Origin of the sequence: Parapedobacter soli (genome assembly GCF_025460835.1) — a bacterium.
Classification (GTDB): Bacteria; Bacteroidota; Bacteroidia; order Sphingobacteriales; family Sphingobacteriaceae; genus Parapedobacter; species Parapedobacter soli.
Window position 1 is genome coordinate 115,344 of the sequence record NZ_JAMXAY010000004.1, and the last position, 41,001, is coordinate 156,344.

General features: G+C 42.6%; 36 protein-coding genes (1 of these 36 cut by a window edge). 23 read left to right on the forward strand and 13 right to left on the reverse strand.

Going from position 1 to position 41,001, the window contains the following annotated elements:
- The 6 genes from NGM62_RS03495 to NGM62_RS03520 form a co-directional block, all read right to left on the reverse strand.
- A protein-coding gene (locus NGM62_RS03495) for a DNA cytosine methyltransferase (RefSeq protein WP_262245828.1) crosses the window boundary here: on the reverse strand, positions 1–347 show its start. 526 nt of this gene lie to the left of the window's left edge; 347 of the gene's 873 nt are visible here — the first part of the coding sequence; its start codon is at positions 345–347; the stop codon falls past the left edge of the window.
- Between the two features lie 125 nt (positions 348–472).
- Complete coding sequence (locus NGM62_RS03500; RefSeq protein ID WP_262245829.1) at positions 473–883, reverse strand: MobC family plasmid mobilization relaxosome protein; 411 nt, start codon at positions 881–883, stop codon at positions 473–475.
- A gap of 554 nt (positions 884–1,437) precedes the next feature.
- Positions 1,438–2,418, reverse strand: coding sequence for a toprim domain-containing protein (locus NGM62_RS03505; protein ID WP_262245830.1), 981 nt, complete (start codon positions 2,416–2,418; stop codon positions 1,438–1,440).
- A 615-nt stretch (positions 2,419–3,033) separates the two neighbouring features.
- A complete protein-coding gene (locus NGM62_RS03510; RefSeq protein WP_262245831.1) occupies positions 3,034–3,912 on the reverse strand; it encodes an RteC domain-containing protein in 879 nt (292 codons plus the stop codon).
- A gap of 129 nt (positions 3,913–4,041) precedes the next feature.
- The gene (locus tag NGM62_RS03515) at positions 4,042–4,944 is read right to left on the reverse strand and encodes a helix-turn-helix transcriptional regulator (protein ID WP_262245833.1); all 903 of its coding nucleotides are present in this window, start codon (positions 4,942–4,944) and stop codon (positions 4,042–4,044) included.
- A gap of 21 nt (positions 4,945–4,965) precedes the next feature.
- Positions 4,966–5,559, reverse strand: a complete 594-nt coding sequence (locus tag NGM62_RS03520) for a GNAT family N-acetyltransferase (protein WP_262245835.1) — start codon at positions 5,557–5,559, stop codon at positions 4,966–4,968.
- A 331-nt stretch (positions 5,560–5,890) separates the two neighbouring features.
- Here NGM62_RS03520 and NGM62_RS03525 point away from each other — a divergent pair, with 331 nt between their 5' ends.
- The 6 genes from NGM62_RS03525 (at position 5,891) to NGM62_RS03550 (ending at position 15,242) form a co-directional block, all read left to right on the forward strand.
- Entirely contained in the window at positions 5,891–6,226 is a 336-nt protein-coding gene (locus NGM62_RS03525; RefSeq protein ID WP_262245836.1) for a DUF6660 family protein, read from the forward strand.
- 179 nt (positions 6,227–6,405) lie between these two features.
- Positions 6,406–10,710 carry a CusA/CzcA family heavy metal efflux RND transporter gene (locus tag NGM62_RS03530; RefSeq protein ID WP_390936340.1) on the forward strand — a complete coding sequence of 1,435 codons (4,305 nt, stop codon included), beginning with the start codon at positions 6,406–6,408 and terminating at the stop codon, positions 10,708–10,710.
- An 8-nt stretch (positions 10,711–10,718) separates the two neighbouring features.
- Positions 10,719–12,002 carry an efflux RND transporter periplasmic adaptor subunit gene (locus NGM62_RS03535; RefSeq protein WP_262245839.1) on the forward strand — a complete coding sequence of 428 codons (1,284 nt, stop codon included), beginning with the start codon at positions 10,719–10,721 and terminating at the stop codon, positions 12,000–12,002.
- 11 nt (positions 12,003–12,013) lie between these two features.
- Positions 12,014–12,436 carry a Fur family transcriptional regulator gene (locus NGM62_RS03540; RefSeq protein WP_094258248.1) on the forward strand — a complete coding sequence of 141 codons (423 nt, stop codon included), beginning with the start codon at positions 12,014–12,016 and terminating at the stop codon, positions 12,434–12,436.
- Positions 12,437–12,483: 47 nt separating this feature from the next.
- Positions 12,484–13,203, forward strand: coding sequence for a transglutaminase-like domain-containing protein (locus NGM62_RS03545; protein ID WP_262245840.1), 720 nt, complete (start codon positions 12,484–12,486; stop codon positions 13,201–13,203).
- Positions 13,204–13,208: 5 nt separating this feature from the next.
- Positions 13,209–15,242 (forward strand): heavy metal translocating P-type ATPase, encoded by a 2,034-nt coding sequence (locus tag NGM62_RS03550; protein ID WP_262245841.1) that lies wholly within the window; start codon positions 13,209–13,211, stop codon positions 15,240–15,242.
- A 128-nt stretch (positions 15,243–15,370) separates the two neighbouring features.
- Here NGM62_RS03550 and NGM62_RS03555 read toward each other — a convergent pair whose 3' ends face one another.
- The 3 genes from NGM62_RS03555 to NGM62_RS03565 form a co-directional block, all read right to left on the reverse strand.
- Positions 15,371–15,703, reverse strand: coding sequence for a transposase (locus NGM62_RS03555; protein WP_262245842.1), 333 nt, complete (start codon positions 15,701–15,703; stop codon positions 15,371–15,373).
- The gene (locus NGM62_RS03560) at positions 15,700–16,158 is read right to left on the reverse strand and encodes a transposase (protein WP_262245843.1); all 459 of its coding nucleotides are present in this window, start codon (positions 16,156–16,158) and stop codon (positions 15,700–15,702) included. The genes NGM62_RS03555 and NGM62_RS03560 overlap by 4 nt, the downstream gene beginning before the upstream one ends.
- A gap of 108 nt (positions 16,159–16,266) precedes the next feature.
- Positions 16,267–17,370 (reverse strand): IS4 family transposase, encoded by a 1,104-nt coding sequence (locus NGM62_RS03565; RefSeq protein ID WP_262245844.1) that lies wholly within the window; start codon positions 17,368–17,370, stop codon positions 16,267–16,269.
- An 850-nt stretch (positions 17,371–18,220) separates the two neighbouring features.
- Here NGM62_RS03565 and NGM62_RS03570 point away from each other — a divergent pair.
- The 9 genes from NGM62_RS03570 to NGM62_RS03610 all read left to right on the forward strand — a co-directional run bounded on the left by NGM62_RS03570 (position 18,221) and on the right by NGM62_RS03610 (position 28,469).
- Complete coding sequence (locus tag NGM62_RS03570; protein WP_232046363.1) at positions 18,221–18,787, forward strand: DUF3347 domain-containing protein; 567 nt, start codon at positions 18,221–18,223, stop codon at positions 18,785–18,787.
- Between the two features lie 87 nt (positions 18,788–18,874).
- A complete protein-coding gene (locus tag NGM62_RS03575) occupies positions 18,875–19,222 on the forward strand; it encodes a hypothetical protein (RefSeq protein ID WP_245153192.1) in 348 nt (115 codons plus the stop codon).
- 18 nt (positions 19,223–19,240) lie between these two features.
- Positions 19,241–19,819 (forward strand): DUF3347 domain-containing protein, encoded by a 579-nt coding sequence (locus NGM62_RS03580; protein WP_002993215.1) that lies wholly within the window; start codon positions 19,241–19,243, stop codon positions 19,817–19,819.
- Positions 19,820–19,912: 93 nt separating this feature from the next.
- Positions 19,913–23,764: an efflux RND transporter permease subunit gene (locus tag NGM62_RS03585; RefSeq protein ID WP_262245845.1), complete on the forward strand. Its 3,852-nt coding sequence runs from the start codon at positions 19,913–19,915 to the stop codon at positions 23,762–23,764.
- On the forward strand, positions 23,751–25,217 hold the full coding sequence (locus tag NGM62_RS03590) for a TolC family protein (protein ID WP_262245846.1): 1,467 nt from the start codon (positions 23,751–23,753) through the stop codon (positions 25,215–25,217). The genes NGM62_RS03585 and NGM62_RS03590 overlap by 14 nt, the downstream gene beginning before the upstream one ends.
- Before the next feature lie 25 nt (positions 25,218–25,242).
- Positions 25,243–26,826: an efflux RND transporter periplasmic adaptor subunit gene (locus tag NGM62_RS03595; protein ID WP_262245848.1), complete on the forward strand. Its 1,584-nt coding sequence runs from the start codon at positions 25,243–25,245 to the stop codon at positions 26,824–26,826.
- Between the two features lie 23 nt (positions 26,827–26,849).
- The gene (locus NGM62_RS03600) at positions 26,850–27,323 is read left to right on the forward strand and encodes a heme-binding domain-containing protein (RefSeq protein ID WP_262245849.1); all 474 of its coding nucleotides are present in this window, start codon (positions 26,850–26,852) and stop codon (positions 27,321–27,323) included.
- Between the two features lie 2 nt (positions 27,324–27,325).
- The gene (locus NGM62_RS03605) at positions 27,326–27,868 is read left to right on the forward strand and encodes a DUF305 domain-containing protein (RefSeq protein WP_262245850.1); all 543 of its coding nucleotides are present in this window, start codon (positions 27,326–27,328) and stop codon (positions 27,866–27,868) included.
- An 88-nt stretch (positions 27,869–27,956) separates the two neighbouring features.
- The gene (locus NGM62_RS03610) at positions 27,957–28,469 is read left to right on the forward strand and encodes a hypothetical protein (RefSeq protein ID WP_262245851.1); all 513 of its coding nucleotides are present in this window, start codon (positions 27,957–27,959) and stop codon (positions 28,467–28,469) included.
- A gap of 240 nt (positions 28,470–28,709) precedes the next feature.
- Here the strand turns inward: NGM62_RS03610 and merA are convergent, their stop codons facing one another.
- The 3 genes from merA to NGM62_RS03625 are packed head-to-tail and all read right to left on the reverse strand — an operon-like array spanning position 28,710 to position 31,389.
- Entirely contained in the window at positions 28,710–30,362 is a 1,653-nt protein-coding gene (gene merA / locus NGM62_RS03615) for a mercury(II) reductase (RefSeq protein WP_073178051.1), read from the reverse strand.
- Positions 30,363–30,409: 47 nt separating this feature from the next.
- Positions 30,410–31,015 carry a mercuric transport protein MerTP gene (gene merTP, locus NGM62_RS03620; protein ID WP_163518371.1) on the reverse strand — a complete coding sequence of 202 codons (606 nt, stop codon included), beginning with the start codon at positions 31,013–31,015 and terminating at the stop codon, positions 30,410–30,412.
- The gene (locus NGM62_RS03625) at positions 31,012–31,389 is read right to left on the reverse strand and encodes an ArsR/SmtB family transcription factor (protein ID WP_058699658.1); all 378 of its coding nucleotides are present in this window, start codon (positions 31,387–31,389) and stop codon (positions 31,012–31,014) included. Before NGM62_RS03625 ends, merTP begins: the two co-directional genes overlap by 4 nt.
- A 174-nt stretch (positions 31,390–31,563) precedes the next feature.
- On the opposite strand from NGM62_RS03625, the gene NGM62_RS03630 reads away from it, so the two are divergent.
- The 6 genes from NGM62_RS03630 to NGM62_RS03655 all read left to right on the forward strand — a co-directional run bounded on the left by NGM62_RS03630 (position 31,564) and on the right by NGM62_RS03655 (position 39,119).
- Entirely contained in the window at positions 31,564–31,842 is a 279-nt protein-coding gene (locus NGM62_RS03630; protein WP_188754073.1) for a transposase, read from the forward strand.
- Complete coding sequence (locus tag NGM62_RS03635; protein WP_262245852.1) at positions 31,839–32,684, forward strand: IS3 family transposase; 846 nt, start codon at positions 31,839–31,841, stop codon at positions 32,682–32,684. Before NGM62_RS03630 ends, NGM62_RS03635 begins: the two co-directional genes overlap by 4 nt.
- 207 nt (positions 32,685–32,891) lie before the next feature.
- Positions 32,892–33,518 (forward strand): class I fructose-bisphosphate aldolase, encoded by a 627-nt coding sequence (locus NGM62_RS03640; RefSeq protein ID WP_262245853.1) that lies wholly within the window; start codon positions 32,892–32,894, stop codon positions 33,516–33,518.
- A gap of 48 nt (positions 33,519–33,566) precedes the next feature.
- Positions 33,567–34,418, forward strand: a complete 852-nt coding sequence (locus tag NGM62_RS03645; RefSeq protein ID WP_262245854.1) for a restriction endonuclease — start codon at positions 33,567–33,569, stop codon at positions 34,416–34,418.
- 36 nt (positions 34,419–34,454) lie between these two features.
- The gene (locus tag NGM62_RS03650) at positions 34,455–36,587 is read left to right on the forward strand and encodes a heavy metal translocating P-type ATPase (RefSeq protein ID WP_262245855.1); all 2,133 of its coding nucleotides are present in this window, start codon (positions 34,455–34,457) and stop codon (positions 36,585–36,587) included.
- Positions 36,588–36,659: 72 nt separating this feature from the next.
- Positions 36,660–39,119, forward strand: a complete 2,460-nt coding sequence (locus NGM62_RS03655) for a multicopper oxidase domain-containing protein (protein WP_262245856.1) — start codon at positions 36,660–36,662, stop codon at positions 39,117–39,119.
- 85 nt (positions 39,120–39,204) lie between these two features.
- Here NGM62_RS03655 and NGM62_RS03660 read toward each other — a convergent pair whose 3' ends face one another.
- On the reverse strand, positions 39,205–39,654 hold the full coding sequence (locus tag NGM62_RS03660) for a helix-turn-helix domain-containing protein (protein ID WP_262245857.1): 450 nt from the start codon (positions 39,652–39,654) through the stop codon (positions 39,205–39,207).
- A 498-nt stretch (positions 39,655–40,152) separates the two neighbouring features.
- Between NGM62_RS03660 and NGM62_RS22170 the strand changes: the two genes are divergently transcribed.
- On the forward strand, positions 40,153–40,332 hold the full coding sequence (locus tag NGM62_RS22170; protein WP_390936359.1) for a helix-turn-helix domain-containing protein: 180 nt from the start codon (positions 40,153–40,155) through the stop codon (positions 40,330–40,332).
- A gap of 127 nt (positions 40,333–40,459) precedes the next feature.
- Positions 40,460–41,001: hypothetical protein (locus NGM62_RS03665; protein ID WP_262245859.1), on the forward strand; the 542-nt coding region annotated here is incomplete at its 3' end.

The following is a 41,001-nucleotide window of genomic DNA, read 5'->3' on the forward strand; positions in this document are numbered from 1 at the left end:
AACAGACCAGTAACGTTTTCAAGAACAATCCACTTCGGTCTTGCTTCCGTAATAATTCTATATGCCTGAGGCCAGAGGTAACGGTCATCATCCTTACCCTTTCTTTGCCCGACCTGACTGAAGGGCTGGCAGGGAAATCCTCCGCTGATGATGTCAATCCGTCCCCGATACTGAGTTGCATTGAATCTGTGAACATCTTCATAATGTTTGGTGTTTGGCCAATAATGTTTGAGTATGGCCCGGCAGAAAGGGTCTTTCTCACATGAAAAAACATTTTTCCATCCCACCCATTCTGCGGCGACATCAAATCCCCCTATTCCGCTGAACAGACTCCCATGCTTAAACATCTGTGGAGCCGGTTAGTGTCGGTAAAATATTAATGAGGCCGGTATCTTTCCGATGGGGTTTATAAGCAGTATTCATGGCTTTTGATTTAAAGGGTTTATGGATTATAAATAGCATCGTGGAGGTGTCACCTCTTGAGATGCCTGAGCAACTGGCGGATTTGTTTTTCCAGTTCCCGTTGGGTATGGATATAGCCATTGAACAGGCGGTTGAATTCAGCCACGACTTCCGGTCTAAGTCTGCCCTGCCTGTTAAGCAGGTTGGCATGCCTTGCCAGCTGGTTGATGTTATTGCCTGCCCGTCCCAGCTCGGCACCGATAGCGTCAAGTGCGGTCAGCAGTTCATTGGCGTTGACGGCCATGGCCACACGGTTCCCGAGTACCTGCCTGCGGATGAGTTCCATCCGGTTCAAGCCGGAGGCTTTCTGGATTTCCAACAGCCTGTTATATTCTTCTTCCGTGAGTTTGGCTTTTATCAGGCGGGTTCGCTTTCCGGTCAGCATAGGGGGCCTTCCGGGCTTTCTTTTAGGCTTGTCCATAGGTTTGAATATTATCTTTAGCCTTCGTTTTGAAAGAAAAACCAAGTTGCGCAGGTTTTTCGCCCTTTGTCCGAGGCTCCCCGGTAGGGGTGCCATTGGGCAAAGGCAAGGTGGTTTTCGGGGGACCCGAAAACACAACTTGCAGCTGACAAAACAACGGGGTGCTAGTCCATGCGTTTTGGCTGCCGACCGGTAGTTTAGCTTGCTGATGCGCTAGCGGCTGCGTACTAAAATACCGGAGGGTTTGTGATGGGATTTTATTAGCGCTATACTTCCCTTCGGCATGTTACGATATCATTTAGCTGCTTTGCAAGCTGAATGGCCTATCAGCAAACCAGCCTACTGTTTGTTTAGCCTATCTGCCAATCGCTTAGGCAGGTTATCGGCCAAACGGCCTATTGTTAAGCTGGCCCAATGGCCATGTTGCCAATTAATGGACTGGTTGGCTGCTTAGCTATCCATAAAGCCAATTGGCAAAGGAGTTACCCAGCCAATCGCTTAGTTGCTTACCCAGCCCATTGGCGATGTACTTATTGATAAAAAAAGTTGTCGCATCAGCGCCGGTAGGTTGCCATCATCTTCTCGAAGATGTGGTCTTCCTCCCACGGAAGATTGCGTTCCCGTCGTGCCATGAGCATCTCGTTATAATCGTTGTACCCCCTGTAGGTATCGGAACGGTCAATGGCATGTGGCAGGGCTTCTTGCGCAGTCCGCAGTGCCACTTCGCCCGCCCCATCGCGGTCAAAATAGAGGTCGATCCGCTTATAGGTACGTGCCCGGTCCACGGCGGCATTGATTAGGTTGACCGAATTGAGGACGATGACCGTATCGGCGGCGCCGGGGTTATCAGCGATCCAGCTCAGGTAGTCCATGAAGCCTTCGAATATGGAAAGACGCGATGGATCGGCTGGTATGAAAGTGATGGCCTTGCGGCCGAGGCAAGCCTTGAAATCCCGGTTGCCGATTCGGTTGCGTAGTTCCCACGCACCGGCTTCATTCTGCCAGCCCGCTGAGAAAAACTGCCTGCCCTGCTTGGGGCCGCTATCGATGGCATAATATACTTCTTTGACCCTGCCTTGGGCGGCATTCCAAATACCACGGGATTTCAGGTACCGGGTGATAGCGGGATGGCTGCCCAGCTCCTTTATTGTCTCGATGCGGTAGTTGGCCACACGTTTGGCCTGTTGGCGGGGCCGTTTCTGCTGTGGGTAGTCCAGTGATTTCCTTGGCTCGGGGATGGCCATGACGTCGCTGATGCGTTCGATAACCTCGGGAAAGGTTGCCGGATGCCAGTAAGCCATCCCGAAATCGATGATGTTGCCGCCCTTGATGCCCGATCGGCCGGGACCACCATGGTCGAACCATACATCCATGGAGTCGTTGACACAAAACGAAGGGCTACGTTCCTCGCGGAGCATACTCTTGTAAAACAGTTCCCCACCCGAATGGTAGGCCGGAATGTGGCCGAGACGGGCGAGCAAATCGACCAGTGATACCTGATCCTTGATTTGTTCTGCGTTTATCCATTTAGCCATAATGATTTCTTTTTCTGGTGTATGTTGGAATAAAATGGGGGCTGTAGCCCCCATTCATTAGTTATATCGTTGTACTGTGATTCTATCAATCGGTTATTTATTAATCTCATTGACGTATCGCTACGCGAGTGGACACTCTAAATAGAACTGTACGGGAATACTCACGTGGGTAACTACATACCCGCCGAAACCGGCTGCCTATGGTTCATCGGTACGGGTACCGCTGCATACACGTATGCGGCGGGGAACCGGCCGACTGCACAGTAATTCCCGGCTCGTCGCCGGAAATGCTTCTTCCCCCAATGTCAAAGAACGAGTCCTTTAATGGGGTCAAAGTTGAAAAGGTCGGAGACGGGGCTTTCCCAATATGGAAATGTTGGTATCGATTTTTTTGATGGATTTTTGGGTCGGTTCTGGTATGGCGGGGATGGTTTACGGGCTGTATGAAAGGTAAAAATGTGTGGATGGCAGGAAAAGCTGAGAAGAAAGGCAGGTGGAACTTCCAAACACACCGGATTTAACGGTTTTGGGTAACGTGTAAATGGTTTTTTTTACCAAGGTTGAAATATTGGGAAATCTTTTTTTAGAAAATTATTGGGGGTTTTCAAGTGATAACTAATTTTTGTACACCTTTTTTCTGGGCTTGTACTTCAGGGATTCCCTGATCTGGCCGTGGATTGCCCCCCGCATCTCATCTAGGTACTTCGTATAGCTAACAGTTTTGCGGCGGGTGATATCAACGAACATACGGTAAGCCTGGGCAAGATCGACGTCGAGGCTGTCCTCCAGCCAACCGACAATATCGGAAATCTCCGCTTTGCCTTCATTGATGCGTTGGGTGTAATAGATGCCATAGGCAATTTCGATTAGCTCAACCTTATCTCCTGACCATCGGCGTTTGCTTCCTGCGAGGAACTCGGCCATGATGGAACTCTCCGGGTTTTTGTAAAGTAGCCGGAGCCTGCGTATGATGAAATCACGCAGCATATCGTAGGCCCGGAACGTCGAGAACATATAATCCATTTCGGTGGAAAACCCATGATCCTCCGACTGGTACCCCTGTCCCGGAGGGAAAGCGGTTTTATTCCGGCAAAGAAAAAACTCTTCATCTTTTGCCGTTTCGTCCGCAAGGTAATACTCATGGGCGAAAGCATGTTGGCGGATAAAGCGGTTGATGACACCCAATTCGCTCATGTAATAGTCCCGGACCATTTGATCCGTACCGACAGGCAAGGCGCCGAGGATGTGGTGCAGTTCCACCACATAGATATGCCAGCAATAAAACCGTGGTTTGGTGTACTTGAAAAAATAGATTTCGTCGCCATCATCCGTAAAAGGATGTGCGCGAAGGTATTGTCGCAGATGCTGTATCGTTGCAGCGATGCACGAAAGGGAATCGGTCAAATTAGCAAGAGAGTCTTTTAATGTTCCGTTGATGGATTCCAACTGTTCCGTCATACCGGAATAAAGGATTTCGATGTCCTCGGTTATCATGGCACGATGTTTTAGTAAATCCCACCCAACAATAGGGAAAAGGAACTCCAAAATTACCGTGCCGCAAACAAGAACCTTTCGCTAGTTTAGCGTACTTGGGTAGGTATGTTTTACCTATTATGTGTCTGGTCAGGACGGCGTATTAAGTTTTGCGAGCAACTCCTCGCGAGAGGTGACTCCGACCTTGACGAAAATATTCTCGCTATGTTTGTCCACGGTGCGACCGGATATAAACAGTTTATCCGCAATCTCACGGCGCTTGAGACGGTGGCAAAGTAGAACAGCTATTTCCGTCTCCCGGGGGGTAAGCATTTCGCGGGCGCAGTTCATGCGGATGACCTCCGTGTCCATGGTTAGTTGGCGAAGGTTGTCCAGTTGCCGCTGCTCGGCGCGGCTCAGGGTGACCGATCGAGAGATGAACAGCGCCGTGATGACCAAAAAGCCCAAATTGGTAAACAGCGCCTCGGTCAGCTGCCCTAAATCAAAATATGCGATAAGCGTCATGGCCGACCAGGGTGCCACCGCCAGGTACATCAGTATTTCTTCCATATACCGCTTTTTATTCCGGTTCTCCCTATAGGCAACGCGGATGGCCCGCAGGATGGCCCAGAGTAACACCAGGGAGTAATAAAAAGGCACTACTACGCCATACCGGATGGCCAACCAGAGATCTTTATGCCAAGCATAGCTGATCACAAAGAACAGGAGGAACGGCAGCAGCAGGAACAGCGGTACTCCATACAGCGCATGGAAACGCAATAACCGTAAATTGAATACACGGTAGAAATAGTAGGGAAAATATGCTGCCGTCAGGAAACCTGTACCATAGGCAATGATGTTTTGGATATGTACCGGTATAGGAATGGCCAGATCGGGGAACAGGCCGCCGGTGATGTTATAGACGATGAGTAGACCAATTAACACCAGAAAATACCTACGGTGGCGATCAGCCGGACGTATCAGGTAAAGGGCCAATTGCACACAGAACATCGCGCATTCCAGCAAGGTGAATACAAAGGTGACTATATGCATCTCTGTACCCGGTAGCAGCATCTATCCTCCCATCTTTGCTGGCATCCGTCGCATGAAATACAACGTATGACTACCCATATCGAGCGAACTATAGATTGTGAACCCGAACCGTTGGTACCACGGCAGGTTCTCTGTGACGGAAGTCTCCAGATAAACCGGCAGTCCGTCTCGTGACGCCACGCCAATCACACTATGTAGAAGGGCACTGCCAATGCCTGCGTGTTGCCGGGCGGGATCCACGCCGATAAACCAGAGGTAAGCCATATCTTTTTTCGGCTGTATCTTTTTGATTTGCTCCTCTCGCCGTAATACACGGCGGATTCTGTGCAACCCAATAGCACGAAAGGCTAACTGTGCATCCAACGCTACCGATTGCAATGTTGTCCGCTTGCGATGCGGGTATAATACCAATGCACAGGCTGCACGATCCTCGTCAAGGTATACATTGCCGAAACGGAAGCAGACCTCGACAGAATATTCCATTAACGCGCGAATGCGCTTCAATTGCCCTTCGCCGCTACCTACGACATAGTTGACACTGCCATTGGCCACGAAGGCTTGAGATAACAAGTGTACCAACAAGGGTTTGTCTTGGTATGTTGCAAGCATCATCATGTCTTTTCATAGAGTTGCCGAGTTTCGGCATTTTCATAGACTATCGTAGTTTATATGCACATTGGCTTTCATATAAGACGACGATATTACAACTAAAAATGCCACAAAATCGTGATTATTTATAAGTTTACCAAACTAGTGATACTAGGCATCCATTCTAAATGACCAATGGTTACCCATCTAAATCAGAAAGACATTAGGAAAAAAAGGCTTGTGTATGAGCGAGAGAGGCCTCCCGAAAAGATGAACTAGCACTCTAAATTTCGGGGTAAGTCCAGTCAAAACAATGCAATGCCATTGCATTACTTTTTCACTAACTTTGCAAAAGAATATGAAAGTTTTTTCTTCCATACTGGCACTTTTTATGATGGCGTTATTTCTAATGCCTTGTGCTGATATATACGAAAAAAATGTATTTAATAACCAGGAACATTCTACAGAAATAACACATCAAGATACTCACGACCATACAGAGAGCGATTTATGTACACCTTTTTGTTTATGCGGTTGTTGTGGAATAGTTTCCGGAGTAGTTCTTCAATGGAACATTTTTAATATAGGCAAGATAAAGTCCTTTGATTTATCTAAGCCAAAAGTTTATTATAAATCTATCTTTATATCCCGCTATCTGGGAGAAATTTGGCAACCGCCGAAGATTAATGCATAATTTTTAATGATTATAGTTTTTTGCGTACAGCATTAAGCTAAATGTTTTGGGTCATACCTCGTATTTCCCGAATTTATAATCATTGCAATTTATCATTAATTATTCATCATTAATCATCACAAAAGGTGTTAAATAACATTATAAAATTCTCTATAAAGAATAAGTTCATTATAGGATTAATGACCTTATTACTCATCATTTGGGGGGTATGGAGTGCCACGAAAATCCCCATTGATGCCCAACCTGACATTACAAACAATCAGGTTCAGATTATTACCCTGTCACCAACATTAGCAGGACAGGAGGTGGAGCAACTGGTTACATTTCCTGTAGAGCAAAGTATCGTCAATCTTCCCAAAGTAGAAGAAATAAGAAGTGTTTCGAGGTTTGGACTATCTGTTGTAACCGTCGTATTTCAAGACAATGTCGATATTTATTTTGCAAGACAGTTGGTAAGCCAACAGCTGAAAGAAGCACAAGACCAGATACCTGACGGAGTTGGAACGCCTGAACTTGCTCCTGTCAGTACAGGTCTTGGCGAAGTGTACCAATACATTCTCCATCCCAAACAAGGAAGCGAAGATAAATATTCTGCAATGGATTTACGGACAATGCAGGATTGGATTGTCGCCAGACAACTTTACGGTACTCCGGGAATTGCAGAAGTTAATAGTTTCGGCGGTCTGCTCAAACAATACGAGGTATCCGTTGACCCTAACCGCATCAAAGCGATGGACGTCAGTATCTCCGATATTTTTACTGCACTCGAAAACAACAACCAAAATACGGGGGGCGCTTATATTGATAAGAAACCCAATGCATACTTCATTCGGGGAATTGGTTTAGTCACTTCACTGGAAGATGTAGGTAATATTGTTGTTAAAAATACGGAAAGTGTTCCGGTATTCATCAAAGATGTAGCAAAAGTACAGTTTGGTCACGCTACCCGATACGGAGCAATGACCTATAACGGCGAAGTAGATGCTGTGGGAGGTATTGTAATGATGCTCAAGGGAGAAAACACCGCCACGGTCGTAAAAAACATCAAAGAAAAAATACCGGTTATCCAACAATCTCTACCTGATGATGTGGTCATAGAACCCTATTTGGATAGAATGAACCTGATAGATAGAGCGATAAGTACTGTCGAAAAAAACCTAATTGAAGGTGCATTAATCGTAATATTTGTATTGATTATTTTCTTAGGGAATTTCAGGGCAGGTTTAATCGTCGCATCAGCTATACCGTTATCAATGCTTTTTGCATTGGGAATGATGAGGTTATTTGGCGTAAGTGCCAACCTGATGAGTTTGGGAGCTATTGATTTCGGATTGATAGTGGACGGTTCGCTGATTGTTGTTGAAGCCACAATGCATCATTTGGGCTTACGGAAATCCACTCAAAAACTTACGCAGGCAGAAATGGACGAGGAGGTGTATGAATCTGCAAGAAAAATCCGTACGAGTGCCGCATTTGGAGAAATCATTATCCTCATTGTTTATATTCCTATCCTTACTTTGGTCGGTATAGAAGGGAAAATGTTTACGCCAATGGCGCAGACCGTAAGTTTCGCCATTTTGGGAGCTTTGATTTTGTCCTTTACCTATATCCCGATGATGAGTGCCTTGTGTCTGTCTAAAAAACCGATTACCAAAAGGAATTTTTCAGACAAAATGATGGACTATCTTCAAGGGGTTTATAAGCCTTTGTTAGAAAAAGCCATTCGGATAAAATATGTGATTATTGCGGTTGCCGTCGGACTTTTTACCATAAGTATATTTCTATTTTCACGGATGGGCGGAGAGTTCCTGCCAACATTGGGCGAGGGCGATTTTGCTTTTCATTGTATCCTCCCACAAGGAACATCCTTAAGCCAAAGCGTGGAAACCTCTATGCAGGCATCTAAAATAATCAAGGAGTTTGACGAAGTAAAAATGGTTGTAGGAAAAACGGGGGCTGCCGAAGTACCGACCGACCCGATGCCGCCCGAAGCGACCGACCTGATGATTATTCTTAAACCAAAAGACGAATGGAAAACAAAGAAATCGTATGATGAACTTTCCAATGAAATGATGGAGAAACTCGAAGTTATTCCGGGTGTATTCTTTGAAGCCAACCAACCGATACAGATGCGGTTTAATGAACTGATGACAGGTATCAGGCAAGATGTAGCCGTGAAAATATTCGGAGAGAACCTCGACAGTTTGTTGATTTATGCCAATAAAGCTAATGCCATTATCCAAACGGTAGAGGGTGCGACCGCTCCGCAGGTAGAACGGATAGCAGGTCTTCCACAGATTAATATTGAATACGACCGTACCCGAATAGCCAACTATGGCTTGAATGTACAGGAGATAAACGATATTGTCAGTACTGCGTTTGCAGGTAAATCAGCAGGCGTGGTTTATGAAAACGAGCGTAGATTTGATTTGGTGGTACGGCTTGATGAAGAACACCGCAGTTCTATTGAGGATGTGAGCAATCTGTTTATTCCACTTCCAAACGGAGAGCAGGTTCCACTTTCGCAGGTTGCCAACATTGACTATAAATTAGGTCCTGCACAAATCAGTCGTGAAGGAGGAAAACGAAGGATATATATCGGATTTAATGTACAAGGGCGGGATGTAGCAAGTGTTGTAGAAGAAATTCAGGATAAGTTGGCTGAACAGGTTAAGCTACCGACAGGATATTATTTTACCTATGGCGGTCAGTTTGAGAACCTCCAAAAAGCTACTGACAGATTACTGATTGCAGTACCTATCGCCCTGCTTTTGATTTTTATCTTATTGTACTTCACGTTTCATTCGTTCAAGGAAGCCGTTTTGGTCTATACAGCTATCCCGATGAGTGCCATTGGAGGTGTGTTTGCCCTATTGTTGAGGGATATGCCATTCAGCATATCAGCAGGTGTAGGGTTTATCGCTTTGTTTGGTGTTGCTGTTCTGAACGGGATTGTACTGATTTCCACATTCAACAGATTGGAAAAAGAGGGTTGGAACGAGATTATCCCGAGAATTATCGAGGGGGCTAAAACAAGACTAAGACCCGTATTAATGACAGCGTCGGTAGCAAGTTTAGGTTTCTTACCGATGGCATTGAGTACAAGTGCGGGTGCAGAAGTACAAAAACCGTTGGCAACGGTCGTTATCGGCGGATTGATGTCAGCAACGGCATTGACGTTATTCGTACTGCCTTTACTATACCTCGTATTTATGAGAAATCATAAGCCTACAAAAAATAATAAAATGAAAGCCATAACACCTATATTGTTACTGTTTACGTTCTTAGGCTTTTCTCAAACCAGTAATGCACAAAATCCTGTAAACGTAGATAGAGCTATCGAAATAGCTATGGAAAATAACCCTCAGCTCCGTTCCAAAAAATTGGAGATTCAATCTACCCAAAGTTTGAGTAAGACAGCATATGAGCTACCGAAAACCGATTTAAATTTCCAATATGGGAATACAGATGGATTTGAGTACAATGACGGTTTCCAAATTTCGCAGACTATACCCTTTCCAACACTTTTTGGGGTAAAGAAAAACCTTGTCAAAGAGCAAGTCAAAGGGCAGGAATGGTCAAAGGCTCTGACAGAAAATGAGCTGAGAAAGCAGGTAAGAACATATTATTATCAGTTAGCGTATCTGGAACATAATGCTTCGGTATTGAAGTATTTGGATAGTATTTATGCAGACTTTATCCGTGTGGCGGAGCTGCGTTATAAAACAGGAGATATAGGGCGGATAGAAGTCAGTACGGCTGTTACCAAAAAGGGGGAAATCAATATATTGCTCCAGCAAAATGAGGTCTTCAGGCAAAATGCCTATCAGAATCTTAAAAACCTGATGCAGACAAAGGAAGATTTTGCCATTGAACCCAAATCAGACTATGAACCATTACTTTTGACTTCTTTCATAGACAGTTCAGCTATTGAAAACCACCCAAGCATCCAGCTATTGTATCAGGAGGCTAAAATCGCTGAACAGAACAAGAAGTTGGAACGGGCAAACAGCCTGCCTGATTTTACGTTCGGTTATAATAATATATCGCTGATAGGAATGCACAATAGAAACGGCGTGGAACAATTTTACGGCAGAGGACAGCGGTTCAGTTTTGTTGATGTAGGCATAACCATTCCACTCTTTACTACGACCAGAGCGAAAATCCGTTCCCTTGATTATCAAAAACAATCATTGGAACTGAATGCCCAATGGCAACAACAGCAGCTAAAAACGGAGTTGGCAAATGCCCTGAAACAATATGAACAGAATGTTTCACAGTTTACCTATTTCAAGGAGCAGGCACTTCCGAATGCTGATGAAATCATCAATGCGGCAAAGTTAGGGTACAGTACCGGAGATATTTCTTATGTGGAGTACCTCTTTGCATTGCAGACAACAACCGATATTCAGCTTAATTATTTAAAGAGCATACAGCAAATCAATGAGACTGTAACGCTTATCCATTCATTAATCAGCAAATAATACAATATATGAAACGTATCATAAATAATATAGTTTTCAGCGTTTTTGTCCTCGCAGCAATCTTTGCTTTGAACGCTTGTACAAATAAACATACAGAGGACGACGGACATAATCACGGTAGCGAAGCAGTAACGACAACGGACGAACACGAAGAAGAAAACGTTGCGGTACTGACCGATGAACAGATAAAAGCTGTAGGTATCGAAATCGGGATGATTGAACAGAAACAATTATCCGCAACATTGAAAGCCAACGGTGGATTGAGAGTACCCAACAGCAACAAGGCAAATGCAACTTCAATGTTTGGCGGCGTTATCAAATCCCTCAACGTGGAGATAGGCGATTTCGTGAAGAAAGGTCAGGTCATCGCCACTATTTCCAATCCGGAATTCATACAATTACAGGAAGAATACCTAAGCATCAATAGCAGGATAGAATTTGCAGAGCAGGAAGTCGCAAGACAAAGAGAGCTGAACAAGGGAAATGCAGGTGCAAAGAAAAACCTGCAAAGTGCCACATCTGAATTGAACACGTTGAGAACACGAAAAGCATCGTTACAACAACAAATCCAAATGATGGGCATTAATCCGGCTTCCCTGTCAAATTCCAGCCTTAAATCCTCGTTGGTCGTTACAAGTCCGATAGGCGGTACGGTAAGTAACGTTTTTGCCAAAATCGGAAGCTATGTAGATGTGTCTTCGCCTATTGCCGAAATAATAGAGAACACAGCATTGCACTTGGACTTACAGGTTTATGAAAAAGATATTCCCCTAATCAAAATAGGTCAGAAAATAGATTTTGTCGTAACCAACAATCCCAATAAGACCCATTCTGCCGAAGTTTATAGTATAGGTTCATCTTTTAGCGGAGAGAGCAAAACCATTGCCGTTCACAGCAAAATTACCGGAGATAAAACAGGATTGATTGACGGAATGAGCATAACCGGAAATGTAAGTTTAGATGATGTATTAAGTACAGCTGTACCCAACGAAGCGGTTGTCAATGCAGACGGGAAATATTACATCTTTTTGGTCAAGGAGCAGGAAGAAGAACCGCACGACCATAAAGAGGGAGAGCCACACGACCATAAAGAAGATGAGGCTCAGGACCACGGTTCGGAAAATGGAACTCAATTTACAAGAATGGAGGTCGTTAAAGGTGCTTCTCAATTGGGTTACACGGCGATAACGCCTGTAGATGAAATTCCACACGGTACACATATCGTGATAAAAGGTGCGTTTTTTGTGAATGCAAAAATGAATGATACCGGAGAACACGGTCACGCGCACTAAAATAGTATATTATGAAAAAGAGCATTGAACAAAAGCTGTTGTCAAAGAACACCAATCCGACCAGTATGCGGATATTGGTGTATGATTTCTTGGAGCAACAGCAGACAGCGATGTCCTTATCTGAAATCGAAAGCCATTTTTATAAAGCAGACAGGGTTACGATTTACAGGACTTTGAAAACTTTTGAGGAAAAAGGCATTGTACACAGTATTCAGGAGAACACTACGGTTAAGTATATTTTGTGCCACGATGGGTGCGATGAAGAAACGCACAAGGATTGGCACTTACATTTCTATTGTAAGATTTGTAAACAGACAACCTGTAAGGAGGATTTTATAATACCGCAGAATGGAAACCAAAATTACCGTATTGACGAAATAAAACTATTTGGTAAAGGTATTTGTGAGAATTGTTTAAAGGAGAGTTTGCAATAGCATTGCAGGCTCTCCCTGCGTAACTTTGCGATAAATATCAACGTGTTATGGACAGCTATTTTAAAGAAACGAAAATCCTTGACTACTCAAACGTTTCTATACAAGAGCTATTGGAACAAAAAGGGTGGAAAGATTTGGACACTGTTTCAAGAATTAAAGCCATTTATAATTTTGTAAGAGATGAAATAAAATTTGGCTATAATGTTTCGGACGAAATACCAGCATCAGAAGTTTTGAAAGACGGTTACGGACAATGTAATACAAAGGCAACTTTGCTAATGGCGTTATTAAGAGCCACGGGAATACCTAACCGCATTCACGGTTTTACCATTGACAAAGCCTTGCAAAAAGGAGCTATTACGGGTATTTGGTACAAACTTTCGCCTCAAAACATCTTACATAGCTGGGTAGAAGTTTGGGTAAATGAGCAGTGGTATTTTTTAGAGGGCGTGATTTTGGACAAACCTTACCTCACGAAACTGCAAAAGCAGAACAGCGATTGCAAAACCACGTTTTGCGGTTTCGGGGTTTATACCGACAATTTTGAAAACCCACCGATTGAATGGGACCTCAACAATACATTTATTCAAGACAAGGGTATCAATCAGGATTTTGGTGTATTTGTCACGCCCGATGATTTTTATTCAAAGCACCAGCAAAAGCTAAATGATTTTAAGCTGTTTATTTTTCGCAACATCGTGAGGCATATAATGAATAATAACGTGGAAAGAATAAGAAATACAAAGTGTAACGAACCTAAAAAATAAAGGCTATGATAAATACAGATAAAAATCATAAACATACATACGATGCACAGGGCAGAATGACCTGTTGCACACAGGAAGAAAAAATTTACACCCAAGCAAGTGCAAAAGAATTAGTAAAAGAAAAGCATCAACACGAACACAGCGATGATGACGGACGCGACCACAGCCATAGCGAGAGCAGTCCAATGAGAATGTTTTTGCCGTGTATCATATCATTGGTATTGTTGCTTGTTGCCATTACATTTGATAATTGGTTGCCACAACAATGGTTTACAGGTTGGGTAAGGATTATTTGGTATGTGGTTGCGTATGCTCCCGTCGGGTTTCCTGTATTGACAGATGCGGTGAAAAGTATTAGAAAAGGAGAAATCTTTTCAGAGTTCTTTTTAATGGGCATTGCCACCATCGGGGCATTTACCATTGGCGAATACCCAGAGGGTGTTGCCGTGATGTTATTTTATGCTGTTGGAGAAGTTTTTCAGACAATGGCGGTTTCCAGAGCCAAAGCAAATATCAAATCATTGCTCGACCAAAGACCTGATGAGGTAACGGTTTTAAGAAACGACCAACCCCTAACTGTAAAGGCGGAAACCGTTAATATCGGCGAAATAATACAATTGAAACCGGGAGAAAAATTAGGTTTGGACGGAGAATTATTGTCTGAAACGGCATCGTTCAACACCTCAGCACTCACAGGCGAAAGCAAACCCGACACCAAAGCCAAAGGCGAAACGGTTTTGGCAGGTATGATAAACCTTAATACCGTTGCACAAGTGCAGGTCACAACCGCATATATGGATAGTAAGTTGAGTAAAATTTTGGAATTGGTACAAAATGCCACTTCACAAAAAGCACCAACGGAATTATTTATCCGCAAGTTTGCGAAAATATATACCCCTATAGTGGTACTGTTAGCGGTCGCTATCTGTGTGCTGCCTTACTTTTTCGTAGCTGATTATGAGTTTAGGGATTGGTTGTACAGGGCTTTGGTATTCTTAGTTATTTCTTGTCCTTGTGCCTTAGTAATCAGTATTCCATTGGGTTATTTCGGTGGCATTGGAGCAGCGAGCAAAAACGGAATACTGTTCAAAGGAAGTAACTTTTTAGATAGCCTTTCCAATATCCAAAATGTGGTAATGGATAAAACGGGTACAATGACAGAGGGCGTTTTCAAGGTTCAGGAAGTGGTATTTGACAAAGCGTTCAATCAAGACGAAATCCTGCAATTGGTCAATGTATTGGAAAGCCACAGTACGCACCCCGTAGCGACAGCTATTCACGAATACGTGGGGGAACTGGATAGTACGATCCACTTAGAAAATACAGAGGAAATCGCAGGACACGGGTTGAAATCAACCGTAAATGGTAAAGACTTGTTGGTCGGAAATTTCAAGCTGATGAACAAGTTTGGAATACAATACGACTTAGATCCGAACAGCATCGTTTATACGACCATTGCCGTTGCTTACGATAACAAATTTGTCGGTTACATTACGATTGCCGACAGTATCAAAGAAGATGCAGAGAAAACCATCCGTTTATTGCATAAACTCAATGTGAAAGCAACTATGCTTAGCGGTGATAAAAGTACAGTTGTAAAGTATGTAGCAGAACAGTTGAGCATAGATAATGCTTTTGGGGATTTATTGCCCGAAGATAAAGTAAACAGGGTTAAAGAAATTAAAGCCAAAGGCGAAAGCGTTGCTTTCGTCGGCGACGGCGTGAACGATGCTCCCGTTGTGGCGTTGAGCGACGTAGGTATCGCAATGGGCGGTTTGGGAAGCGATGCCACTATTGAAACGGCAGATGTGGTCATACAAGACGATAAGCCGAGCAAAATCCCAATGGCAATCAATATTGGAAAAAAGACAAAGAAAATCGTTTGGCAAAATATCACATTGGCATTTGTGGTAAAAGGAATTGTATTGGTGCTTGGTGCAGGTGGATTGGCTACAATGTGGGAAGCCGTTTTTGCTGATGTGGGCGTGGCGTTATTGGCTATTCTTAATGCGGTACGAATACAGCGGATGAAATTTTAAAGGACGTCATTTATAAGCCTTGAAGAGAAAACAGAAAATACGCAAAAAGAAATATATCCCTGCTTCTGAAAACCCGTAACCGGGCGTATGGGTGTATTCAATATGGGACGAAATATCAGTGAACTTATTTAAACTTTTAATAGGATAAGTGCAAAGGCTAGATAATGCCAATTCAGCCATGAATTATCCAATTTGTCAAATCTGACCAGCAACGTTCTGAAGCTGTCCATCCAAGCGAAACACCGCTCGTTGACAAACCGCTCCTTATAGACCTGCAGATTGAAGTCCCGTTTCCTGCCAGCTTTGGGCATCTTCCTATTCCTGCTATTTTCCTTGATATTTAGTATCATTTTCCTGCGCTGGATGGCACGCCTAAGCGACTTGCTATCAAACCCTTTGTCAGCATTCTGTATACTGTTGTCCAAACAGATACCGCATTCCCTGAGATGGTTTATCATCATCCCGTACTGGGGAACCACCTGGTAGGGTCGTTATGGTTCCCGCTCAGGATACCGCCACAGGCAACCAGGATTTCGCGCCCGTCGGTCATCACCAGCAGATTGGAAGTCTTCCCCCTTTTGCGATGCTGGTAAGCGCTGCTTTCGGCTGGCCGCTCCACTAAACTGTGCGTGCCGTCTAGGTTCAATCGTTCGGTGTCCAGCCGGTCTCTCTGTATCCAGAGGTAGGCGGTGAACATTTCCCGGAAAACATCCATCCTGCACCATTTCCGGCAATAGTAATAAACCGTCTGCCAACTGAACGGCGGCTTAAAACCCCCTATATCAACAAACAAAAATTCCCACTGACAGCCTGTTTTCAATTTATGGACGATGCACCTGAAAATATCCCCCATATTGAATCGGCTGAGGAATCCTCTTCGGTTGACCGGAATAAAGGGCTTGATGCAATTTTCCATTTCCTCTTTTTGTAGCTTTGTGTACTTGCAGTTCATCTGTCTGTAATTTGTAGTGTGGTAACTCTAAATTACAGCTTTTTGAACTGCTTGCCTTTTTAAATCAAAAAGTTAAGTACATGACAAAAACCGAAAGATATTGACGGCCAATTTATTGTAACCCGAGAGTAGACATTCAGAGAGATAATCGAGTCCATATTTGAATACCGATACGGCTCTTCTTCCGTGCTTTTTCACCTTTATCGGTTTAATGTGTTCGTCTATGTAGTCGCCGATCCGGTAACACCATATGAATGCGACCATGGTAAGCATGATTAACTTTTCCAGCCTGTCCAAAGCGGTGACATGTGTATCCTCGATGTTGAACCCGCTTGATTTCAGCGCCCTGAATAGCGTTTCGACCTGCCATCGCTGCCTGTAATACGCCAATGCCTCCGCGGGCCTGTTGAATGAGACCAGTATGAGGAATTCCACTTTCCCGTCCACCACCGTCTTTGTTGCCGACAGATAGCAGAGCTCCCCGTGCATCCTGAGGATGTGTTCATAATGCCTGGCGCGGCCTATCCCGACATCGCCGAACAGGTGCCATGCGGCCACCTCCTTTTGCTTGCGTGGCAGGAACACCCTGAAGTTGTTGCGTATCCTGATATGGTAGCGGATATGGTTGGCATTGAGGAAGCCCAGCCATTTCTCCCCGATGAACTCCCGGTCGGCCAGCAGGCAATCGATGCGCACCGCGCCGAACCAGTCCATGAAGTCCCGTACCAGGCCGATCCGTTCCTCCGTACTGGAATTCCCCCGCTTGTCGAGCATCCTGAACATCAGCGGGATGGCCACGTTCCTGTAGCTTACCCCCAGCATCAGGATATTGATGTCACTATTCCCGAATTTCCAGTTCGTCCTGTCCATCACCAGCGTCAGTGGATCCTCATTTGGCAATAAGCTGAATATCAGTTTACTGATCAGCTTCATGGGTAGTTCCGCAGTAGCCATGAAACGCTGGATACGCCTAAAACAACTCGAAGCGGATGCCATGGAATCAAATCCAGCGGACAGCTTGGAGTAATTGACGGACTTTACCTTGCACAGCGCCGTTATGAACAGGCAGATGAGGCGGATCCTGGCCAGGTTGAGATCGCCCGCCAAGTGGGCTTTAAATACTGCCAGCAGTTGCGTATCTTTATCCTCGGGACTGGTATTCGTTTTTAAAGGCATTATGTGAGAAATAATCCTTTAATATACTGAATATCAGTCTTTTATTAAAATATATTCTGAGTTAATTTACTGTTTTTTAGGATGTTGTGATTTTTGTCATGTACTGAAATCAAAAAGTTTAAATCACTTCAGTGTTAAATTAATAATGAATTTCTGATTCGATATTATTGAGTGAAAGATTTAAAAGAACACTAGCAGGAAATGTAACTGACACTATAATGCTCATGGAATAAAAATAAATGGCGGATAAGAGAAACTTATCTGCCATTTATTTCAAAAAAAACGAACGGGTTTGAAAAATACCATTATCTTTGCAATAGTTTTTTTGTTTTTTACATGTTAAAAAGGATAAACATATTAATGATTATATGCTTATTGGGCTTTTTTATAATCCCAATGCAATCCTATGCGTGTAAATCGCATTCCAAAGAAATTGTTATCAAGGAGAAGTCATGTTGCAGTGCCAACAAGCAGCATCATTCGGAAGATCAATGTGAGAAAGACTGCTGTAAGTCTAAGGATGACACGAGCAATGAATGCTCTGGAAATTGTGGACCTACGTCCTGCCACAGCTCTTCTAATAGTTTTTCTGCAACACCTCCATTTTTTAGGAACGTTCAAAATCCTGTTTTTTCTAAAAGTAAAAAATCATACCCTTTATACAAAGAACCCTTTTATTCTTCAGGGGAATCTTCCATTTGGCAACCGCCTAAAATAAGTTAAATTAGTACTGTATAGCCATAGGTGTGCGAAATCGGTTGATTTTGCACCTATCCGCAATACATGTTTTATTAAAAGCCAGATCTGGCTTTTGATTATTTACCATTTTTAATACTTAATAAGGTTCCAAATGAAATCAATATCAAAAATATTGATGGTAATCACCGTATTACTATCCGCAGCAAACAGCTTTGCGCAAAACCAGAACGAGCAACATCACAACCATGGTGGAACAGCTCAAGCAAAGAATATTCCATCACAAAATTTATCACAATTACATGCCGTATTTGACAAGTATTTTTCCATAAAAGATGCTTTGGTAAACGCAGATGTAAATATAGCATCTTCAAATGCTACTGAATTAGCCACAGTTATTAAAACAGTGGATATGGGTGAACTTTCTCCCAAAGAGCATACCGTATGGATGAAGGTCATGAAGGAACTGTCTTTAAACACAGAAAACATCTCGAAATCGAAAGACGTCGTAAAGCAACGGAGGGCATTTGCCCTACTTTCTAAGAATGTCTATGAATTGGCAAACGCATCAAAGCAAAAAACAACTATGTACTACCAAAACTGCCCGATGTACAACGATGGCAAAGGTGCAACTTGGTTAAGTAAAAGTACGGATATCAAAAACCCGTATTACGGTTCAAAAATGCTGACCTGCGGTAGTACTATTGAAAAATTAAATTAGTCAGCCATTATGAGATGTCTATTGATTGGGATCGTTACTTCTATTGTAGTCATATTTAGTTCATGCAACAATAACCCTACACTAAAGGTGCAAGACAATACATATACTTCAAAAAGCTCAAATACAAATACCCGTGACCACAATGCCTTTGAAATGGGCGATGTAGTTCCGTCGGAAGAGGTATGCATGGTCAACAATGAATACATGGGCAAAAAACAATTTGAGGTAAATTTTGAAGGAAAAATATATTACGGATGTTGCCAGATGTGTAAAGAACGTATTCCAAAAGATCCTTCTACACGCGTTGCCATAGATCCATTTTCCAAAAAGCAGATAGATAAAGCGACTGCTATAATAGCAATTACGGGCAACAACGGGGAAGTATCATATTTTGAAAATAATACTACATATACAAATTACATAAATCAATTTTAATTATTAAAAACAGAAATCATGACAATGAAACATTTATTTGTAGGCTTACTAGCCTCATCCGTATTGACCTTGGCAGCATGCAATGGCGCTTCTGAAAAAAAATCAGAAAGCGACGTCCATACTGAAACAACGGTATCCAACGAAAGCAACGCTGCAAGCGACCAGGGAACTTTTTCGGAACTTTTTTCCCATTACCAGCACCTGACTTTTGCTTTGTCTTCCGATAATGATAAAGAAGCCGCAAATGCAGCTAAAGGCATGCTGGAAGCACTCCCCAAGATTAATACCGAGGGCTTTAGTGCAGAACAGAAAAGCACCTTCGATGACATCGCTGCTGATATTCAGGAACATTCGGAGCACATAGGTGATAACATAGGCAATATCGCTCATCAAAGAGAACATTTAGTGATCTTGAGCAAGGATTTTTATGATATAACAAAAGAATTCGGCACCGAAAAGCCCATGTACAAGATTTTTTGCTCGATGTACGATGACAACAAAGGAGCATATTGGCTGAGCGATAGCAAAGAGGTCAAAAACCCTTACTATGGTGAAGATATGCTAACATGTGGTGAAGTTCAGGAAGAACTGAAGTAAAAACGCTGATTAAGATTTGAAATTCAAATATCAGGTACCGGTCGATTTCTGTAGGCTGGTATCTGATATTAAAATGTAAACAATGTATATGTTATGCTTAAAAAAATTATCAAATATTTTTTGGAGAACCGGGTAATAACACTGTTATTACTTGTGGTTGTCCTGATATGGGGGCTGATTACAGCGCCCTTTAATTGGCATCAAAATGCGTTGCCGAGCGATCCTGTGCCGGTCGATGCGATTCCGAACATTGGGGAGAACCAGCAAATTGTGGCGACCGAATGGATGGGGAGGTCTCCCAAAGATATACAGGAACAGATTACCTATCCACTCACGACCTCCTTACTGGGCATCCCCGGCGTAAAAACAATCCGGAGCAGTTCGATGTTCGGCATGTCCTTCCTCTATGTCATTTTTGAAGAGGATGTTGAGTTTTATTGGAGCCGTTCCCGTATTCTGGAAAAACTGAATTCATTGCCTGCCGGCACATTACCATCCGATGTAACGCCCACGCTCGGGCCGGATGCCACGGCTTTGGGGCAGGTCTTTTGGTATACACTGGAGGGACGCAATCCCGAAACCGGAAAACCTACAGGAGGCTGGGACCCCGATGAGCTGCGCACGATTCAGGATTTCTATGCCAAATATAATTTGGCAGCATCGGAAGGGGTTTCCGAAGTGGCTTCCATCGGAGGTTTCGTAAAAGAATACCAAGTCGATATCAATCCAGATGCGATGCGCGCATACAATGTATCCGTAATGGATATCATGTCGGCTATCCAAAACAGCAACCTGGATATCGGTGCAGAGACGATCGAAATAAACAAAGCGGAATATCTGGTGCGTGGATTGGGCTACCTTAAAAGTGTCCAGGATCTGGAAGATGCCGTAGTGGCTGTGCGCAATAATGTTCCCGTAAAGATAAAAGACGTTGGGTTTGTCAATTTGGGACCCTCCACACGACGCGGTGGATTGGATAAGGAAGGCGTGGAAGCAGTTGGCGGTGTAGTAGTTGCCCGGCATGGAACCAACCCCATGGAAGTCATCAATAATGTCAAGGCGAAGATCAAAGAAATGGAGGCAGGTTTCCCTCAAAAAACATTAGAGGATGGGACTATTTCAAAAGTCACCGTCGTTCCGTTTTATGACCGCTCGGGTTTAATCCAGGAAACCATCGGGACGCTGGAAAATGCTTTAGCACACGAAATCCTGATCTGTATTATCGTTGTGATCGTGCTGGTGATCAACCTGCGAGCATCGATTCTTATATCCAGTATCTTGCCCATTGGCGTACTGGTGACCTTCATAATCATGAAACAAATGGGGGTCGAGGCGAATATCGTTGCCCTTTCGGGAATCGCCATTGCCATTGGGGTCATGGTGGATGTGGGGATTGTCTTTATCGAAAGCATACTACGCCATATGGATGAAGAAAAAGCCAAGGGTGTTGAGAGTCGGGGGAAAGCCTTTGTAAACTTGATTTCCACCGCTGTTGCGGAAGTGTCGGGTGCTTTGTCAACGGCGATGCTCACCACGATCATCAGCTTTTTACCTGTTTTTATGATGGAAGCACAGGAAGGTAAGTTGTTCGGTCCCTTGGCATACACCAAAACCTTTGCTTTGGTTTCAGCCTTTGTGTTAGGCATTATTATCTTGCCAACACTGGCTTATTATATATTTTCAATCCGTATCAATGGGAGTAAAGTTCGCCGGATAGCCAACTACGTTTTGGTGGTTGCCGGTATCGCTCTTTGGATCTATACAGGTGTTTTTGTCGCGTTCGCATTGACTTTGATCGGGGTCAACAACCTGTTTACACCAAGATGGAAAGGAGAAAAAATTGCCAACTACGTTAATGTAGCTATCACACTTTTTGTAGCGATGTATTACCTGACGGTTGAGTGGCTGCCACTCGGCACGCAGGCAAGCACCACACTTAACTTTGTGTTCGTATTCTTTGCCATTGGTTCCATCCTGGGAATGTTATGGGCATTGGTGATCTATTATGAACAGATCCTGCGTTGGTCACTTTCCAACCGGTGGAAATTCATGGCCATCCCTATCATTACTTTATTATTCGGAATGTTAGCATGGATGGGCGTAGAGAAGAGTTTTGGTTTTGTTGCAAATGGCTTCGAAAAGACAGGTTGGAAATCATTTCGGGAGACTGCCTTCTGGCAAAAATCCACCGAAACATTTCCCGGTATCGGGGAGGAATTTATGCCAAGCCTCAATGAAGGTTCTTTCCTTTTGATGCCCACCAGTATGCCGCATACTGGGATTGAACAAAACCTGCAATTGATCAGAACACTTGATAAACGTATTCAAAACATACCGGAAGTCGAACTTATCGTAGGAAAATGGGGCCGTGTGAATTCTGCACTTGATCCGGCTCCTACACAGATGTTTGAAAATACGATCAATTATATCCCGGAATTTTATCTGGATGAAGACGGGCATCGTGAAAGGTTCAAGGTAAACAGTTCCGGAGAATTCGTGTTGAAAGGTGACAAGACCTATGCTGTTTCCGATGGTTTCCGTTCCATACCACGGGACAGTCTGATTGAAGATAAAAGCGGAAAATTTTTCCGCAGATGGCGTCCTGAAATTAAAAAGGCCGACGATATATGGCAAGAGATCGTCAATGTTTCCCATCTGCCCGGATTGACTTCCGCTCCTAAGTTGCAACCGATAGAAGCGAGAATGGTAATGCTTTCTACGGGAATGAGGGCTCCGATGGGGCTAAAGGTTTCGGGTCCGGATCTGGAGTCGATTGAAATCGGTGGCAAGGCCTTGGAAGCAGCCTTAAAGGATGTTCCATCTGTTATGCCATCGACCGTTTTCTACGACAGGGCTGTTGGTGCACCCTATATCGAAATCCATCTGAACCGGGATAGAATGGCCAGATACGGTATTACCGTTGCCGAGCTTCAAGAAGTAATCAGTGCGGCAGTCGGCGGTATGACGTTGACCACTACAGTCGAAGGCCGGGAACGTTTTCCCGTTCGCCTGCGCTACCCACGAGAATTACGGGATGACCCGGATGCGTTGCGAAAAATAATCATTCCGACAGCTACAGGAGCTCAGATTCCATTGGGGGATGTGGTGGATGTTGAATATGCCAAGGGCGCTCAGATGATCCAAAGTGAAAATACCTTTTTGTTGGGTTATGTAATCTTTGATAAAAAAAGTGGCATAGCGGAAGTCGACGTAGTATACGAAGCGGATCAACTCCTAAAGGAAAAAATAGCGTCTGGAGAACTCGATTTACCCAACGGGGTGACGTATAAGTTTGCCGGAAATTATGAACAGCAAGAACGTGCCGCAAAAAGGCTAATGCTTATTATACCACTGAGTTTGTTAGCCATTTTAGTAATTCTCTACTTTCAGTTCCGAACGGTTACAGCATCGTTAATTCATTTTTCCGGTGTTTTTGTAGCACTTGCAGGTGGCTTTATTTTATTATGGCTTTACGGGCAGCCCTGGTTTATGGACTTCTCTGTCGGAGGGACAAATATGAGGGATCTGTTCCAGATGCACAGCATCAATCTCAGCATTGCCGTTTGGGTAGGATTTATCGCCCTGTTCGGACTGGCGACGAGTGATGGTGTATTAATGGGAACATACATCCACGATACATTTGAAGCACGGAACCCCAGAACAAAAGATGAAATACGGGAAGCAGTCATATACGCAGGCTTAAAGCGTGTCAGACCGGCAGCGATGACCACTGCTACAGCACTGATCGCCTTACTGCCTGTCCTGACCTCTACCGGTAAAGGTGCGGAAATCATGGTACCAATGGCCATCCCGACTTTCGGCGGCATGCTGATCCAATCCATGACCATGTTTGTAGTCCCGGTATTCCAGTGCTGGTGGAGGGAATCTGCCACGAAAAAAGAAAATAGAAAAAATAATAAAAATATAGCGAATGAAAACGAATAAGATAAATCGGTATATAACCGTGGCTGTATTAACAAGCTTAAGCATTTTTTCGCAAGCTTTAGCCCAAGACTACCCCACCGATTCGCTGTCCTATTATATACAAGTCGCAATCGAAAATAATCCGGGTGTAAAATCACAAAAGTATGCGCATGAGGCATACCTTGAAAAAATTCCGCAAGCCGGAGCATACCAAGACCCGGAATTGTCCATGGAAGCATATACGATGCCTATGGAAATTATAGGAGGGCGTTCTATTGGAAATGTAAGCTTGATGCAGATGTTCCCATGGTTTGGCACGAGAAAAGCAGCTCGCACAGAGGCTACACATATGGCCAATATGCAAGATCAACAGTATCGGGAAGCCATAAATAATCTGATCCTTCAGGTCAGCACACAGTGGTACACGATGCAAAAATTGAACGAGCAACTCAAGAATAATCAGGAAAACCAAGTGTTTCTTAAACAATTGGAACAATTGGCATTACGGAAATTCTCTGCGCCCTCAAGCACCTCGCAATCAAGTGCAGCACCCATCGTAAGCAGTAATACGCCTTCCTCACCAACCAGCTCTAGCACTCCATCGGGTATGGGAGGGATGAGTATGGGAGGAGGCACTTCAGCTCCTGCTACTAATCAGAATATGAGTATGCCGTCCGTTGGTGGCATGGGAGCAATGGAAGGTGGCTCCGGATCGGGTATGTCAGAGGTGCTTCGTATCCAATTGGAAATTGCCGAAATTGAAAATAACATTGAAAGTTTACATGCTCAGATTAAAGCCGAAAAGGCAAAATTCAATGCATTGTTAAATCGGGAAGCAACTGAAAAGGTCATGTTGGGACAAGAGATCCACAAGCTGAATTTTTTATATAGCGAGGAAGAAGCGCTGAGGGTTATTGAGACAAACAACCCTATGCTTGAAATGATTACCGAAGAAGGCTTGGCATTTAAGGCAAAAGCGGAAATGGATCGGAAAATGAGTTATCCCATGATTGGTATCGGTGTGGAATACATGGTTGTGGGAAGAACGAATAATTCAATGCTTGCCATGGACGGGATGAACGGCAAGGATATGGTTATGCCTATGGTTTCAGTGAGCCTGCCACTCTTCCGTAAAAAATACAATGCCCAGCAAAACGAAAGCAGGCTATGGCGAAAATCAAGCGAAGAGAACTTTAAAAACACCTTCAACACTTTGAAAAGCGAATTTTATAGTTTCAAAAGCCAATTGGATGATGCGGAACGTGTCATGGAACTGTACGAGAAACAAACTACGCTCGCCCAAACGACATATAACCTGATCGTAAAAGAGTTCGTTACAGGCAAAAGTGACTTGACCAACGTTATTCAGGTGCAGCGGCAATTACTGGATTATCAGCTTAGAAAAGCTGAGGCCCTTGCCAACTATAATACGATGGTTGTGTCAATAAAAAAATTATTAGCAGACCATAAATAATGCAATTATTTTAAAATTCTTAGCAATGAATAAACTGAAAAATATTTTTAGAAATAAGGCGGTAACTTACGGGGTTATATTATTGTCCGGACTACTGCTTGGCTGGGCGATATTTGGCGGGAATTCGTCCCATGATCACAGCCATGACCTTGAAATGGAAGTGACCGAGGACGGAGAAACAGTATGGACTTGCTCCATGCACCCCCAGATCAGAATGGATAAGCCGGGGAAGTGCCCAATATGTGCTATGGATCTAATTCCCTTGAAATCATCCGGGGGAGGTGATGGTGTAATTGACGATGATGCCATCCAGATGTCAGAAGAAGCCATAGCATTGGCGAATATCCAGACTTCGGTTGTCGGCCACCAAGACGCTGTTAAAGACGTCCAACTGTATGGGACTATCCAGGTGGACGAACGTTTACAACAATCCCAAACATCGCATGTCAATGGACGTATTGAAAATCTTTACGTAACCTTTACCGGCGAGTCGGTAAGAGAAGGCCAGCTGATAGCCAAAATCTATTCGCCCGATTTATTGACGGCGCAGCAAGAATTGCTCGAAGCTGCAAAATTGCAGGATATGCAGCCCCTCCTATTGGAAGCCGCAAAAGAGAAACTGAGTTTATGGAAGGTGTCAGAGGACCAGATAAGCAAAATATTGGCCTCCAATGAAGTTTCACCCTACGTCAATATATATGCGAATACAAGTGGTGTTGTCATAGCAAAAAATGTAAACCCGGGCGATTATATCGGCCAAGGGAGCGTCTTGTACACCATTTCAAACCTTTCCAAGTTATGGGCGGTTTTTGATGCGTATGAAACAGATTTGCCATTTCTAAAGGTGGGAGATCAGCTGGAATATACATTACGGAGTTTGCCCGGAAAAGTCTATAATGGGCGGATTGCCTTTATTAACCCTATCCTTGATCCCAATTCAAGAACGGCAAAAATCAGGGTCGAAGCCGATAACCGCGATCGCAATCTCAAACCTGAAATGTATGCAACAGCACAAATCACTGCTCCTTTAAAGGGATACAACGATGAGTTGGTCATTCCCAAGTCGGCTGTTTTATGGACAGGGAAACGCTCCATAGTTTACGTAAAACAGCCAAATACATCCACGCCTGCTTTTAAACTTCGGGAGATCGTCTTGGGCCCCTCATTGGGCGACCAATATGTTGTTATGTCGGGGCTGGAAAATGGCGAGGAAATCGTGACCAAGGGAGCTTTCACCGTTGATGCAAGTGCCCAGCTGGAAGGTAAAATCAGTATGATGAATAACGATGGCGCAGCATCGGCTGCCGGACATCAGCATGGCGATGCTCAAACCAATGTCAATAAGACCCATGATATGTTGAAAGTATCAGGAAATTGTGAAATGTGCAAAAGCCGGATTGAGAAAGCGGCGAAAAGTGTCAAGGGGGTGATTTCCGCAAACTGGGATGTTAATGCTAAAGTTATCCATTTGGATTTCGATTCAAAAGTAACCTCAAAAAGTGCCATAAGCAAAGCTATTGCTAATGTTGGTCACGATACAGAGCTGGACAAGGCTCCCAAGGCGGTTTATGACGACTTACCGAGTTGCTGTCTCTATGACCGGGGATAATGGTACTTGATTAGTATTAGATCATGAAAAAAAACGGAAAACGAACGAAAGCATACAAAGTAATTTTAACAGTTCTGTTAAGTGTGTTTGTGTTAATGCAATTTATAACCCCCCAAAGGAACCTATCCTCGGTTCCTGCGGGCCAGGTTTTTGTTGATTCATTTAAGGTCGATGCAAAAGTTAATGCAATCCTGTCGGTATCATGCTATGACTGCCATAGCAATAATACCCAATACCCTTGGTACACTAATGTTCAGCCTTTGGGTTGGTTCATGGCAGATCATATAACCGAAGGAAAAGAGAAATTGAACTTTGATGATTTGCCAAATTACAGCCCGAGAAGGATAAACTCAAAGTTTAGCCAGATTATTGAGCAAATTGAGAAAGGCAAAATGCCGTTGAGTTCATATACGTGGATGCACAGTGGTGCACAATTAAACAAAGAGGAAAAACAACTGTTGATTAATTACTTTGATAAGCACTTAAATATAAAATAGTTATGAAAACGCCATCACACCAGCCAGAGAATCATGAGAGCATGAACAACGGCTCAACAACTCCAAAAATAGAACAAAAGGATTCATATCATTCAGGGAGCTATAAGAAACTTTTATGGATGATGTTCATTTCTTTTGCAGCAATGTTCATCTTAATGTATGCCATGGTGGACAAACTCGAAAATGTAATACCAAATGTAAACCAGTTTTATATGGCTGGTCTTATGGCTTCACCAATGCTGCTTATAGAACTCTTGTTGATGCAGAAAATGTATCCCAACAAAAAACTTAATGCGATTCTTATGGGATTAGGTTTTGTGTTACTGCTTTTGTTTTGGTCTGGTATCCGCAAGCAGACGGCCGTAGGCGACATACAGTTTCTTAAATCAATGATCCCACACCATGCTGGGGCGATTTTGATGGTTGAAGAAAGCAAGCTGGAAGATCCAGAAGTAAAAAAACTGGCAGAAGAAATAATTTCTGCTCAAAATCGAGAGATTGAATTTATGAAAGCTAAAATTAAACAGCTGGAAAAAAAGGAATAATAGGATTGGGTTTTGGAATATGTATTCCAAAAGCGATATCCATTGTAGTACAAACCAAAGCCTTGGAATTAATTAAAAAACAAGCATTATGGATATGTATAAAAATATAATAGATCATTTAGGCGATAATGCTTCTTATTATTTGGATCATGTTAGCGAGAAGATTCCCAAAGATAAACTTCAATTGCCTAGCAACGATTCCATTGATAGGGTATTTGTTAACAGTAACCGTAAATTACAGGTTTTGAGAAGCCTCTCTCAACTTTATAACCACGGGAATCTTAGCGGAACCGGATATCTAAGTATCCTGCCAGTGGATCAGGGCATTGAACATAGCGCAGCGTTTTCGTTTTATAAAAACCCTGACTATTTTGACCCTGAGAATATCATCAGGCTCGCCCTTGAATCAGGATGCAATGCCGTAGCATCAACCTTTGGCGGACTTGGTCTTTACGCCAGAAAGTACGCACATAAAATCCCTTTTATTGTCAAGGTCAATCATAATGAGCTCTTGACCTACCCGAACACTTATGATCAGACCTTGTTTGGAACGGTTAAGGAAGCGTGGGATATGGGTGCCGGTCAAGTGTATGAGCAGTAGCGGATTTAAAAGTACAAACCTTTCAGTTTAGCACAAAGTTTATTAAAGGCAAAGACCTTCGATTTACCACTTCACCCGCTATTGCTTATACACAATGTTGTGCGTTCGCCCTTTATTTTTAGTCGGTTTAGTCAATTTTCAAAGGTAGGATTTTTTAGGGTAGGGAAGGCACTCTCTCTTGCAAGTTTTGGTCAAGAGTAGGCTGGTGCGACTTGCAAGAGTGTGTGCCTTTGTGTCGGATTAACTTGCACAGCAACTTAATTTCGATACGTCTTTTCCGAAAGTTATTGCTGCTAATTTGATGCCTTCTCCCAAAGTCAAATAAGGGTAAAAACTGTCTGCCAAGTCTTTTACAGTTATTCCGTATTTGATTGCCATACTTAATTGTTGGATAAGCTCTCCACCTTCGGGTGCGACTACTCTTGCACCTATCAATTTATCCGTTTCGGTGTTGCGAATAAGTTTGATAAATCCCCTTGTGTCATTTGCTGCAATGGCTCTCGGTACGTCTTTCAATTCCAATTTTGAAACTTCAAACGGAATGCCTTTGGATTCTGCCTGTGCTTCGTCCAAACCTGCACCTGCAATTTGTGGGTCAGTAAAAACCACCCAAGGTAAAGAAGAATAATCGGCTTTGTTTTCTGTTCCTGAGAAAGCATTTTCAACGGCAATTTTACCTTCAAAGGCTGCTGTATAAACAAATGCGGGGGTGTTAGCTACGTCTCCTGCTGCGTAAATGTTGGATAGATTGGTCTCCATCTTCTCATTTACTGCAATATGACCACTTTGGGTGAGTTTCAAACCAATGTTATCTAATCCCAATTGACTTGTATGGGGTTTTGTTCCTGTGGCAATTACTACCTTTCCTTTCTCTACAATTTGCGTAAATGAACCATCAGGGCATTTGCAATGAATTATCGTTTCGTTTCCGTTCTTCTCGAATTTCACGGCTCTGAAATTGGGTAATATTTCAATGCCTTCTTTTCGCATTTGGATTTCCAATGCTTCGCTGATGTCAGGTGTTTGTGTTCGCAATACACGGTCTGTAAATTCAATAATGCGGACTTTTACGCCTAAACGATTGTACGCCATTGCAATTTCCAAACCTATATAACCTGCTCCCATAATGGTCAGGCTTTTGGGTTTTTCTTCCAAGTCGAAAAGAGAAACATTGGTCAAGTAGTCAATTTTGTCCAATCCTTCAATAGTCGGAATATTGGTAGTAGCTCCCGTTACGATTAAAAATTTGATTGCTTTGTATTCCTTGCCGTCAACTTCAATGATTTTATTGTCTTTGAAAGTTGCCCAACCTTTTAGCATAGTCAAGTTTTCAAAATCGCTTACAACATCCATATATTTTTTTTCTTGAAGTGTGGCTACCAATTTTTTCTTATCCTTAATGATTTGCGCAAAATCAATGTCAGCGCCTTTTGGTTTGATGCCTTCAAAGTTGGAATGTGTAGCGTGATAAGCCGTTTCACCCGCACGAATAAGATTTTTAGAAGGTACACAACCCACATTGACGCAAGTCCCGCCAAAGTCCAACCCACCGTTTACCATTAAAGTCGATAGACCTAAACTTTCCGCTTTGATAGCTGCCGAAAATGCAGCCGAACCGCCACCGATAATAATTAAATCAAATTGATTATTTCCACTGTTTCCATTATCAGGGATTTCACCTTTTACACGATAATTTTTCGTACCGTTGATGGTGCTGATGATTTCTTCTTTGCTTGTTTTGGCAGGGTCAAAAGAACATTCACAAGTGGCTTTTGAATAGCTCACATTGGCTTCTTTTACGCCTTCTTTTTTGGTAAGCAGTTTTTCAATTCCTGTGGCACAATGGTCGCAGGTCATACCTGTGATGTCAAATTTTACGGTTTCTTTATTCATTTTGTAATTATTTAATTAAATACTTAAATACAAAAGGCAAAAAAATACTATTTCTTGCCAACCACTTTGTAACCTGTGCCGTTGATTGCTTCTTCAATTTGAGCTAAACTCACTTTGGTTTGGTCAAATTCTACTTTGGCAGTCGCTTCTTCATAAATCGCATCTACCTTAATAATACCTGGCAATTTGTTCACGTCATTTTCTACGTGTGAAGCACATCCATTGCAAGTCATTCCTTTTACATCAAAAGTTACCGCTTGAATGTCAGAGGCATTGACGATTACCACTTCCTTATTGTCGTTTGAAGGATAGAAAATGTGTGCGTATTTTGGAAATGCAAGCATCAAGGCTGCAAAAACGGTTACAATTCCCAAAAATGTTTTTGTCTGCATAAAAGGTTTCTTTTCGTCTTCTTCGCAATCACATTGGATTTCTTCGGCTGTTTGTGGTTTGAGTTTCTGATACCAAGCAAAGCCCAATACCAAAACGGTGATACCGATAAGATAAGGTCTTGCTGGTTCCATCCACGAAAAGGTAGATGCCACTCCTGAAGCTCCTGAAATAAGAGCCAATACAGGTGTTATGCAGCAAAGTGATGCTGCTACTGCCGAAAGAACTCCCGCTCCGACAAGTTTGTTGTTTTTCTTGTTCATACTGTTTCCTTTTTTGAATTGTTAATGATATGCTTAAAAAATGGGCGAAGTAAAGTCAATTGCTCTTGTTTTAAAGAGTAGAAAATGGTTTGCCCTTCTCTTCTTCCTTCAATGACGTTTCCGTCTTTTAGCTTTCTGAGGTGTTGCGAAACCGCAGGGATGCTCATTCCGAGAATGTCTGAAAGGTCGCAAGGGCATAATTCGTTTTCTTCTTCTAATAGAAATAAGATTTTCAATCTTACTTCGTTTCCTGCCAATGCTAAAAGTCCACTCAGTTGGGTGAATGCCTTGTCGTTGGTTTGAAGTATTTCTCTACAATTGTCTATTTGAACCTTGTCGGCAAACACTCTGATACACGATTGGTTGTTTTCCATAATTTTCTTGTTTAGGATTAATAACGCAACAAAGATACAAATAGTTTTCTTATTTAAGCGAATTCTTAAATAAAGTTTCCAACAAGTCTTTTGTCAGCGGTGGGTGATTTAGCTCTTTTGTGATACTCCCCAAATACTGGACAACTGCATAAATGTTTAAATTAGCAGTTGAGAATGAAGAAATCAAGAAGAAAGTTTAGTGCGAGTTTCAAGGCCAAGGTGGCGATAGAAGCGATTAAGGAACAGCAGACGATCCATGAGCTGGCATCGAAGTATGAGGTCCAAGCTACCCAGATCAACACCTGGAAGCGGGAGTTTTTAAGCAATGCGGAAGCGGCTTTTACGACAGGTAAACCCTCGTCAAAGGACGAATCCAAAGAGAAGGAGCTTTACTCCAAGATTGGAGAACTCCAGATACAGGTTGATTTTTTAAAAAAAGTATTGGGCAAATGAGTTTAGAAGAGAAACGCCAGCTTGTTTGCCCATCCCACAAAAAGATGAGCGTTCACAAACAATGCAAGATTATAGGACTTCCGCGTAGCAGCTACTATTTTAAGCCCAAGGGTGTCTCGCTGTTCAACCAGCGGCTGATGAAAGCTATAGACCGTAAGTTTTTGGACTGTCCTTTCTACGGTGTTGAGCGGATGACCGTCCATCTTAGGAAAGACTTAGGTTATTCTGTGGGGCAGAAGCGTGTCAGGAGATTGTATAAGATGATGAACCTGAAGACAATATATCCCAAGAAAAACCTGAGCATGGCCAATAAGGCGGATTACAAGTTCCCTTATCTTTTGCGAAACCTGAAGATCGAGCGGGCGAATCAGGTCTGGCAAGCTGACATTACCTACATCCCTATGTTTCGGGGCTTTATGTATATGTTTGCTATCATCGATGTCTATAGCAGGAAGATCATGGGATGGTCTGTTTCCAACACGATGAATGCGGAATGGTGCAGGGATGTGATGCTGGAAACTATCGAGCGGCATGGCAAACCAGAAATATTCAATACCGACCAGGGTTCACAGTTTACTTCGGAGATATTTGTGAGTGCACTGCAAGATGCACAGATCCAGCTATCGATGGACGGCAAAGGCCGTGCACTGGACAATGTGTATATAGAAAGGTTCTGGGGTTCACTAAAAAGGGAGAAGATCTACTTAAATCCACCCAATGGTGGTGTAGATCTCTATCAAAAGATAAATGACTACGTGAAGTTCTATAACACGCAGAGGCGTCATGATTCACTGAATGATGAGACCCCCGATCATGTGTATTATAAAAAGAAGGCTTCATAAAAGAGCTTGTGCAATGAAAGGCGTCAGTGCTCAATGGAATATTTTCTCTCTTTTTCAAACACCCTCGATCCCTTTGGGGAGGGGATTTGAAAAGGAAAAAATATCTGGTAGTGCAATCCGAAAAAATGAAAATAATATATTAGGTTTGAAATTAGTTGTCCAACAAAAGGGCAGTATCATATTTTGGTTTTTTTAGGGTTGGCTTTTGTGTCGGCAAAAACCAAATGTGCTAAATGTGCGGTGGGTTTTAGGGTGACGCACAACGTGGCGATTGGCGCTACAATTTATTTTGGATCTCATGAAAGTGATCGGCAAATAAAGGAAATAGCAGAAACCTTTGCGGAAGCACATGGTTTAGGAATGGCAACCATCCTTTGGTGCTATACCCGCAACGAAGCATTCGAAACCAAGGATAATGATCACCACAGTTCAGCGGATCTGACCGGGCAGGCCAACCATTTAGGAGTAACAATACAGGCAGATATCATAAAGCAGAAATTACCGAACACTAACTATGGTTTTAAGAACCTGCAATTTGGCAAATATGATGATGAAATGTACGAAAACCTTACAACGGATCACCCTATTGATCTCTGTAGATTTCAGGTAGCCAACTGTTATATGGGAAAAATTGGACTCGTCAATTCTGGGGGTGGTTCAAAAGGAGCATCAGATATGGATGAAGCCATCACGACAGCAGTAATTAACAAACGTGCCGGAGGTTCCGGACTGATATTGGGAAGAAAAGCTTTTCAAAGGCCTTTTAGTGAGGGGGTCGAACTATTACAAACTATCCAGCAAGTATATTTGGAAGATAAGATAACGGTTGCATAAGTTTAGACCCAAATACTCATTTTCAGCAAGGAAACCTAAACAGGAAAGATGAAAACAGTAAAAATAAAAAAATACTCAGGGGAACTAGAGCCTTTCGATATAAACAAGCTTATTAATTCTCTTCGGCGATCGCAAGCAGATGAGAATCTCGTCCAGCATGTAGCTCGTAATATCGTGGATCAAGTTGAAGAAGGGATGACCACCAAAAAGATCTATCAGATGGCTTTTAATATGCTTAAAAGCAGATCCCGGATAAGTGCTTCAAAATATAAGCTGAAGAAGTCCCTGATGGAATTAGGTCCAACTGGCTTTCCTTTTGAAAAATTGGTAGGTAAACTGATGGAATTCGAAGGCTTTAATACTCAGGTTGGCGTTATTGTTCAGGGGAACTGTGTTTCACACGAAATAGATGTGATCGCAGAAAAGGAGAACAACCATTATATGATTGAATGTAAATATCATAGTGGTCAAGGACGGTTCTGTAATGTAAAGACGCCGCTGTATGTTCAATCGAGACTCATGGACGTCAAGCAACGATGGAAGAGTCAAGTTGAACATGACGCTAAACTCCACCGGGGCGGACTTTATACCAATACCCGTTTCACCACCGATGCAATTCAGTATGGAACCTGCGTTGATTTAATGCTTGTTAGCTGGGATTATCCCCCGCAAAATTCATTGAAGGTGAGAATTGATAAAGCTGGTCTATATCCTTTAACAGCATTGGCTACTCTCACTAAAACTGAAAAAAGACAGCTGTTGGACAAAGGAATAGTACTTTGCAAAGAAGTATACGAAAATCCAATCTTGTTAGAGCAATTGGGAGTAAATGAATCAAGGCAAAAGAAAATCTTGGATGACTCCTTAAAATTATGTAGCGCCATTAACACTTTAATATAATGTACAACTGTTATTTTAAACTCTAAATCATATAATATGAAAAGATACACATGTCCCATGCACCCGCAGGTGATGAAGGACGAACCTGGAAAATGTCCGATCTGCGGCATGGATTTAGTGCCGATGGGTGGTTCACAAAAGCAGTCACATTCGCACCACCACCACCACCATCACGACACCCATTCAGACCCCTCAGACCACTCGGCCGGTGGATACAACAAACATGAAGGGCACCACACAAACGATTTTTTGAAACGATTTTGGGTGTCGCTGATCCTGACAGGTCCCATTCTATTACTTTCAGAAATGATACAGAATTGGTTGGGCTTTCAGATTTCATTTTCCGGAGATAAGTATGTGTTGCTAATCTTGGGGGTTGCCATTTATATTTACGGTGGCATGCCGTTTCTCAAAGGGATGGTCGGCGAAGTCAAGGCCAAAGCGATTGGAATGATGACCCTTGTTGCAATAGCGATCACCGTAGCTTTTGTATATTCCGTTGCGGTAGTTTTTGGTCTGCCCGGCATGGATTTCTTTTGGGAATTGGCTACGCTTATCGTGATCATGCTGCTGGGGCATTGGTTGGAAATGCGTTCGCAAATGGCAGCCTCCAAGGCATTACAATCCCTTGTGGCTTTGTTGCCAAATGAAGTAACTGTTGAACGAAATGGTGAAGCTCTGAAAATAAACCTGGAAGAACTAAAAAACGGTGAGACCGTTATCATCAGGCCCGGTGAAAAAATCCCTGCTGATGGGGTAATTTCAGGAGGAAATTCATCTGTAAATGAAAGTATGCTGACAGGAGAAAGCGTTCCTGTAAAAAAGCAGGCAGGTGGAAAAGTGATTGCCGGATCTATTAATGGCGATGGCATGCTAAAAATAAAGGCAACCGGTGTAGGGAAGGATAGTTATCTCAATAAAGTCATCAATCTTGTACAAGAGGCACAAGAGGCAAAGTCCAATACGCAAAACCTTGCTGATAAGGTAGCAAAGTGGCTCACATTCATCGCCATCGCAGTAGGTGTAGGCACCTTTATTTATTGGTTCAGCAGCAGCGGCGACCTTGCTTTTGCTCTGGAAAGAATGGTCACGGTTATGGTTACAGCCTGTCCGCACGCATTGGGTGTTGCTATACCATTAGTGGTCGCCATTTCGACCACCCTTTCAGCAACAAACGGTCTGCTGATCCGCAATCGAACCGCGTTTGAAACTACACGGAATTTGTCTACCATTATTTTTGATAAAACAGGAACGCTTACCCAAGGCTCTCACGCTGTGGAAAGGGTAATCCCGGTAACCGATGAATATACAGCTGACGACATCATCATGTATGCGGCGGCGGTTCAACAAAATTCCGAGCATCATATTGCCAAAGGCGTGATGACAACCTTGAAAGAAAGGAGCCTTGAATTATGGAACTCAGAAGATTTTCAATACATGCAGGGTATCGGTGTCCAAGGCGTCGTAAATAAGAAAAAAGTTGTGGCTGCCGGTCCCAACTATTTTAAAGCAAATAATTTATCAATGCCTGAAATTCCAACAGAGATCAATCAAGATGTTGAAACGGTGAATTTTGTTTTGATTAACGATAATGTAATTGGAATAATCACCTTGGCGGACAGTATTCGTCAAGGATCTCAAGAGGCAATTGATGAATTAAGAAAGATGAACATCAAATCTTTCCTGCTCACGGGCGATAATGAACACATAGCCAAATCGGTTTCCGATAAATTAGGGATGGATGGCTTTATGGCCAATGTTCTGCCCCACCAAAAACAGGAAAAGGTAAAAGAGTATCAGGCAGCCGGAGAAATTGTAGCAATGACCGGAGACGGAGTGAATGATGCGCCCGCTTTAGCACAGGCAGATGTCGGCATAGCAGTGGGTTCCGGAACAGATGTAGCGGCCGAAACTGCGGATATTATCTTAGTAAACAGTGATCCACGAGATGTAATGAAATTAGTGGATTTTGGAAAACGGACATACAAGAAAATGGTTCAAAATCTTATTTGGGCTGTAGGTTACAACGTGGTAGCCATTCCTTTAGCAGCAGGTATATTGTATCCAAATTTCGTACTCAGCCCTGCAATGGGTGCGGTGTTGATGAGCGTTAGTACCATTGTAGTAGCGATCAATGCGAGCCTCTTAAAATTAAAACCGCTAAAATGATGGTGGCAATCAATCCTTGTCGAACAGTAACAACAACAATATGTTATGAGATATAATTTAATACTGCTACTTATGCTTGTTACGATAAGCAGTAGCGCTCAATCAGCACACTCATCTCATGAGCAACAAATGGGTAACCCACAAATAAATGTAAATGAGGGCGAGACGGAACAACAAAAGGCATACACCTGTCCAATGCATCCAGAAATACTCTCCGATAAACCGGGAAACTGTCCCAAATGCGGGATGAAGCTTGTTCCTAAAAAGATGGAGGGTAACGAAAGTCATGGAGAGATGAATATGAACAAGCAAGCCCTAGAAAATGTCCCAATGCTTCCAGAGAAGATAATTGGTGGCGGAAAGGTTGTAAAATACCATCTGTATGTAAAAGACACCGTTGTTACCTATGGCGGAAAATCCAAAAGAGCTATCGCAGTTAATGGACAGATACCGATGCCCACATTGACATTTACGGAAGGGGACACGGCAGAGATCATGGTACACAACCTTATGGACGAAGCCACATCCCTGCATTGGCATGGTGTAATGCTGCCCAACAAAGAAGATGGTGTTCCTTGGCTGACCCAAAAGCCCATTGAGCCAAATTCTACCTATACGTATCGCTTTCCGATAATCCAACATGGTACGCATTGGTACCATTCGCATTCCGGCATGCAGGAACAGATAGGTATGTATGGTTCTTTCATAATGAATAAACGTGAGGGTGATCCCACATTCAGGAAAGGTATTGATGATCTGCCTACAGTTCCTTTGATTTTAAGTGAATGGACAAATTTAAATCCAGACAATGTCCACCGGATGCTTCATAATGCCAATGACTGGTTTGCAATTAAGAAAGGGACGACCCAAAGTTATCTGGAAGCTATAAAAGAAGGACATTTTAAAACGAAAGTTACAAACGAGTGGAAACGTATGCTTGCGATGGATGTCAGTGATGTTTATTATGATAAATTTTTGATCAACGGCGCAGATGGGCAGCAACTCTCACAATTTAAGGCGGGAGACAAAGTTCGGTTGAGGATCGCTAATGGTGGTGCTTCATCCTATTTTTGGATCAATTACGCAGGTGGAAAGATTACCGTCGTTGCCAGTGACGGGAATGATGTCGAACCGGTTGAAGTGGATAGGCTGATCGTAGGGGTTTCGGAAACTTACGATATCATCGTTACCATTCCTGAGCCAAATAATTCCTATGAGTTATTGGTTACCCCTGAGGATCGCACCGAATCTGCATCGATTTATATCGGCGAAGGAAGGAAAGTACCACATTCCCCACTTCCGAAACTTAAATACTTTGAGGGCATGAAGATGATGAACGATATGATGAAAATGAACGGGGACATGAAGGACATGGGGATGAAAATGAGTCTCCAAAAGATGGACATGAATTCGGTAATGTATCCCGAGATCACAGGTGATAAAAATGGTAATAAAGCGATGGGTAAAATGGAAATGGACTCCTCAATGGATCACTCAGCCCATGATATGTCAAGTTCTGACATCGTTACCTTAAATTACGACATGCTTAAATCACCGTACAATACCGAACTGTCAAAAGATCAACCGGTAAAAGAAGTGACCTTTACGCTCACAGGGAACATGAATAGGTATGTCTGGAGCATGGATAACAAGGTTCTTTCCGAAGTGGATAAGATTCCTGTCAAGAAAGGAGAAATTCTCAGGATTAAACTGTTCAACAATTCTATGATGCGGCATCCAATGCATCTCCACGGATTTGATTTCCGTGTCCTAAATAGTAATGGAATACAGTCCCCGCTAAAGAATGTCATTGACATCATGCCTATGGAGACGAATATCATTGAATTTGCCGCCAATACCGAGGGTGACTGGTTCTTCCATTGTCATATTATGTATCATATGATGGCAGGTATGAACCGGGTTTTTGCAGTAGGTGATTATCAAAACCCAAACCTGCCTAACAAAGAAAAAGCATATAAAAAACTGCAAAAAGAGAGCAATGGATGGCATTTTATGGCTGAGAACGACTTTGCTACAAATGGTAACGACGGGCAGGCAATGCTTCAAAATACACGCTGGAAACTTAGTACCGAATGGAGATTAGGTTATAATAATCGCCATGGATATGAAACTGAAACGCACTTCGGTCGATATATCGGAAAAATGCAGTGGTTTATGCCTTTCGTAGGCTTCGATTGGAGATATCGGGAATTTGGCAGCCATGAGATCGAAAAGAATATGTTCGGACAGAAAAACACGAAAAATAAAAGAGCCAAACTAAGTGCAGGTTTCGTTTACACTTTACCTATGCTGGCCGATTTTCAAGCTGAGGTATATTCAGACGGTATTGTCCGCCTCCAATTAGCAAGGGAGGATATCCCTTTGACTGCAAGATTGAGAGGGGCATTTATGGTAAATACAGACAAAGAGTATATGGGTGGTCTAAAATACATTTTGACCAGAAACATTGCCGCTACTACCCATTATGACAGCGATATGGGCTGGGGGTTCGGATTGAATTTGTCCTATTAAGTTTGACTTTCTATGAGGTCGGATTTAGAATCCGACCTCTTTTAATGAATTAAAAATGTTACTTAATAGGATAGTCTTATAACATCTAATTTGTAGCATCATTCCAAATGCTTTCTTGTAGCATCATTTCTAATTTTTCTAAGTGTTTTTGTTGAGGCTGGCTCTTTCCATTCTCCCAAGCAAGAATAGTTGAACCATGTATATCTAAGAGTTTTCCCAATTTCGTATTACTAAGTCCGTTTCGCCACTTATATGCTTTTAAACGTCCCCGAAACGTTGTCTCGTCAAACTCAAACGGACAATATCCTAAGAACCCGAAAATAGGTGGATAATATTGAATTTGGGGTTCGCTTCTGTTGTTTTCCCAATATGTAATGCAGTCCTCGCTAACATTAAATATTGCTGCTAAATCCTTTTGAAACAGCCTTAGCTCAATTCTTCTCTTCCTTATATGTTCACCAAGAGTCTGTGGATTTACAGGTGCTTTTATTGGTAGAGGTTTACTGATTTGTTGTTCAAAACGTAAACAGGGCAACGCATGAATGTGGTTGTGTTACCTTCTTCGAGACTTAATCTTGATGGAATCAAAACATAAAAGACTCAGAAATAGGCCCGATATCAATGTAATTAGTATTAATTGCAACCAACATAACCATCGAAATGAGGAGCAAGAGAGCGTGTGTTCCACGGTATCGATAGCCCGACTGGATGTCAACGCAAGATAGTGCTTTCATTTTCTTTTTTCTGTTAAAGAAAAAGGTACGGGCAGGAGTGGGTGATGAATCTCCCGTATGTCTTTTATCTATGATATGATAGCCAACACAATCTGATACGGGAACTCAATTTCCTTGTTGAGCAAAATTTCAGGAACCAGCATAAGATCTCTTATTATGTCGGTTTACTGAACAAATCACCAAAGACCATTACTTTCAAGAAAATTGATGAAAAGTCACCTCTGCAGATTATCCACGACCGTATTCTGTTAGANGTCGGTTTACTGAACAAATCACCAAAGACCATTACTTTCAAGAAAATTGATGAAAAGTCACCTCTGCAGATTATCCACGACCGTATTCTGTTAGAGGCAAAAAACCTGCTTCACTATACGAAGCTGCATATTTCTGAAATAGCATATGAACTCGGTTTTGAAAGTGTTCAGGTATTCAGCTGGTTCTTCAAATGGTTATCAAATAGAAACACAATTTATTTTTAGCTATTTTGGTTTCAATAATTAAGTAGAATACATGTATGAAACCATTAACTCAAAAGCAGTTGTCAATTAAAATGTATGTGTTTACTGATTTCTATAAAATGATTTTTATAGCATTAAATTAGCACGCATGGGGAGCACTGATTTAAAAGAGGAAAGCAAGGGCTTACTGTATCCGGCCTATCATAAATTATACAGTTCTCTAAGCAGCTTGGATAAATTTGAAAAAGGAACCAACTTTTTCGATAATATCTCTTATCTAGACAATTTCCTGTCGGAATATAGAAATGTGACATTTATGCTTCAAAAATCGTTAGCACATACAGATTACATAAAAGTTTACGAGGAGAACAGGGAGAAATATTTATTGAATGATGTCTGCAAATGGTTTATTGAAAAGCGAAATGAGGTGTTGAAGCAGCAACCATTCGACCTGGAGAAAAAAATACGCATTGTAATATATACCACCGCCGATAACCTTGCTTTGCCAGAATTGTCCTTTACGATAGAAAATGATGTAGAATATTCAACGCTAATTGATTCAATGCGTGACTTTTTTGCCAAACTAGGTTTGGTTGAGGTTATGTTTTCTGCCGAATTTTCTTTTTATGAAAAAGGGCATAAAGAGCAACACTCCGTTAAAAAATGGGACAAATTTCTGATTTACAGCAA

Coding starts and splice junctions, on each gene's coding strand:
- merA (WP_073178051.1), bottom strand. CDS start 30,362: ATGAATAAAGAAACCGTAAAATTTGACATCACAGGTATGACCTGCGAC.
- NGM62_RS03530 (WP_390936340.1), top strand. CDS start 6,406: ATGACCTTATTACTCATCATTTGGGGGGTATGGAGTGCCACGAAAATC.
- NGM62_RS03560 (WP_262245843.1), bottom strand. CDS start 16,158: ATGGAAAATTGCATCAAGCCCTTTATTCCGGTCAACCGAAGAGGATTC.
- NGM62_RS03540 (WP_094258248.1), top strand. CDS start 12,014: ATGAAAAAGAGCATTGAACAAAAGCTGTTGTCAAAGAACACCAATCCG.
- NGM62_RS03505 (WP_262245830.1), bottom strand. CDS start 2,418: ATGGCTAAATGGATAAACGCAGAACAAATCAAGGATCAGGTATCACTG.
- NGM62_RS03610 (WP_262245851.1), top strand. CDS start 27,957: ATGGATATGTATAAAAATATAATAGATCATTTAGGCGATAATGCTTCT.
- NGM62_RS03655 (WP_262245856.1), top strand. CDS start 36,660: ATGCTTGTTACGATAAGCAGTAGCGCTCAATCAGCACACTCATCTCAT.
- NGM62_RS03600 (WP_262245849.1), top strand. CDS start 26,850: ATGAAAAAAAACGGAAAACGAACGAAAGCATACAAAGTAATTTTAACA.
- NGM62_RS03545 (WP_262245840.1), top strand. CDS start 12,484: ATGGACAGCTATTTTAAAGAAACGAAAATCCTTGACTACTCAAACGTT.
- NGM62_RS03595 (WP_262245848.1), top strand. CDS start 25,243: ATGAATAAACTGAAAAATATTTTTAGAAATAAGGCGGTAACTTACGGG.
- NGM62_RS03625 (WP_058699658.1), bottom strand. CDS start 31,389: ATGGAAAACAACCAATCGTGTATCAGAGTGTTTGCCGACAAGGTTCAA.
- NGM62_RS03565 (WP_262245844.1), bottom strand. CDS start 17,370: ATGCCTTTAAAAACGAATACCAGTCCCGAGGATAAAGATACGCAACTG.
- NGM62_RS03630 (WP_188754073.1), top strand. CDS start 31,564: ATGAAGAAATCAAGAAGAAAGTTTAGTGCGAGTTTCAAGGCCAAGGTG.
- NGM62_RS03570 (WP_232046363.1), top strand. CDS start 18,221: ATGAAATCAATATCAAAAATATTGATGGTAATCACCGTATTACTATCC.
- NGM62_RS03580 (WP_002993215.1), top strand. CDS start 19,241: ATGACAATGAAACATTTATTTGTAGGCTTACTAGCCTCATCCGTATTG.
- NGM62_RS03585 (WP_262245845.1), top strand. CDS start 19,913: ATGCTTAAAAAAATTATCAAATATTTTTTGGAGAACCGGGTAATAACA.
- NGM62_RS03645 (WP_262245854.1), top strand. CDS start 33,567: ATGAAAACAGTAAAAATAAAAAAATACTCAGGGGAACTAGAGCCTTTC.
- NGM62_RS03525 (WP_262245836.1), top strand. CDS start 5,891: ATGAAAGTTTTTTCTTCCATACTGGCACTTTTTATGATGGCGTTATTT.
- NGM62_RS03520 (WP_262245835.1), bottom strand. CDS start 5,559: ATGATGATGCTTGCAACATACCAAGACAAACCCTTGTTGGTACACTTG.
- NGM62_RS03635 (WP_262245852.1), top strand. CDS start 31,839: ATGAGTTTAGAAGAGAAACGCCAGCTTGTTTGCCCATCCCACAAAAAG.
- NGM62_RS03550 (WP_262245841.1), top strand. CDS start 13,209: ATGATAAATACAGATAAAAATCATAAACATACATACGATGCACAGGGC.
- merTP (WP_163518371.1), bottom strand. CDS start 31,015: ATGAACAAGAAAAACAACAAACTTGTCGGAGCGGGAGTTCTTTCGGCA.
- NGM62_RS03605 (WP_262245850.1), top strand. CDS start 27,326: ATGAAAACGCCATCACACCAGCCAGAGAATCATGAGAGCATGAACAAC.
- NGM62_RS03535 (WP_262245839.1), top strand. CDS start 10,719: ATGAAACGTATCATAAATAATATAGTTTTCAGCGTTTTTGTCCTCGCA.
- NGM62_RS03500 (WP_262245829.1), bottom strand. CDS start 883: ATGGACAAGCCTAAAAGAAAGCCCGGAAGGCCCCCTATGCTGACCGGA.
- NGM62_RS03590 (WP_262245846.1), top strand. CDS start 23,751: ATGAAAACGAATAAGATAAATCGGTATATAACCGTGGCTGTATTAACA.
- NGM62_RS03555 (WP_262245842.1), bottom strand. CDS start 15,703: ATGATGATAAACCATCTCAGGGAATGCGGTATCTGTTTGGACAACAGT.
- NGM62_RS03510 (WP_262245831.1), bottom strand. CDS start 3,912: ATGATAACCGAGGACATCGAAATCCTTTATTCCGGTATGACGGAACAG.
- NGM62_RS03650 (WP_262245855.1), top strand. CDS start 34,455: ATGAAAAGATACACATGTCCCATGCACCCGCAGGTGATGAAGGACGAA.
- NGM62_RS03515 (WP_262245833.1), bottom strand. CDS start 4,944: ATGCATATAGTCACCTTTGTATTCACCTTGCTGGAATGCGCGATGTTC.